36 protein-coding genes are annotated in these 51,350 nt (G+C 72.2%); 14 read left to right on the plus strand and 22 right to left on the minus strand.

Annotated features, from left to right (window positions below):
• Together AB0G15_RS36370 and AB0G15_RS36375 are read right to left on the minus strand one after the other, a co-directional pair.
• The coding region (locus AB0G15_RS36370; RefSeq protein WP_362849046.1) for an ABC transporter permease at positions 1-1,009 on the minus strand (1,009 nt) is incomplete at its 3' end.
• Complete coding sequence (locus AB0G15_RS36375) at positions 1,006-1,896, minus strand: ABC transporter ATP-binding protein (RefSeq protein ID WP_362849049.1); 891 nt, start codon at positions 1,894-1,896, stop codon at positions 1,006-1,008. The genes AB0G15_RS36375 and AB0G15_RS36370, both read right to left, overlap by 4 nt.
• A gap of 828 nt (positions 1,897-2,724) precedes the next feature.
• Here AB0G15_RS36375 and AB0G15_RS36380 point away from each other — a divergent pair.
• From AB0G15_RS36380 to AB0G15_RS36390, 3 genes are all read left to right on the plus strand, one after another.
• Positions 2,725-3,771: a histidine kinase gene (locus AB0G15_RS36380; RefSeq protein ID WP_362849052.1), complete on the plus strand. Its 1,047-nt coding sequence runs from the start codon at positions 2,725-2,727 to the stop codon at positions 3,769-3,771.
• Positions 3,768-4,439, plus strand: a complete 672-nt coding sequence (locus tag AB0G15_RS36385; RefSeq protein ID WP_362849054.1) for a response regulator transcription factor — start codon at positions 3,768-3,770, stop codon at positions 4,437-4,439. Before AB0G15_RS36380 ends, AB0G15_RS36385 begins: the two co-directional genes overlap by 4 nt.
• A 253-nt stretch (positions 4,440-4,692) precedes the next feature.
• Complete coding sequence (locus tag AB0G15_RS36390; protein ID WP_362849057.1) at positions 4,693-5,319, plus strand: methyltransferase domain-containing protein; 627 nt, start codon at positions 4,693-4,695, stop codon at positions 5,317-5,319.
• Positions 5,320-5,591: 272 nt separating this feature from the next.
• On the opposite strand, the gene AB0G15_RS36395 is transcribed toward AB0G15_RS36390, so the two are convergent.
• The gene (locus AB0G15_RS36395; RefSeq protein WP_362849060.1) at positions 5,592-6,377 is read right to left on the minus strand and encodes a DeoR/GlpR family DNA-binding transcription regulator; all 786 of its coding nucleotides are present in this window, start codon (positions 6,375-6,377) and stop codon (positions 5,592-5,594) included.
• Positions 6,378-6,650: 273 nt separating this feature from the next.
• Here AB0G15_RS36395 and AB0G15_RS36400 point away from each other — a divergent pair, with 273 nt between their 5' ends.
• The 3 genes from AB0G15_RS36400 to AB0G15_RS36410 are packed head-to-tail and all read left to right on the plus strand — an operon-like array spanning position 6,651 to position 8,598.
• Positions 6,651-7,520 (plus strand): sugar isomerase, encoded by an 870-nt coding sequence (locus AB0G15_RS36400; protein ID WP_362849063.1) that lies wholly within the window; start codon positions 6,651-6,653, stop codon positions 7,518-7,520.
• A 2-nt stretch (positions 7,521-7,522) separates the two neighbouring features.
• Positions 7,523-7,759 carry a hypothetical protein gene (locus AB0G15_RS36405; protein ID WP_362849065.1) on the plus strand — a complete coding sequence of 79 codons (237 nt, stop codon included), beginning with the start codon at positions 7,523-7,525 and terminating at the stop codon, positions 7,757-7,759.
• Positions 7,759-8,598: a class II fructose-bisphosphate aldolase gene (locus tag AB0G15_RS36410; protein ID WP_362849068.1), complete on the plus strand. Its 840-nt coding sequence runs from the start codon at positions 7,759-7,761 to the stop codon at positions 8,596-8,598. Before AB0G15_RS36405 ends, AB0G15_RS36410 begins: the two co-directional genes overlap by 1 nt.
• A 124-nt stretch (positions 8,599-8,722) precedes the next feature.
• On the opposite strand, the gene AB0G15_RS36415 is transcribed toward AB0G15_RS36410, so the two are convergent.
• The 6 genes from AB0G15_RS36415 to AB0G15_RS36440 all read right to left on the minus strand — a co-directional run bounded on the left by AB0G15_RS36415 (position 8,723) and on the right by AB0G15_RS36440 (position 15,174).
• Positions 8,723-9,862: an NAD(P)/FAD-dependent oxidoreductase gene (locus AB0G15_RS36415; protein WP_362849071.1), complete on the minus strand. Its 1,140-nt coding sequence runs from the start codon at positions 9,860-9,862 to the stop codon at positions 8,723-8,725.
• 109 nt (positions 9,863-9,971) lie between these two features.
• Positions 9,972-10,778, minus strand: a complete 807-nt coding sequence (locus AB0G15_RS36420) for a hypothetical protein (RefSeq protein WP_362849074.1) — start codon at positions 10,776-10,778, stop codon at positions 9,972-9,974.
• A 55-nt stretch (positions 10,779-10,833) separates the two neighbouring features.
• A complete protein-coding gene (locus AB0G15_RS36425; RefSeq protein ID WP_362849077.1) occupies positions 10,834-12,057 on the minus strand; it encodes a divalent metal cation transporter in 1,224 nt (407 codons plus the stop codon).
• A complete protein-coding gene (locus tag AB0G15_RS36430; RefSeq protein ID WP_362849081.1) occupies positions 12,054-12,461 on the minus strand; it encodes a hypothetical protein in 408 nt (135 codons plus the stop codon). Before AB0G15_RS36430 ends, AB0G15_RS36425 begins: the two co-directional genes overlap by 4 nt.
• 229 nt (positions 12,462-12,690) lie before the next feature.
• Positions 12,691-13,656, minus strand: a complete 966-nt coding sequence (locus tag AB0G15_RS36435) for an LLM class F420-dependent oxidoreductase (RefSeq protein WP_362849083.1) — start codon at positions 13,654-13,656, stop codon at positions 12,691-12,693.
• A gap of 129 nt (positions 13,657-13,785) precedes the next feature.
• Positions 13,786-15,174: an NAD(P)/FAD-dependent oxidoreductase gene (locus tag AB0G15_RS36440; RefSeq protein ID WP_362849086.1), complete on the minus strand. Its 1,389-nt coding sequence runs from the start codon at positions 15,172-15,174 to the stop codon at positions 13,786-13,788.
• A gap of 320 nt (positions 15,175-15,494) precedes the next feature.
• Between AB0G15_RS36440 and ctaD the strand changes: the two genes are divergently transcribed.
• Positions 15,495-17,162, plus strand: coding sequence for a cytochrome c oxidase subunit I (gene ctaD / locus AB0G15_RS36445; protein WP_362849129.1), 1,668 nt, complete (start codon positions 15,495-15,497; stop codon positions 17,160-17,162).
• Between the two features lie 244 nt (positions 17,163-17,406).
• Here the strand turns inward: ctaD and mshB are convergent, their stop codons facing one another.
• Both mshB and AB0G15_RS36455 read right to left on the minus strand, forming a co-directional pair.
• Entirely contained in the window at positions 17,407-18,258 is an 852-nt protein-coding gene (gene mshB / locus AB0G15_RS36450) for an N-acetyl-1-D-myo-inositol-2-amino-2-deoxy-alpha-D-glucopyranoside deacetylase (RefSeq protein WP_362849089.1), read from the minus strand.
• Positions 18,259-18,331: 73 nt separating this feature from the next.
• Complete coding sequence (locus AB0G15_RS36455; protein ID WP_362849091.1) at positions 18,332-19,342, minus strand: hypothetical protein; 1,011 nt, start codon at positions 19,340-19,342, stop codon at positions 18,332-18,334.
• A gap of 603 nt (positions 19,343-19,945) precedes the next feature.
• Between AB0G15_RS36455 and mshA the strand changes: the two genes are divergently transcribed.
• Positions 19,946-21,211, plus strand: coding sequence for a D-inositol-3-phosphate glycosyltransferase (gene mshA, locus AB0G15_RS36460; RefSeq protein WP_362849094.1), 1,266 nt, complete (start codon positions 19,946-19,948; stop codon positions 21,209-21,211).
• Between the two features lie 79 nt (positions 21,212-21,290).
• On the opposite strand, the gene AB0G15_RS36465 is transcribed toward mshA, so the two are convergent.
• Both AB0G15_RS36465 and AB0G15_RS36470 read right to left on the minus strand, forming a co-directional pair.
• A complete protein-coding gene (locus AB0G15_RS36465) occupies positions 21,291-22,073 on the minus strand; it encodes a tyrosine-protein phosphatase (RefSeq protein ID WP_362849096.1) in 783 nt (260 codons plus the stop codon).
• Between the two features lie 134 nt (positions 22,074-22,207).
• On the minus strand, positions 22,208-23,713 hold the full coding sequence (locus AB0G15_RS36470; protein ID WP_362849099.1) for a hypothetical protein: 1,506 nt from the start codon (positions 23,711-23,713) through the stop codon (positions 22,208-22,210).
• A gap of 483 nt (positions 23,714-24,196) precedes the next feature.
• Between AB0G15_RS36470 and AB0G15_RS36475 the strand changes: the two genes are divergently transcribed.
• Together AB0G15_RS36475 and AB0G15_RS36480 are read left to right on the plus strand one after the other, a co-directional pair.
• Positions 24,197-30,910, plus strand: coding sequence for an amino acid adenylation domain-containing protein (locus AB0G15_RS36475; RefSeq protein ID WP_362849102.1), 6,714 nt, complete (start codon positions 24,197-24,199; stop codon positions 30,908-30,910).
• A 98-nt stretch (positions 30,911-31,008) separates the two neighbouring features.
• The gene (locus AB0G15_RS36480; RefSeq protein WP_362849105.1) at positions 31,009-31,374 is read left to right on the plus strand and encodes an acyl carrier protein; all 366 of its coding nucleotides are present in this window, start codon (positions 31,009-31,011) and stop codon (positions 31,372-31,374) included.
• Between the two features lie 39 nt (positions 31,375-31,413).
• Here the strand turns inward: AB0G15_RS36480 and AB0G15_RS36485 are convergent, their stop codons facing one another.
• A complete protein-coding gene (locus AB0G15_RS36485; RefSeq protein WP_362849107.1) occupies positions 31,414-32,232 on the minus strand; it encodes an MBL fold metallo-hydrolase in 819 nt (272 codons plus the stop codon).
• A gap of 50 nt (positions 32,233-32,282) precedes the next feature.
• A complete protein-coding gene (locus AB0G15_RS36490) occupies positions 32,283-33,125 on the minus strand; it encodes a LysR family transcriptional regulator (RefSeq protein WP_362849133.1) in 843 nt (280 codons plus the stop codon).
• On the opposite strand from AB0G15_RS36490, the gene AB0G15_RS36495 reads away from it, so the two are divergent.
• Entirely contained in the window at positions 33,036-33,989 is a 954-nt protein-coding gene (locus tag AB0G15_RS36495) for a hypothetical protein (protein ID WP_362849138.1), read from the plus strand. The two genes, AB0G15_RS36490 and AB0G15_RS36495, sit on opposite strands and share 90 nt — an antisense overlap.
• Before the next feature lie 132 nt (positions 33,990-34,121).
• Here AB0G15_RS36495 and AB0G15_RS36500 read toward each other — a convergent pair whose 3' ends face one another.
• The gene (locus tag AB0G15_RS36500; protein ID WP_362849110.1) at positions 34,122-35,015 is read right to left on the minus strand and encodes a serine/threonine-protein kinase; all 894 of its coding nucleotides are present in this window, start codon (positions 35,013-35,015) and stop codon (positions 34,122-34,124) included.
• Between the two features lie 25 nt (positions 35,016-35,040).
• Positions 35,041-37,005 carry an N-6 DNA methylase gene (locus AB0G15_RS36505; protein WP_362849112.1) on the minus strand — a complete coding sequence of 655 codons (1,965 nt, stop codon included), beginning with the start codon at positions 37,003-37,005 and terminating at the stop codon, positions 35,041-35,043.
• An 84-nt stretch (positions 37,006-37,089) separates the two neighbouring features.
• Between AB0G15_RS36505 and AB0G15_RS36510 the strand changes: the two genes are divergently transcribed.
• Positions 37,090-37,893 carry a protein phosphatase 2C domain-containing protein gene (locus tag AB0G15_RS36510; RefSeq protein ID WP_362849115.1) on the plus strand — a complete coding sequence of 268 codons (804 nt, stop codon included), beginning with the start codon at positions 37,090-37,092 and terminating at the stop codon, positions 37,891-37,893.
• 152 nt (positions 37,894-38,045) lie between these two features.
• Here AB0G15_RS36510 and AB0G15_RS36515 read toward each other — a convergent pair whose 3' ends face one another.
• The 5 genes from AB0G15_RS36515 to AB0G15_RS36535 form a co-directional block, all read right to left on the minus strand.
• Positions 38,046-38,876 (minus strand): phosphoribosylaminoimidazolesuccinocarboxamide synthase, encoded by an 831-nt coding sequence (locus AB0G15_RS36515; protein WP_362849118.1) that lies wholly within the window; start codon positions 38,874-38,876, stop codon positions 38,046-38,048.
• A 182-nt stretch (positions 38,877-39,058) separates the two neighbouring features.
• Positions 39,059-44,068, minus strand: coding sequence for a DNA repair ATPase (locus AB0G15_RS36520; RefSeq protein ID WP_362849121.1), 5,010 nt, complete (start codon positions 44,066-44,068; stop codon positions 39,059-39,061).
• The gene (locus AB0G15_RS36525; protein WP_362849124.1) at positions 44,065-46,224 is read right to left on the minus strand and encodes a flotillin family protein; all 2,160 of its coding nucleotides are present in this window, start codon (positions 46,222-46,224) and stop codon (positions 44,065-44,067) included. Before AB0G15_RS36525 ends, AB0G15_RS36520 begins: the two co-directional genes overlap by 4 nt.
• A gap of 13 nt (positions 46,225-46,237) precedes the next feature.
• Positions 46,238-46,849 (minus strand): hypothetical protein, encoded by a 612-nt coding sequence (locus AB0G15_RS36530; RefSeq protein ID WP_362679744.1) that lies wholly within the window; start codon positions 46,847-46,849, stop codon positions 46,238-46,240.
• A gap of 639 nt (positions 46,850-47,488) precedes the next feature.
• The gene (locus AB0G15_RS36535) at positions 47,489-48,250 is read right to left on the minus strand and encodes a protein phosphatase 2C domain-containing protein (protein WP_362849135.1); all 762 of its coding nucleotides are present in this window, start codon (positions 48,248-48,250) and stop codon (positions 47,489-47,491) included.
• Between the two features lie 253 nt (positions 48,251-48,503).
• Here AB0G15_RS36535 and AB0G15_RS36540 point away from each other — a divergent pair, with 253 nt between their 5' ends.
• Together AB0G15_RS36540 and AB0G15_RS36545 are read left to right on the plus strand one after the other, a co-directional pair.
• A complete protein-coding gene (locus AB0G15_RS36540) occupies positions 48,504-50,087 on the plus strand; it encodes a peptide chain release factor 3 (RefSeq protein WP_362679747.1) in 1,584 nt (527 codons plus the stop codon).
• Positions 50,088-50,218: 131 nt separating this feature from the next.
• A complete protein-coding gene (locus AB0G15_RS36545) occupies positions 50,219-51,214 on the plus strand; it encodes a Gfo/Idh/MocA family oxidoreductase (RefSeq protein ID WP_362849126.1) in 996 nt (331 codons plus the stop codon).
• Positions 51,215-51,350 lie beyond the last annotated feature (136 nt).

Here is a 51,350-nt window from a genome sequence, read left to right on the forward strand (position 1 = left end):
GGGTGTAGATGCCGGTCTCGATCCACTGGAAGGGCCAGAAGCGTTCCAGGGGCTGGTAGGTCGCCTGCTGCCGGTAACCGAGCCGGTTGATCTCGGCTACGCACCCCCCTGCGGGGAGTCCCTGCGGTGAGCAGGGGCCCGATGTCGTGGAGACGGGGACGGCCCGCACGATCGTCGACGACGGTCCCGAGCCTCCGTCTCCGCTGGAGATCGTACGTCTGGAAGGATCGACCAGTTCGCTGGACAGGACCCATGCGCCCGCGTGGCCGGGAACGGCCGACGTCCTCAGGAAGATGTGCAGGGATCCGCCTTGCGGCGCGCCGAGGCCGTCGATGTTCTCCCGGCCGAGCTCGAAGGTCCCGGTGACCGGGGGCATCAGGTGGGGCCGGACGAGCAGCGGCATGGCGATCTGGACCGTGACGAAGACGGCCAGGGTGAGGGCCATGGCGGCCAGGGTGCGGCGCGCCAGCATGCCCACGGTCACCCCGAGGACGAAGGCGAAGGCCGCGTACCCCATCGGGGCGATGCCGCGCGCGCCGAACACCACGGGAGCCATCTGCGCCATTTCCGGAACGGCCGACCTGTCCAGGGGAGCGGACCACCAGGTCACCGCGAGGCCGCACACGCCGGCGGCGGCCACGGCCGCCAGGCCGGTGAGCCCGAGCTTGACCGCCAGCCAGCGGCCGCGGGTGACGCTCTGGTTCCACACCAGCAGGTGCGTGCCCGCCTCCAGCTCGCGGGTGATCAGCGGTGCCCCCCAGAAGAGCCCGACCAGCGCCGGCAGGAGCAACACGACGAGGGTGAGGGCCAGGAAGAGGAGGTCGTACTCGCCGAAGAACCGGTCGAAGAAGTCGAGGCAGGTGTTGTCCGGGGCGCAGCCGACGATCCCCGCGGAGTAGTCGGAGGCCAGCTTCGGGCCGGTCAGGGCCAGGGTGGCGGTGAGAACCACGAGGACGGCGGCCATCATCGCGGCCGAGCCGCGGAACTGGCGCCAGGTCAGCCAGATCATCGCCGCACCTCCGCGGCGGCCCGCCGGTTCTCCGTGGGGTGCTTGTCCATGTAGGCCAGCACGAGGTCCTCCAGGCTGAGCCGGCTGACCGTCCAGGCGGGGTCGTGGATCGGGGCATCGGTGCGGACCACGTACGTGCTCTGCCGGTCGGTGTGGCCGGCGGAGACGACGTGCCAGTCGGCGGGGAGGCGGTCGGGGTCGCGGCGCGGGCCGGTGAGCCGGTGATGGGCGGCCAGTAACCGGTCGACCTCACCGGCCATCTGGACGCGGGAGTCGACCAGCACGATCACGTAGTCGCAGGTCCGTTCCAGGTCGGAGACCAGGTGAGAGGAGAGCAGCACGCTCAACCTGTGCTCGACGGCGGCCTCCATCAGCCCCTGCATGAACTCGCGGCGGGCCAGCGGGTCCAGCGAGGCGACCGGCTCGTCCAGGATCAGCAGTTCGGGTCGCTTGGCCAGGCCGAGGGTGAGGGCGAGCTGGGCGCGCTGGCCGCCGGACAGCCTGCCCGCCCGCTGGGTGGGGACGAGGCCGAGCCGCGCGATGCGCTCACCTGCCGTGGCGGCGTCCCAGCGGGGGTTGAGCCGGGCACCCAGCCGCAGGTGTTCGGCGACGGTCAGTCCCGCGTAGACGGGGGTGTCCTGGGCGACGAAGCCGACCCTGGCCAGCTGCGCGGGCGTGCCCCCGGGCCGCCCGCCCAGCACGGTGATGCCGCCCGCCGTCGGTTCGAGCTGGCCGCTGGCCAGCTTCAGCAGTGTGGTCTTGCCGGCTCCGTTGGGGCCCACCAGCCCCACGACGTGGCCCGCCGGGATGTCGACGGTGCACTCGCGCAGCGCCCAGCGCCTGCCGTACCGCCTGCCCAGTCCCTGGGCCTCTAAGACAGCGGTCACGCTATTTCCTCCTGAAGGATGGTCCGAAAGGTGATCATGAACAGCGTCTCGATGCTTGGTCGAGGTCGCGATCGAGGTCGAGGTCGGGGGCGGGGTCGCGATCGTGATCGAGGTCGTGATTGAGGTCGCGGCTCCGGAGCGGTGTGATGGCGGGAACGAAACTAGGCACTGCCCTTGCCGGTGCGCGTCGGCCGTCCTGCCGAGATCGCGTACCTCCCGAGAACGAGGGGTCGCCAGGTCATCCCTGCGATGTACTCCCCGAGACCGTGAGCCCTCGTCACCACGGCCGATGCGAGACGGAGGGGCAGACGTGACAATGTGCCGGTGGACACCGGTGAACGACCGCCGTGGTGGCGGCATGTGCTCGATCTGGACAGCGGGCCGGACGAGGACTACCTGGACCGGCGCGGCGTCCGGGACGCGCCGGGGCCGGGGAGCGACGGACCCCCGAGGCCGTCTCGCGGAGCACTCGCCGTCGACGTGGCGATCGCGCTCGTCCTGACGGTCATCGCGGTGACCGTGTCGGTGAGGTATCCGGTGACCGGCCCTGTCACGGATCGGCCCGAAGTGATCGAGTACTTGCGGCTCCGGCCCACCGACTCGTCTCTACCGTCGATGCCTGACCTCCCGGACATGCCTGATCTCCCAGACACGCCCGATATGCCCGATATGCCGGATAAGCCAGAAATGCATGATCTACCGGAGATGCCTGGCTCCCCGGCGGTGCCTGATTCCTCGCTCGGCCATCCACCACCTTCTGGCGTCCTGCTGTCCAACGGCCCGTTCCCACCCTCTGGCAACCCGGTCGGCAACATGCCGGCCCGGCCCTTGCCCGACAGTCCGTCCCCGTTCCTCGTGGCACTGACGACGTTGCCGCTGGCGGTGCGGCGCCGGTACCCGCTCATCACCTTCTGGGTGGTGCTGCTGGCGGCGCGGGCCACACACGAGGATGCGACCTGGATCACCGTGCTGGCCTGCGCCGTCGCCGCGTACGGTGCCGTCGTCCACAGCCGTCACCGAATCCTGGCGATGGGGGGTCTCGTGTGCGCGGCCGGGCTCGCCGGCGCCGGGTTCGGGAACATCACGCCTGCGCTGCCGGGCTGGATGGGGCCGTTCGTCGTCCTGCTGAGCGTCGGTGTCTTCGGAAGCTTCGTCCGTTTCTGGCGGCGGCAGCTGGGAGCCAGCCGGCATCGGCTCGCCGAGCTGCAGGAGGCGCAGGAGAACGCCATGCGCAGGGCCGTCGCCGAGGAGCGCTCCCGAATCGCCGCCGAGCTTCACGATGTGGTGACCCACAATGTCAGCGTGATGGTGATCCAGGCCGGCGCGGCCCGCAAGGTCATGGACGTGGAGCCGGAGCAGTCGAAGCAGGCCCTGCTCGCGATCGAGTCCGGCGGCCGGGCCGCCATGGCCGAACTGCGCAACGTCATGGGCCTGCTCGCCGGTCCGGGCGGCGAGCGCCTCGACGGGCCCTCCGACGGGCTCGAACCCCAACCGGGGCTCGACCAGCTCGACGCCCTGGTGGAACGGGTCCGCGCCGCCGGTGTGCCGGTGAGCGTCGAGGTGTCGCCGCCCGGGCCGCTGCCTCCCGGGGTCGACCTCGCCGCCTACCGCGTCGTGCAGGAGGCCCTCACCAACACGATCAAGCACGCGGCCGGGGCCGCCGCGTTCGTGACGATCGGTCACGACGGCGACCGGCTGGAGATCGAGGTGACCGACACCGGCGGGACACGGAGCGCCGGGCCGCGGACCGGCGACGGCAGGGGGCTGATCGGGTTGCGCGAGCGGCTCGCCGTCTACGGCGGGACCCTGGACGCCGGGCAGACGGCCGGAGGCGGATTTCGGATCAAGGCCCGCGTCCCGTGGAGGACCGCATGACCGAGCGGTTGCGTGCCGTCATCGCCGACGACCAGGCACTGGTACGCACGGGATTCCGCATGATCCTCGCCGCCGACGGCATCGAGGTGGCGGCGGAGGCCGCCAACGGGGAGGAAGCCGTCGCCGCGGTCCGCCGTACCAGGCCCGACGTCGTGCTCATGGACATCCGGATGCCGCGGATGGACGGCCTCGAAGCCACCCGGCGGATCCTCGCCGGTGGCGCCGAGGACACCCGCGTGCTGATTCTGACCACCTACGACCTCGACCACTACGTGTACGCGGCGCTCGCCGCGGGGGCGAGCGGGTTCCTGCTCAAGGACGTCACCCCCGAACACCTGGTGGCCGCGGTACGCCTGGTGCGCTCCGGTGACGCCCTGCTCGCGCCCACCATCACCCGCCGCCTGGTCGAACGTTTCGCCCGCCGCGACAACGTGAGGCCCACCCTCCACCGTGACCTGTCCCGGCTGACGCCTCGGGAACTGGACGTGTTGCGCCTGCTCGCCACCGGCCTGAGCAACACCGAGCTCGCCGACCGGCTGAACCTCAGCGTGGCCACGGTGAAGACCCACGTCGCGCGCATCCTGTCCAAGCTCGGTCTGCGTGACCGTGTCCAGGCCGTGGTGGTCGCCTACGAGACCGGCCTGATCTCCCCAGGCGGCACCGGCTGACGGACGACGCCTCCCGAGGCGTGAGCGATCGTCAGATTTCGGAACGGTGCCGGGGGGCGGTTCGTTACAGGGAGACCGGGCGTCCGGCCGGCGTGGCAGAGCGTGCCGACAGGCGCGCGGAGTCTCGGCAGGGTGACGGGGGAGGGCGCGGTCATCGCTTCGGAGGCGGTCATCGCCCCGGTTGGGATGACCTTTCGCCAATCTCACGGCGGGAGACGAATGTGCGGAGTTCTCGTTCCGGAAAGGTTGCTCGATGCGTGCTACCACGGACGCCGACGTGCGGCGGGTGTTCGATCGGATGGCGGACCGGTACGACGACCAGATGCGGGTCTGGGAGCGGCGCCTGTTCCCGGGGAGCCGGGAGTGGGCCGTCGGGCAGGCGCGCGGCCGCACCGTGGAGATCGCGGTCGGCACCGGGCTCAACCTGCCGCTGTACGGCGCCGACGTCGAGGTGGTCGGGATCGAGCTGTCCGAGCGCATGCTGGAACTGGCGCGGCGGCGGGTGGCGCGGGACGGTCTCGACGAGCGGGTGGAGCTGAGACAGGGCGACGTGCAGCGCCTGGAGCTGCCCGACGGCCTCGCGGACACCGTGCTCTCCACGTTCACGATGTGCACCATCCCCGACCCGGCGGCCGCGGCGCGCGAGGCCTACCGCGTGCTCAAGCCGGGTGGACGGTTCGTGCTGGCCGAGCACGGGCCGTCGAGCAACCCGATCGTCCGGGCCGGGATGCGGCTGGTGGAACCGATGTTCGTGCGGTTCGCGGCCGACTACCTCACCCGCGATCCCCGGCCGTTCCTGGAACAGGCCGGTTTCCGGATCGAGTCGGTGTCCCGCATGACGCGCGGTGTCAGCTTCCGGGTGCTGGCCGTCCGGCCGTGACCTGCCGCCCGTCCGCGGGCCGGGCCGTACATCCGGAACGGCACGCCGGCTGCTCGCGGTCCGTTCCGGGCGCGGGTTCCTTGATCTTGTGGACGTTGCCGGCCGACGCGCGTGGCAGGGCCGTTCTGGAGAGCCCGTGGCCGACACATCTGCGTCCCGTCGTCGCGGCCGGGCTCCGGCGCGCGGAGGTGCCGCCTCCCTGACCGTCGAGCAGATCTGGGAGCTCTGCGACGACCCGGTCCGCGCCCACGGTGATCTGCTCCCCGAACTCCTCAGGCCTGGACGACCTCGATCCCGGCGTCCTCGAAGCGCCGGACCGTCACGGCGGGGGCGTCGCCGTCGGTGACGAGGACGTCGATGTCGTCGCAGGGGCAGATCCTGGCGAACGCCCGCATGCCGAGTTTGGAGGAGTCGGCCACGACGACCACCCGCTGGGCGCGGGAGGCCATCAGCCGGTTGATCCCGGCCTCGCCCTCGTGGTGGGCGAAGGCGCCCAGCTCGGGGTCGAGCGCGTCCACGCCGAGGATCGCGATGTCGAGCGAGACCTCCCGCAGCACGCCGTCCGCGAGCGGCCCGATCAGCTCGTACGACGCGGGCATGGCCACGCCCCCGACGACCACCAGCTTGACGTGCCTGCGCACGACGAGCTCGTTGGCGATGTTGAGCGCGTTGGTGACCAGGGTGAGGCTCGGCTCGCCGCCCTGCGGGTGCAGGTCGGCGCTCGTCGCCAGGGAACGGGCGACCTCGGTGGTCGTGGTGCCGCCGTTCAGCCCGACGACGGTGCCCGCCGACACCAGCGCCGCCGCGGCCGTGGCGATCCGGTGCTTCTCCGGCGCGTGCCGCGCCGCCTTGTACTGCAGCGGCAGGTCGTAGGAGATCGCGTTGACGACCGCGCCGCCGCGGGTCCTGGTCAGCATCTGCTGGCGGTCGAGGTGGTCGAGGTCGCGGCGGACGGTGGCCGCCGACACCCCCAGCTCACCGGCCACGGCGTCCACCTCGACCTTGCCGTCCCTCGCCAGGATCGCGAGCAGCGCGTTCCACCGGTCGTGGCTCGTCATGAGAGCTTCCTCCTCGCGGTCCCCGTGCGTCCCCCGCACGCCTCTGGCCGTTCTCGGTCGTCGTGGGCCGTCCAGCGAGCCCCTGGCCGTTCCGGCGAGGTCGCGGCCGTCGCCGGCCGTTCCCGCCGTCCCGCCTGTTCCCGTCTGTCCCTGCCTGTTTCCGCCTGTGGCGCTCCGCGAAGCGTATCGAGCGTTGAAACAATTACTCTTGCTCATAGATGCTCAAATATGGCATGTTTCAAGCATAAATAAGCATCGACGAGGGAGGCGCACGTGACGTACGTCCTGCGGGAGATCGCCAGCCAGCCCGCGTGCTGGAGGCAGGCGCTGGATCTCGGCGCGGCGAACCCGGCGGGCCTGCCGGAGGCGGGTGAGCGCGTCGCCGTGATCGGCTGCGGCACCTCGTACTACATGGCACAGGCCTACGCGGTCCTGCGCGAGCGGTCGGGGCAGGGGGAGACCGACGCGTTCCCCGCCTCCGAGCTGCCCGCGCGCCGCTACGACCGGCTGGTGGCGATCACCAGATCCGGGACCACGACGGAGGTGCTGCACGCCCTCGGCGCGGCCGGCGACGTCCCGACGGTAGCCGTCACCGCAGACCCCGCGACCCCGGTGACCGGCCTGGCCGGGACGGTGATCGCGCTGGAGTTCGCCGACGAGCGGTCCGTGGTGCAGACCCGGTTCGCCACCAGCGGGCTCGCCCTGCTCCGCGCGCATCTCGGGGAGGCCCCCGCCGACCTGGCGGCCCAGGCCGAGACCGCGCTCACCGCACCGCTCCCCGAGGGGGCGCTCTCGCGGCGGCAGTTCACCTTCCTGGGCGGCGGCTGGACCAACGGCCTGGCCCAGGAGGCGGCGCTGAAGCTCAGGGAGGCCGCGCTGGCCTGGTCGGAGGCGTACCCCGCGATGGAGTACCGGCACGGGCCGATCAGCATCGCCGACGAGAACAGCCTGGTGTGGTTCTTCGGCGGGCAGGAGGAGCTGCTCGACGACGTCGCCCGTACCGGCGCCCTGACCACGGCCACCGCCCTCGACCCGCTGGCCGACCTGATCCGGGCCCAGCGGCTCGCGGTGGAGCTGGCCCGGGCGCGCGGCCTCGACCCGGACAGCCCTCGCAACCTGACCCGTTCGGTGATCCTCCAGTAGTCATGGGCGAGATCGTCACCGTCACCCTCAACGCCGCGCTGTACGTCACCTACGAGGTGGAGGCGCTGGTGCCGAACGCCACGCATCGCGTCACCGCCGTTCACCACCGCGCCGGCGGCAAGGGCGTCAACGTCGCCCGCGTCCTCGCCGACGCGGTCGCGCTGTCCGCCGCCGTGCTGTCCCCCGTCGCCGGAACCGTCGACCCCGCCGCCTACCTCGCCCTGTCCCAGGAGACGTGATGCCACTCGCCACGACAGCCTCGATCGTCGCCTCCGCCCCCGGCGGGGCGTGCGCCTTCAACGTCATCACCCTGGAGCACGCCGAGGCCGTCGTGGTCGCCGCCGGGCGGGAAGGGCTTGCGGTGATCCTCCAGATCAGCGAGAACGCCGTGCGGTTCCGCCTCGGCCGCCCGCACCCCCTCGCCGCCGCGGCGCGCGCCCTCGCGGAGGCCGCCCCGGTGCCGGTCGCCCTCCACCTCGACCACGTCACCGACGACGCGTTCCTGTACGAGGCCGCCGAGGCGGGGTTCGGCTCGGTCATGTACGACGCGTCGCGGGACCCGTACGAGACCAACCTCGCCCGGACGGAGGCCGCCGCGCGCTGGGCGCACGAGAACGGGCTGTGGCTGGAGGCCGAGCTGGGCGAGGTGGGCGGGAAGGACGGTGCGCACGCTCCCGGCGCGCGCACCGATCCCGCCGAGGCCGCCGCGTTCGTCGCCGCGACCGGCGTCGACGCCCTCGCGGTGGCGGTGGGCAGCTCCCACGCCATGACCTCGCGCAGCGCCAGGCTCGACCACGACCTGATCGCGGCGCTGCGCTCGGCGCTCCCGGCCGCCGTCCCGCTGGTCCTGCACGGCTCCTCCGGCGTGCTCGACGACGAGCTTCGCCGGGCCGTCGCCGCCGGGCTCAAGAAGATCAACATCGGGACCGCGCTGAACGTCGCGTTCACCGGGGCGCTCCGCGACTCCTTCGCCGGCGGCTCCTCAGGCGCCGACCCCCGGCCCCGCCTGGAGGCCGCGAGGGAGGCCATGGCCGCCGAGACCGCCCGCCTGCTCCGCGTCGTCTCCGGCCGGGACTAGCCTCCCGGCGCCTGCCCGGCGTGGTGGGATGCCTCGCTCGCCGCCGGCCGGGCATCGTGCCCGGTGCCGGCGGGCGTCGCGGTCGCGCCCGCCGGAGCCCGCCGGGCCCGTGTTCGATGTCTGTTCAACGTCGCCGGACGGTGTTCAGGAGCCAGCGGCGGGCCACGGCCAGCGCCAGCGGCATCGGCACCGTGCCCGCGCCGAGCCCCACGTCGACCAGCAGGTCGAACACCTCCTTGCGGCGGGCGGCGGTGTCGATCGCGGCGTCGATGAAGCCGGGGGACTGGGAGGCGAGGGCGAGCACGTCGGTGGTGCGCAGATGCCGCCCGAGGGCCTTCCCCAGCCCGCGCCGGTACGCGGGCAGCGGGTCGCCCGCCGCCTGGACGGCGGCCTCCCCGGCGAGCCGGCCGGAGACCAGCGCGTAGAAGATGCCCTCGCCCGTGAGCGGGTTGATGAGGCCGGCGGCGTCGCCGGCGAGCATCACCCGCCCGGAACCCGGCCTCGGGCGGCCGGGGGACAGGGGCAGGTGGTGGGCGCGCAGGTCACGGGCGCTCACGTGGGGAAGCAGCTCGGCGAGCCGTCCGTGCAGCACCTGGCGGCCCGGCAGCCCGGTGGCGTGCAGCCGGGGCAGCAGCATGCCGTAGCCGACGTTGGCGGTGCCGTCACCGATCGGGAACGACCACGCGTACGCGGGCCACCCGTCCCGCTGCATGAAGATGGACTGGACGTCGTCGTCGGCGGGCACGTCGGCGTAGCCGCGCACGGCGATCGCGGTGTGCCTCTCGGGGGAGGGGGAGACGCCGATGAGACGCCGCACGGTCGAGTTGGCCCCGTCCGCGGCGACGACGGCGCGGGCGGTGAAGACGCCGTCGAGAACCACGTGATCGCCGAGGGTGGCGAGCGCGCGGACCTGGTGGCGGCGGACCTCGACGCCCCGGGCGCGGGCGGCGTCGACGAGGCGGGCGTCGAAGACCCTGCGGGGGACGACGTGGTTGGGCCGGGCGGAGGTGGCCGAGACACGCGCGCCACCGGGGGAGACCACCGCCAGGCGCTGCGTCGGCCGGTAGTCGGCGATGAGGTCGGGGACGCCCAGCAGGGCGAGCTCGTCGCGCCCGTGGGCGGCGATGCCGTCGCCGCAGGCCTTGTCGCGCGGGAAGTCGGCCCTGTCGAGCAGCAGGACCCGCGCCTCGGGCCTGAGCTGTCTCGCACGCAGGGCCGCGGCCGCCCCCGCGGGCCCGCCGCCGACGACCACCAGATCCCACACGCCATCCACCCCGGTGAGCCTTCCCCCGTAGGTCCGGGGGAACCGCCGCCGCGGCCGATCTCACGAATGGCGCGCGTGCCGGGCCGGACGGGGAGACCGCCGGGGGCCGTCAGCTCGGGTCGGGTTCGTACAGTTCCGCGAGCGGCGACAGCTCGTCGGCGGGCACGGACAGGCACACGGTCTCACCGCCGAGCGTGGCGATCTGGGACCAGGTGGCGAACCGGCTGTGCCGGTGCAACCTGCGGATCACCTTGCTGACCAGCCAGGGGGCCCGGCCACCGGGTCCGCGCTCGTAGCCGAACAGCCGGCCCGTGTGGCGGGGCGCCACGATCAGCCCGTCGAGCCGGAAGGCGTTCCGCACCTCCCCGAGCAGCGGGCCGTCCTGGCTGAACCGCACGTCGGCGACCTGGCCCACCCGGCGTCCGGCGGAGTCGGCGACGGGGAGGCCGATGAGCCCGCTGATCCTGGGCGGACGGCCGTCGTCGTCACCGTGCCTGTCGTTGTAGCCGCCGCCTTCCTCCTCGTCCTCGTCACCGTTCCCGCCGCCGCTGCCGGGGAGTTTGGCGATGAGGTTCTCCCTGGTCCACCGTTCCAGGGCGGGCTCGGCCTGCCGGCCCGCGACCGTGACGGCGCTGCCGATCTCGGTCACCAGGACCATCGGGACGCGCCGGGGCGCGGGGTGCTCCTCCGGCCTCAGCAGCCTGGTCGCCGCGACCATCAGGCGCCCGATGACTCCCCCGATCCGCGGACCCAGGGCGAGGGGCCCGTACAGGATCGCGGCCAGGTGGGGGCGGCCCTCGGGGTCGTGTCCGAGCTCCAGGTCGTCGACCTTGCACAGCAGCCGGCCGTCGCCCTCCCCGACCACCTGACGGTCCAGCAGGTGCAGCTGGGCGTGGATCCGCCTGGCCCCGGTCATCGGCCCGCTCCTGTCATCCCCGCCGGCCCGCTCATCGCCCCACCCCTCGTCCCGGTCACTGGCCCGCCTTCGTCGCGATCATCAGCGGGATCGCGGCCACCGCGACCACGACGAGCAGCACCATGTACGCCGTCCCCAGCGTGTTGGAGAAGCGGCCGTTGACCCGGTCGCCCATGTAGTCGGGATCGTTGGAGATCATCAGGACAGGCAGGTAGGTGAGCGGGAGCGCGGCGGCGGCGAAGACGAGCGAGTACTCCGTCACCTTGATCGGGTCGATGGTCGTCAGGATCAGCGCGGTGGCGACGATCACCACGGCCAGGACGATCGCGTGGAACCGGGCCGCGTCCCTGGGACGGACGAACTTGCCCCACTGCCAGCCGAAGTACTGGCTGATGGTGTAGCCCGACGACAGCGCGGTCTCCAGGGTCGCCCCGAACGTGGCCGCGAACACCCCGAAGATCACCGCTGCCAGTCCCACCTGCCCCAGGCCGATGCCCGCCGGGAGGAGCATCTGCCCGAGCGTGTCCACCTGGGCGTGCACCGGGAGGAAAACGGTCGCCGCGCAGGCGGCGATGGCCAGCGACAGGAACCCGCCGAGCGGGAAGCCGACGAAGACGTTGGCTCGTTCGGTCACCAGGTCCCGGCGCGTCCAGCGCTCCTCGACCCCGCCCGAGGAGAAGAAGAACACCTCGTAGGGCGTCATCGCGCCGCCGAGCAGAGCGATCGCGTAGTACCAGTAGGTGGGCAGGCCCTCGTCGGGCGGCGGCCGGGTGAGCTGGGCGCCCAGCTCACCCCAGTCGGGCCCCAGCTGCCACAGCGCCACCGCGAAAGCCACCAGCGCCAGCCCGGCCAGCCCGAAGACCCGCTCCATCGTCTCGAATTTCACCCGCCACATCACCAGCCACGCGACGAGCGCGACACCCGGTACCCACAGCAGGTAGTTGATCCCCGTCGCCAGCTCCAGCGCCAGCGCGGCGCCGCCGATCTCGGCGGCCAGGGTGAGGACGTTGATGAAGAACGACGCCCCCAGGTTGGCCAGACCGGCCCGCGGCCCCAACCGTTCCCTGACCAGGTCGAAGACGGGCCGTCCCGAGACCGCGGCGATCCGCCCGGACATCTCGGCGAACAGGCAGATGCCCACCACCCCGACGATCACCACCCAGGCCAGCGACATCCCGAACCTGGCTCCGACCAGGGCGTTGGCCACCAGATCCCCGATATCGACGAACCCGCCGAAGGCGGTGAGGATGCCCAGGGTCACGGCGAACAGCTTCTTCACCGATGTGCCTCCCCGAACCTCCGCAGCTCCGCCGCCAGCTTCTCCAGCTCACGTACGGCCCGCGCGGGGTCCTCGAGACCGTCCCGCCTGACCTGTACGAGCAGGTCGCTCACCTGCTCCTCGGCCCGTGCGGTCAGGTCCAGCACCTCGGCCTGGACCCGGTCGGCGGCGTCGGTCGGCGGCTGCACCCCGCCGAACTGCGCGTCGAGACCGCCCGTCTCCTCCGCGGCCTCGGTCAGCACCGTCTTCAGGTACGGGGTGGTCAGCCTGGCCTCGTTCGCGACGGCCAGGCGGACGATCTCCAGGCTGGAGGCGGCGGCCTCGGCGGTCGCCGCGGCCTTCAGGAAATAGTCGTGGTCGTCCCAGGCCGGGCTGACACATCCCGCCAGCAGCACCGCCAGCATTCCGAGACTCCCGAGAGCGGTGATCCGCCTCATCGGCCCGGTCGCAGCAGGAAGTAGGCCAGCACGCCCAGCAGGCCGAGCAGTTGTGCCCATGCCATGAGCAGCACGAGCCCCTCATCGATCATGTAAGGCCTGCTACCCGGCGGTGCCCGTCGTATTCCCGGCTCCGCTGTGACCCACCCCTGGACGAGGGCGGGCACAGGGGAGCCGGGGCGGGCGGGGGCGGCGGCTAGAGGTCTCTCAGAGCGGGGAGCAGCTCCTTCTCCGACCAGTCGAAGAACGCGTCCTGGTGCTCGTGGCCGATCTGGACCAGGGCGACGTGGGTGAAACCGGCGTCGGTGTAGGCACGTACCGCCTCCACCACGGCGTCCACGTCGGAGCCGCACGGCACCTTCGCCGCGACGTCCTCGGGCCGCACGGTCTCGGCGGCGGCGGCGAAGTTGACGGGCCCGGGAAGCTCGGCCATGACCTTCCACCCCGACACCGACCAGCGCCACAGCCGGTGCGCCCGCTCCCTGGCGGCCTCCGCGTCGGGGTCGTAGCAGATGGCGAGCTGGCCGTAGACGGGCTTGCCCGCGCCGCCCTCCCCGGAGAACATGCGTACCAGGTCCGCGTCGGGGTCGACGGCGACCAGCGCGTCGCCGTGCTCGGCGGCGATCCTCCCCGACTGGCCGCCGGAGGCGGCGATCGCCAGCGGGACGGGCCGGTCGGGCAGGTCGAACAGCTTGGCCGAGTCGACGTCGAAGAACTCGCCGCGGTAGGTGACGTACCCGCCCTCGAACAGCTCCCTGATGATCTGCAGGGCCTCGCGGAACATCCCGTGCCGGGTGTCGGCCGAAGGCCAGCCCTGGCCTGTCACGTGTTCGTTGAGGTTCTCCCCCGCGCCCAGGCCCAGCGTGAAGCGGCCCTCGCTCAGCACGCCCATGGTCGCCGCCTTCTGCGCCACCACCGCGGGGTGGTAGCGCATGATCGGGCAGGTCACGTACGTCATCAGGGGCAGGTTCCGGGTGGCCTGCGCCGCCGCGCCGAGCACCGACCAGGCGTACGGGGAGTGGCCCATCTCCTCCAGCCACGGGAAGTAGTGGTCGGAGATGACCGCGTAGTCGAAGCCGACCTGCTCGGCGGTGGTGACGTCCTTGACCAGCTGCCTGGCGGGCGTCTGCTCGCACATCATCGTGTAACCGATCTTTGCCATACCCCGCCCCTTACCCGGCTCCCCGGAAGCATCGCCAAAGGAGCCGAAAATCTCGCCGTCCTTTACGAGTCGCGGTCCTTTACGAGTCGCGGTCCTTTACGAGTCGCCGGTCTTGCGCGTCGCCGTGTTCTACGAATCGCCCGCCTTGGAGGAGACCCCCGCCTTCGACGCCACATCCGCCTTCCGCGAGGCGTCCGTCTCCGGCGGATCCCCGCCCTGGCCGTGGGGGTGCTCGGGGGTGGCGTGGTTGAGCGGGATCTCCGGGCCGCGGATCAGGTCCAGCTGGACGGTCTGGCGGGGTGTCACGAGGTCCAGCAGCCAGCTTCCCGCGATGCGCGCCCGGTTGCGCGGGATGGAGAGCAGGTGGTAGCCCCGGGCGACCGTCTTGGCCACTATGCCCGACAGCGGCACGCCCAGCGGGTTCGCGGCGGCGCCGGTTCCGCCGAGGTCGACGACGAACCCCAGGTCGTGGTGCTTGTACGGCTGGAGCTCTCCGTGACCGTAGGAGGCGGCGATGTTGCGGGCGGCGCGCTTGCCCTGGCGGCTGGCGTGCTGGGCTGTCATCGCCGTGTACTCACCCGGCCGGGTGAGGTCGGGGACCGCGGCCGCGTCGCCGCAGGCGAAGATCTCCGGGTGGCCGGGCACCCTCAGGTACTCGTCGACGAGCAGGCGCCCCTTCTCGGTCGGCAGCCCCAGGGACTCCACCATCGGGTCGGGGCGCACCCCGACGCACCAGATCAGGGACCTGGTCGCCACGAACTCCCCGTCGGAGAGCTTGACCCCCTCCGCCGTCGCCTCGGCCACGCTCGTACCGGTGCGGATCTCCATGCCTCGCTCGGACAGCGTCCGGTGCGCGATCCGGGACAGGCGCTCGTCCAGCTCGGGGAGGATGCGCGGGGCGATGTCGGCGAGGATCCAGCGCACCGGCTGGTCGCGCAGCCTCGGCCGCCGGCCGCGGATGTCGCGGGTGAACAGCTGGCCCTGCGCCGCCACCTCGGTCCCGGTGTACCCGGCCCCCACGACCACGAACGTGCACCTGGCCCTGCGCTCCTCAAGGTCGTCGGACGCGTCGGCGAGCTCCACCTGGCGGATCAGGTGATCGCGCAGGTAGAGGGCCTCGGCGATGCTGCGGAAGCCGTGGGCGTACTCGGCGACGCCGGGTACGGGCAGCAGCTTGTTGACGCTGCCGACCGCGATCACCAGGCGGTCGTAGCCCAGCTCGCGGTGGTTGCCCTCGGCGTCGGTGCACTTCACGCGGCGCGTCTCGACGTCGACGGTGTCCACCGTGGCGAGCAGGTGCCGCACCCCGGGATGGTCGCCCGCCAGCGGGACCGCCACCTTGCGCGGATCGAGGATGCCCGCAGCGACCTCCGGCAGCAGCGGCAGGTAGAGAAAGTAGTCGGTCGGGTTGATCAGGACGATCTCGATCGCGCCCTTCGCGATCCGGGAAAGGGTGCGGACCGCGGTGAAACCCGCGAACCCTCCTCCGATCACGACGACTCGTTGTCGCTGGACCATGACGTCGCTCCTTTCCGTACTCCGTTTCCAGCGGCGTGCCCTGTCTGCCCCCGGGTCAAGCGCGACGGGCCGTCCCATGTTGCCCGGACGGCGCGTACGGCACGGGCCGGTCCCGTGGATGCCGGCCGGTGGGGCGAGGGTCACCAGAAGGCAGACAAGAAGGATTAATTGCCAGGTCATCGCGCGGGCAAGATGGCGGCGCGGGCGAGTGGGAGCCGCTTTCCCTGGGGATGGCGGGGGGAAGGCGGTGGGAATCGGATGCCGCGCCGGTTCGAGGGGGGTGGGTCGTGACGACCTTCGAACAGTCGCGCGAGGAGCCGCTGACCTCACCGCTGGCACCGCGCGGGAAGGCGCCGGGCTCGATCGTCGTACGCTGGCTCACGAGCACGGACCACAAGGTCATCGGCTACATGTACCTGATAACGGCGTTCGTCTTCTTCATGTTCGCCGGGCTGATGGCCATGGTCATCCGCGCCGAGCTGGCCCATCCCGGGATGCAGGTGGTGAGCCAGGAGCAGTACAACCAGATGTTCACCATGCACGGCACCCTCATGCTGCTGCTGTTCGCCACCCCGCTGTTCGCCGGGTTCGCCAACGTGGTCATGCCGCTGCAGATCGGGGCGCCCGACGTGGCCTTCCCCCGGCTCAACATGGTCAGCTTCTGGCTCTTCCTGTTCGGCGGCATCATCGCGAGCTTCGGTTTCCTCACCGACGGGGGCGCCGCCGACTTCGGCTGGACGGGATACCCGCCGCTCTCCCGCGGTTCCCACTCCCCGCAACTCGGCGGTGACCTGTGGATCATGGGTCTGGTGATGTCCGGGCTCGGCACGATTCTCGGCTCGGTCAACTTCATCACCACGATCATCTGCATGCGGGCCCCGGGGATGACGATGTTCCGCATGCCGATCTTCACCTGGAACACGCTGCTGACCGGCGTCCTGGTGCTCATGGCCTTCCCCGTGCTGGCCGCAGCGTTGCTCGCCCTGGAGGCCGACCGCCGGTTCGGCGCCCACGTCTTCGACCCGAGGACCGGCGGGCCGATCCTGTGGCAGCACCTGTTCTGGTTCTTCGGCCATCCGGAGGTCTACGTCATCGCGCTGCCGTTCTTCGGCATCATCACCGAGGTCATCCCTGTCTTCAGCCGTAAGCCGATCTTCGGTTACATCGGCCTGGTCGGCGCGACCATCGCCATCGCGGGCCTGTCGATGACGGTGTGGGCACACCACATGTTCGCCACCGGCCGGGTGCTGCTGCCGTTCTTCTCCTTCATGTCTTTTTTGATCGCGATCCCGACCGGGGTGAAGTTCTTCAACTGGACCGGCACCATGTGGCGCGGGCACATAGTGCTCGCCACACCGATGCTGTTCGCGATCGGGTTCCTGGTCACGTTCCTGCTCGGCGGGCTGACCGGCGTCATCCTGGCCTCCCCGCCGCTGGACTTCCACGTGACCGACTCGTACTTCGTGGTCGCGCACTTCCACTACGTGGTCTTCGGCACCGTGGTGTTCGCGATGTTCGCGGGTTTCTACTTCTGGTGGCCCAAGATGACCGGCAAGATGCTGAACGAGAGGCTGGGCAAGTGGCACTTCTGGACGCTGTTCATCGGCTTCCACGGCACCTTCCTGGTCCAGCACTGGCTCGGCGCGCAGGGAATGCCGCGCCGCTACGCCGACTACAGCCCGCTCGACGGCTTCACCGGCCTCAACCTGATCTCCTCGGCCGGCGCGTTCCTGCTGGGCGCCTCCACGCTGCCGTTCATCTACAACCTCTGGCACACCGCCCGCCACGCTCCGCGCGTGACGGTGGACGACCCGTGGGGCTTCGGCAACTCGCTGGAGTGGGCCACCTCCTGCCCGCCGCCCCGGCACAACTTCACCTCGCTCCCGACCATCCGCTCGGAGCGACCGGCCTTCGACCTGCACCACCCGAGGACGGCGATGCAACCGCGCCAGCTCGACCCGGCGGCCAGGCTCAAGGAGGAGATCTGACCGCCCGCGCCACGCCGGCGCGGCCGGTCGTCACACCCCGGGGGCGGCCGGATGATCGTCCCGGGCCGGGCGTGGACGGCGGCGCGGATCGGGGACCGGACGACCGTCCTGGACCGGGTGCGGGCGGCGGCGCGGATCGGGGACCGGACGATCGTCCCGGGCCGGGTGCGGGCGGCGGCGCGGATCGGGGACCGGACGATCGTCCCGGGCCGGGTGCGGGCGGCGGCGGCACGGGCCGGGCGGGTCAGCCGAAGAGGCCGGTCTCGCGGCCGTCCTCGCCGGGCGGGCCCGGCTCTCCCGCCAGCAGCGTGTAGTACTCCATGCCCAGGGCGGGCTGTCCCACGTGGTCGGAGAGCGCGAAGAAGGAGCCGTCCACGCTCAGCTGCGTGCGGTGCGCGCGCAACGCGGTGATCTTGGCACCCAGATGCGCCCTCGCGTCGACCCGCGTCGTCACCTGCTCGCCGGGGACGCCGAAGCCGAACTCCTCGACGGAGCCGACCCGCTTGAACGGCCCTGTGCCCACCGCGCGCTCCAGCTCTTCCAGCGGCATGGCGGTGACGTAGAACCGGGAGGGCCGCCACGGCTCGCCCTCGCCGAAGGACGGGTCGGAGGCCTTCTCGAACGCCCGCCAGGCCACCCGGTGGGCCTGGATGTGGTCGGGATGGCCGTAGTAGCCGTTGTCGTCGTAGGTGACGACGACCTGGGCCCTGACCTCCCTGATGATCCGGACCAGCTCCGCGGCGGCCTCGTCGAGGTCGGCGCGGAAGAAGCAGTCCGGGTGGTCGTTGGACGGCGAGCCCATCATGCCGGAGTCGCGCCAGCGCCCCGGCCCGCCGAGGAAGCGGTGGTCGTCCACGCCGAGGGCCGCGCACGCCATCGCCAGCTCGCCCTCGCGGTACGGGCCCAGCCGGTCCTCCCGCCCGGCGGCGAGGTGGCCCAGCTCGGGAGGGACCACGTCACCCTCCTCGCCCAGGGTGCACGTCACCAGGCAGACGCGCGCGCCCTCGGCGACGTACCTCGCGATCGTGGCACCCGTCCCGATGGACTCGTCGTCGGGATGGGCGTGGACGAGGAGAATGCGACGGTCGTACGGCATGGCTCCGCTCCGCCCTCTCTGTTTCAGCGGTGACCGCCCCGCCGGGTTCCCGCCACCGGGCCTCCGGCGGGGGTCACCGCGCGTCGACGTAGCCGCTCGCGGCGGCCCGGATCCCGGCCTGGAACCGGCTCACCGCGCTCAGGTTCTGCAGCAGCGCGCCGATGTGGCGGCGGCAGGTGCGCACGGACATCCCCAGCCTGCGGGCGACGGCCTCGTCGGTGAAACCCTGGGCCAGCAAGGTGACGATGGCGTGCTGTATCTCGTCCGTCGCGCCCTGGTAGCCCAGGTCGGAGGCGGAGTAGGGGGTCGCGGAGTTCCACAGGTGCTCGAAGACCTCCGACAGGAACCCGACGACGGACAGGTCGCGTGCGGCGACCGCCCCCGGCGCCGCACCCGCCTCGCCCGGCCGGGACATGAAGGCGATCTCCCCATCGAAGATCACGAGATGGCTCGGCAGCTGGGGCGTGGTGCGCACGCTGGCACCGGCCGCGACGAGCTTCTTGATGTGTCCCCTGGTGGGCAGGTCGGCGCGGGCGCTGTGCTGGTAGAGCATCCGCATCCGCACCCCCCGCTCCAGCATGGCGAGGTTGCGCGTCAGCGTGTCGTCGAGGTCGGCCCAGGAGGGCGCGTTCGGCTCGACGCCCAGCATCTCGCGCTCGCACGCCTCCGCCGCCATGTGCAGCGATCCGCGCACGGCCGCGCCGTCGGGCAGCGCCTCCACCGGGTTCGCCGGTTTCCTGGTGCGCTGCACCTCGTCGTATCCGTGCATCAGGGAGTGCATCCGCGTGCGGATACCGATGATGAGGTCGCGCCGATGGTGGATCTCCGTTTCCATCGGCGATATCAGCGACGCGGCGGCGATCTCCGGGTTCACCGGCACGAGGTTGGTCAGATGTCCCGGCTCCGGCCGGAGCAGGTGCAGGCGGGTCAGCCGTTCTATCGCGTCCTCGACGGTGCGGGGGTCGAGGCCGAGCTCTTCGGCGACGTCGCGGGCCGTACCGATATGGCCCCTGTGAAGCGCCCTGAAGTAGACGGAGGCGGTGTCCTCGTCCAGGGCACGTAGTTGGTCGGATAGTCCACCCACAAGCCTTATCCCCCTTGCGGCTATTCTTGCCAGAGTGTGCCAGAAAATTGCACAACATTGCTAGATAGTTGTGAAGAACTGTATGAATCGCTTTCTTGATTGCCGCCGGGGGCCGACGGGCCGCGGCGGCCGCCGCCGGACCTCTCCCGGGGTCGCGTACGTAATCGCACGCCAGAGCGCCGGCACCATCGGGATGGCCAATTGTTGCCAACGTCCTGCGCCGTGACGCCCCCGCCAACAGGTTGACGGCGCCGCGGGCGAGAGTGTCTGATCATTCACAGCTCGCGATCGGCGTGTCCCGCCGGATCGCGACGACCACTCCCGGCCCCCCGTGGTCCCGCGGCGGCCGGGCACGACTTTCAGGATTCCGTCCCGGGAGAACGGCGGGGGCGCCGCGTGCGGCAGCCGTACCTCGCCGGACTTCTCCACGCCTCCGCCGAGATCCTTGACGGCGCGGCCGCCCGGGAGGCGGGACGGCTCACGCCGCGCCGCACGGGAACCCGGCACCGGCACCGGTGCAGGGTTCCGGTCACCGGAGATTCCCGGCCGCGGGAGCGGAGAACGACGCGTCCCGGGCGAATGCTCAAGCGGAGGTGAATGCCCGTGCCGCGACGCCTTCCCCGGAGGATCGCGACCGTCAGCGTCCTTACTTCCCCGTTCGCCCAGCCGGGCGGGGGCGACGCGGGGGGACTCAACGTCTACATCGTCGAGGTCGCCCGGCGGATGGCGGCGCTGGGCGTCGAGGTGGACATCTTCACGCGCGCCGCCGAACCCGGCGCGCCGCCGCTGGCCGAGCTCTTCCCCGGCGTGCTGGTCAGGCATCTGGCCGCGGGACCGCCCAGGGAGCTCGACAAGAACGACCTGCCGGACACCCTCGGCCCGTTCACCGCCGAGATGCTGCGCGCGGGGGCAGCCCGGGGGCCGGGCGGCGGGTACGACCTCGTGCACGCCCACCACTGGCTGGCCGGACGGGTGGGGGCGGTCGCCAAGGCGCGCTGGGGCGTTCCCCTCGTGCAGTCCATGCACTCGCTCGGCGCGGTCAAGAACGCGTCGCTCGCGGCGGGCGACGAGCCCGAGCCCGCCGGGCGCATCGCGGGGGAGACGGAGGTGGTGGCCGCCGCCGACCGGCTCGTCGCCAACACCGTGCAGGAGGCCGACCAGCTGGTCACGCTGTACGGGGCCGACCCGGCCAGGGTGCGGACCGTCAATCCCGGCGTCGACCTGTCCCTGTTCCGCCCCGGCTCGCGGGCCGAGGCCCGGCGCGCGCTCGGCCTTCCCCCGGACGCCGTCGTGCTGCTGTTCGCCGGGAGGGTGCAGCCGCTCAAGGCGCCGGACGTCCTGCTGCACGCCGCGGCCGGGATGATCCGGCGTGATCCCGGCCTCGCCGGGCGCCTCGTCGTGGCGGTCGTGGGCGGGCCCAGCGGAACCGGCTGGGGCCGCCCCGACCACCTGGGCAAGCTCGCCGCCACCCTCGGCATCACCGGCCAGGTACGGCTGGAGCCGCCCTGCCCGCAGCGCCGTCTCGCCGACTGGTACCGGGCGGCGACCGCCGTCGTGGTGCCCTCCCACGCCGAGACGTTCGGGCTGGTGGCCGTCGAGGCCCAGGCGTGCGGCACCCCCGTGGTCGCCGCGGCCGTCGGCGGCCTGCGCACCGCGGTGCGGGACGGGATCTCCGGTGTGCTGGTGGACGGGCACGACCCGGCCGCGTACGCCCGGGTGCTCGGTGACCTCGTGGCCGCGCCCCGGCTGCTGCGGGAACTCGGCGCCGGCGCGCTCGCCCACGCGTCCCGGTTCGGCTGGGACCAGGCGGTCGGCAGGCTGACGGAGGTGTACGCCGACGCCGCCCGGGTGGCGGCGCCGTCCAGGTAGCCGTATGGGCGGCGGGCGTGGCGGGCCGTGCCTTCCGGGTGGTGAACGGCATGACGGACGGCGCGGTGGACGGCGCCGCTCAGGTGGCGGGGCCGACGAGCCTGGCGCGGGCGGCGGCCAGGTCGGCCTCGCCGAGCCCGGCGCCGCGCAGGTAGGACTCGACGTCGAGCGACTCCACCGTGGCCATGACGACCTCGCGGGCCGTGGTGTTCGCGCGGGCGAGCGCCGCCTGGATCCTGGGACTCTCGTCGGCCTCGCCGAGCTTGACGAAGAGGGGCCGCAGCCGTTCCGTGCTCAGCTCGTAGTCGGCGGCGATGTCGGCGGCCGGCACGCCCGCGAGGGCGAGCATCAGCAGGGTGACGAGCCCGGTGCGGTCGCGGCCCGCCATGCAGTGCACGACGACCCCGCCGGGCTCGGCACGGGCGATCGCCGATATGGCGGCGACGCACCGCTCCGCCTTCCGCTCCAGGAAGGGCCGGTAGTACAGGGGAGTGCCGTACAGGCCGGCGAGCCCGGACCAGAACTCGGTGTCCCCCTGGTCGTCCAGCGGCACGCGCACGGTGGTCAGGCCGGCGGGACGGCGCACCGCCCCGCCCCGCCAGTCGCCGTCGTTGCGCAGGTCGACGACCGTGCGGACGCCGTGGTCCGCGAGTGCCCGCCATCCGGCGGGGCTGAGGCGCTCGGGGGCGTCGCAACGGATGAGGGCGCCCCAGCGCGTCTCGCGTCCGTCGGCGGTGCGCATGCCGCCCAGGTCGCGGACGTTGTGGCAGCCGTCCCAGTCGAGGTGCCGGTCCCGCGGGACGACGGCGCCGCCGGAGACCGCCGGTCCTCCGTGACCCCGATCATCATGTTGGGCGTCCAAGTGAGGGCCTCCCGGTGTCTCGTCGTGTCACCGCCGCGTTCACGGCGGTCGTGTCAGCGGTGATCGTGCCACCGCCGTGTCCGCGGCGGTCGTGGCACCGCCGTGTCCGCCGTGTCCGCGGCGGCCGTCTCGCGTCAGGTCGCCGGTCCCGCGCCGCCGAGCGCCGGAGGGCTCCCCGCGCACTCCGACGCGGCCCAGACCATCAGGTCCTCGACGTACAGGAGCATGTCCTCCGCGGTCTCCCCCCAGCCGGTCGCGTCGCTCCACTGGAGGCTGAACACGGCGCCCGCGGGGCGGTGCAGGACGGTCATCATGTAGCGGGCGCCCAGCGGGCGGGGCGGTGAGAAGGTGACGGCCCGGTCGTCCTCGTCGCCGGGGAACCCGTCGTCGCCCGGCGGCCACAGCGTGTTGAGGTCGTCCGCGACCCCCTCGTCCATGTAGCTGAACCGGGGATAGGCCACCCCGGTCTTGTACAGGCCGCCGAGGATCTCCTCGCACATCCGTTCCGTGGCGTACGGGTCGGCGTTGGCGAACCGGTGGCCGGACAGCTGCTGGGCGGCGCAGTCCGCCAGCGCCCTGCGGTACGCGGCCCCCGGCGAGCCGGTGGACACGGCGGGCAGGAGCACGGGCATCGTCATGGTGGCCTTGCGCACCGACCGTTCCGCCCCGGCGGAGAAGCGGTTCGCCGAGATCGCGAAGATCCCGGCCCGCGACGACCGTTCCACCGCGCAGACGGCGGTGCCGAAGGCGAGGAGGAAGGCGGCGGAGGGGGAGACGCCCGTCGCCCGCGCTATGGCGCTGGCCGCCGACCCCGCGCGGCGGGACGTCAGCCAGCAGGAGCGGAACTCTCCCTGACCGGGCCCACCGGGCCGTGACGCCTGATCGGACGCGCCGGGCCGTGACCCACCGGGCTGTGAGGCGCCGGGCAGCGCATCGCCGGGTCGCCCGAGGAGGGCTCGCGAGGGTGCGAAGGGCACGTGGTTGTCGAGCGCCTTGCCGATCTCGCCCAGCCGCCGCTCCCAGTAGCCCAGGGCCCGCCGCTGGTAGGCCCGCCCGGCGGGGGAGATCTCGCAGAGGGCGACGTCGATCGGCTGCTCGGGGGCAGGGCCGGAACCGAACGGCTCGCGGCCCGCGGCACGCGCGCGCAGGGCGTACTTCAGGTCGTCGCAGAGGACCCGCATCCCCCACGGGTCGATCGCGACGTGGTCGACGACGAGGTCGATCCGGCGCACGCGCCCACCCGCCGCGTCCAGGACGACCTTGACGGGCCACTGCTCGCCGATCCTGAAGCAGGTGCGCCGCCACGGGGTGTCGAACCGCCGCCTGAAGGACGCCTCGTCCTCCATCACCCGGATCACGTCGTCCAGCCGGTCGTCGACCGGGCAGACGTACTGGAGGCTGTCCTCGCGGCCCGCGCGGCGGACCAGCGACCGCAGTCCCTCGTGCCGGGCGAGGACGTCGCGTACCGCCGCGGCGACCTGGCCGACGGGCAGGTTCCGCCCCGGCAGGGCGGCGCAGATGTTGTCCTCGTAGGAGGTGTCCGTGTCCGTGGGGATCCACTGGACCCACTCGTGCTGGGCCCAGGTGAGCGGCCCGTCGCGCACCGTCCTCGCGTCCGGAGACCAGCCGGGTCCGGTCAACAGAGCCCCCGCCTTCGAATGTCGGAAATCCCTCCCGAGGCCGGACGCCGGCAATGGCGCGGGCGGAACGGCGAGCGGGGGAGAGAACGTCGTGGGCGAACGCCCGGACCGGGTCCGGCGCGATTCCGTGAGCCGCGCGACCCGCCCGTGAAGCCGCTCGCCCACAATGATCAGACACTCCCGGCGGCGGCGCGGTCAACCTCCCGCCTCCGCCTTCACGGCGTGGGCACCGGCAACTAGTGTCAGGCAACATGATGTCAGCGGCACGCCCGGTGGCGGCGCGGGCGGTCCGGAACGAAGTCAGCGCCTTCTCCGAAGGCGGCACCGATATACGGCGTTAAATGTCTAGTCCTTGCGGATTTATGTTTTTACCTGACAGTCTTTTGTCGTGATTATGAGGGATCTCCTTTCGGGCTCGCGATCTGCCAGTGGGGAGGCCGTCATGAGAACGGTTCCCGCGCCTCTCCGGCGGGAGGTCTAGGGATGGACATGCTCGCGCGGGGGGACGCGCGGGACGGGATCACACCCCGGCCCGATGGCATCCGCGAGCTGCCGCTCTCGTTCGGCCAGGAGCGCATGTGGTTCCTCGACCGGCTGGAAGGGGCCGGAGGCGGCGGCGCCCACAACGTCTTCATCGCCGAACGGCTCAGGGGATCGCTCGACCCGGACGCCCTGGAGCGGGCGCTCGCCGAGATCGTGGCGAGGCACGAGATCCTGCGGACCCGCTTTCCGAGCAGGGACGGCGCTCCCGTCCAGGTCGTCGACGAGCCACACCCGACCGGCGACCGGCCGTACCTGAAACTGCTGGACCTGTCGGATCTTCCCGAGACGGAACGTGAGGCGCGGACCGCGCGGCTCGTCCGGGAGCAGATCGAGCGGCGGTTCGACCTGGCGGGCGAGCCGCCGCTCCGGGCAGGCCTGTTGCGCCTGTCCGAGCGGGAGCACGCGATCTACGTCGTGTTCCACCACATCGCCGTGGACGGCTGGTCGATCGGCGTGTTCGCACGCGAGCTGGCCACGCTGTACGCGGCGTTCCTGGCCGGTGAGCGGCCGTCGTGGGAGCCGCTGCCGATCCAGTACGCGGACTTCGCGCTGTGGCAGCGCGAGCGTCCGGACGACCTGGCGGACGGGCGACTCGGTTACTGGCGGCGAAGGCTGGCCGACCCGCCGGCGCTGGAGCTCCCGACGGACCGGCCGCGTCCCCCGGTCAGGACCTCCGAGGGCGGCTGCGCCCTGCTCCTGCTCCCCGCCGAGCTGGCCGACGCCGTCGACGGGCTCGCCCGGCGCACCCGCACCACGCCGTTCATGGTGCTGCTCGCCGCGTACATGGTCCTGCTGTCGCGTCGCTCCGGCCAGGAGGACATCTGCGTCGGCACGCCGATCGCCGGACGGGACAGGGACGAGCTGGAGCCGCTCATCGGGCTCTTCCTCAACACGCTGGTGATCCGCGGGGACCTGTCGGGCGACCCGACCTTCGGGGAACTGCTCGTCAGGGTCCGCCGGGCGGCCCTGCAGGCGTACACCAACGCGGCCCTGCCCTTCGACCGGCTGGTGAGCGAGCTGAACGTCCCCAGGGACCTCAGCCGCACGCCCCTCTTCCAGGCCCAGCTCGTCCTGCACGACTATCAGGGCACCGCCCTCACCCTGCCCGGCGTCACCGCGGAGGCGGTCGACCTGGGCGACGCGCGGTCGGCGAAGTTCGACCTGTCGCTGGAGTTCGGGCGGCGGGACGGCGACCTCGAACTCTCCCTCGTCTACAGCACCGCCCTGTTCGACCACGCCACGGCCGAGCGGATGGCGGCGCACGTCGCGGTCATGCTGCGCAGGGCCGTCGAGGACCCCGGCACGCGGCTGTCGGAGCTCGGCCTTCCCCCGGAGGCCGAACGCGAGCTGGCCCTCACCGTGTGGAACGACACCGCCGCCCCGCGCCCGGAGGCCACCCTCCACGACCTGGTCGCGGGCGAGCCCGGGACGGTCGCGGCCACGTGCGGCGGGCGGAGCCTGACGTACGCGGAACTGGAGACGCGCGTCAACCGGCTGGCCAACCGGCTGCGGCGCGAGGGCGTGCGGCCCGGCGCCGTCGTGGCCGTGTGCGCCACCCGCTCGCTGGAGACGCTGGTCGCGCTGCTGGCCGTGATGAGGGCGGGCGGTGCCTACCTGCCCCTCGACCCGGACTACCCCGCCGAGCGCCTCGCCTTCGTGCTGCGCGACTCGGGCGCCGAACTGCTCCTCACCGAGGAGCGCGTGCGCGGACGGCTTCCCGAGGACGCCGGGAACGCCGGGGGCGGCGGGGGCGGCGGGAGCACAGCCCGGGTGCTGTTCATCGAGGACCCCCTGGCGTTCGCCGGTGAGCCCGGCACGCCCCCCGCACCGCTCGCGACGCCGGACGACCTCGCGTACGTGATCTACACGTCGGGCTCGACGGGCCGCCCCAAGGGGGTCGCGATCGAGCACCGCGCCGTGGTCAACCTGCTGCTGGCCATGCGGGACCTGCTCGACGCCGGCCCCGGCCACGTCTGGCTGGCGCTCACCTCCCTGTCGTTCGACATCTCCGTACTTGAGTTCTTCCTCCCGCTGGTCAGCGGCGGCCGGGTGGTCGTCGCGGGCGGCACGGAGGCGCCGGACGCGCTCGCGCTGGTGAGGCTCGCCGCCGCGCACGGCGTGACGCACGTCCAGGCCACGCCGTCGGGCTGGCGGGCGCTCCTCGACGCGGGATTCGACGGGCCGGGGGTGACCGCCCTGGCCGGAGGCGAGGCGTTGCCGCCCGCCCTCGCCCGCGCGCTGCGAGGGCGCGTGCGGGCGATGTGGAACGTGTACGGGCCCACCGAGACGACGATCTGGTCCACCTACGAGCCGGTGCCGGCCGAGCCCGGGACGGTGGCGATCGGCAGGCCGCTGGCCAACACCCGTGTCCACGTGCTCGACGACAGGCTCGACCCGGTGCCCCTGGGGGTGGTCGGCGAGCTGTTCATCGCGGGGACGGGGCTGGCGCGGGGCTACCTGAAGCGGCCGGGCCTGACCGCGGAGCGCTTCCTGCCCGACCCGTTCGGCCCGCCGGGGTCGCGCCTGTACCGGACCGGCGACCGGGTGAGATGGCTGGCGGACGGGCGGCTGGAGTTCCTCGGCCGGGCCGACGGCCAGGTGAAGCTGCGGGGCCACCGTATCGAGCTGGGCGAGGTCGAGGCCGTCCTGGAGACCCACCCCGAGGTCTCCCGCGCGGTCGCCGCGATCGTCGACGACACCCTGGTGGCGTACGTGGTCGGCGTCCCACCCGTCGCCGGAGAGGACCGTGCCGCCGGAGCCGGAGCCCATGCCGGAACCGCGGAGGGAGCCGGAGCCCATGCCGGAACCGCGGAGGGAGCCGGAGCCGGAGCAGGAGGGGTCGCGGGCGCCGGCACCACCGCGGTCACCGGTGCGGTGGACCTCACGAGACTCCGGGAGCACGTCACGCGGTCGCTGCCCGCGATCATGGTGCCCGCGGTCGTGGTGCCGCTGCCCGCGCTGCCCCTGACCCCGAACGGCAAGGTCGACCGCAAGGCGCTCCCCGCGCCCGGCAGGCCGTCCGCCGGGCACGGCCGCCCGCCGGAGACCCCCCTGGAACGGCGGGTGGCCGGGATCTTCGCCGAGGTGCTCGGCGTGGCCGCCGACCGGCTCGGCGCCGACGACGACTTCTTCGGCCTGGGCGGGCACTCGCTGCTGGCGGTCAAGGTCACCGCGCGGATCGCGGCGCTGCTCGACGTGGAGGTTCCCGTCAGGGAACTGTTCGGCCGGCCGACGATCGCCGGGTTCGCCGAGGCGGTCGGCGCCGCCGTGTCCGGCCCCGCGGACGACCGCGACGGTCGTGCCGTCCCGTTGCGTCCGCGCCCCGACGGCGCGCCGCTCACGCTCTCGCCCGCGCAGGAGCGGCTCTGGCTCCTGCACCGGCTCGATCCGGACGACGCGGCGTACAACATGTTCAACGTCTGGCGCCTGCGCGGCGATCTCGACGCCGCCGCGCTGGAACACGCTCTCCGGGACCTGGCGGCGCGGCACGAGACCCTGCGCACCCGCTACCCGGAGGTGGACGGCGGACCGGTCGCGATCACCGACCCCGCGACCGGTCCGCTGATCGAGCACATCGACCTCTCCGGCGGGGAACCGGCCGGCGGCGGGCGGGGAGAGCGGCCCGCGGGAGGGGTCGTCCCCGGAGCCGCCGGAGGAGAGAGCGGCGAGGAACTCGCGGGCAGGGAGCGGGAGGCGCGGCGGCTGGTCGCGGAGCGGACCAACGCCCCCTTCGACCTCACGGGCCCGCCCCCCTTCCGGGTCAGCCTGCTGCGCCTGGCAGAGCACGACCACGTGCTCTGCCTCGTCCTGCACCACATCGCGGGCGACGGCTGGTCGCTCAACGTCCTGGCCGACGACCTGGCCGCCCTGTACGCCGCGCACCGGAACGGGACGGAACCCGGTCTCGCCGAGCCGCCGGTGACGTACGGGGACATCGCGTTCTGGCAGCGGAGCCGCGACGACGGGGCGGCGTTCGGCTACTGGCGCGAGCGGCTCGCCGACCCTCCCGTGCTGGAGCTGCCGCTCGACCACCCCCGCCCGCTGGTGTCCGCTCACACCGGGGGATTCCACTCCTTCCGCCTGCCCGCCGATCTCGCCGCGCGGCTGGAGGAGGTGGCCCAGGAGTGCGGGGCGACCCTCTTCATGGTGCTGCTCGCCGCGTACCAGGTGCTGCTGGCCCGCCACACCGGCCAGGACGACATCATGGTCGGCTCCTCCTACGCGGGGCGGGACCGCGTCGAGCTGGAGCCGGTCGTCGGCTATCTCGCCAGCACGCTGGTCCTGCGGGGCGACCTGTCGGGAGACCCCTCCTTCACCGACCTCGTGGGCCGTACGCGGAAGATCCTGCTGGAGGCGATGGCCTACCAGGAGGTGCCGTTCGAGAGGCTCGCGACGGAGCTGGAGGTGGAGCGCGGCCTGAGCCGTACGCCGCTCTTCCGGACCATGGCCATCCTGCACAGCCAGGACGACGGCACCAGGGACTCCCTCGCCGACCTGGACCTGGAGTTCTTCGACGCCGGATACCGGCAGGCCAAGTTCGACCTCATGCTGGAGATGTGGCGGGACGACGACGGGCTCTTCCTGGTGCTCGGCTACGACGCCGAGCTGTTCGAGGCCGATACCGCCGCCCGCCTCGCGGGCCGGTTCGCCGTCCTGTGCCGCTCGATCGCCGCAGACCCTGGCCGGGCCCTCTCCGCGCTGCCGCTGCGCACCGACGAGGACGACGCCCGGCTGCGCGTCCACGAGGAGGCGACGGCCCTCCTGCCCGGTCCCCTCGTGCCGGACCTCGTCCGGGAGGCGACCGCCCTGCACGCGGACGCGATCGCGGTGGGCTGCGGTGACGAGACGCTGACCTACGCGGGCCTGGAGCGCCGCGTCGCCGCGCTGGCCGCACTGCTCCGGCGCCGCGGTGTCGTACGGGAGACGGTCGTCGCGGTCCTGGCGGACCGGTCGATCGACGTCGTCGCGGCGATGCTCGCCGTGTGGCGCGCCGGTGGCGCCTACCTGCCCGTCGACCCCGAACTCCCGGAGGAACGGGTCGGGACGCTCCTGTCCGGCAGCGGGGCCGCCCTCCTGGTGACGGCCCGCCGCCCCGGCGGCCCGTTGCCGGGGGACGTCCCGCTGCTGGTCCTGGACGACCTGGAGCCCGGGGAGCTCGGGGAGCCCGGGGAGCCCGGGCATCTCGTCGACGGGGACGACGCCGCGTACGTCATCTACACCTCGGGGTCCACCGGGCGGCCCAAGGGCGTGGTGGTGGAGCACCGGGCCCTGGCCGACCGGGTGGCCTGGATGAGGGAGGCGTACGGGCCGGGGCCGGGAGACCGGGTGGTGCAGTTCGCCGCGCTCGGCTTCGACGCGCACGCCGAGGAGGTCTACCCCGCGCTGGCCTCGGGAGCGGCCCTCGAACTCCTGCCGGGCGGCGCGGTCACCCTTCCCGAGGTGCTCGCCGGACCCCGGGGGCGCGAGGTGACCGTGCTGGACCTGCCGACCGCCTACTGGCACCGGCTGGTCGACCAGATCGACGAGGTGGCCTGGCCGGAACGGCTGCGGCTGGTCGTCCTCGGCGGCGAGCAGGTGCACGCGGAGGCCGTGGCCCGCTGGCGGGAGCGGTTCGGCGACCGGGTCCGGCTGGTCAACACCTACGGGCCCACCGAGGCCACGATCATCGCCACCGCGGCCGATCTCGGCTCCGCCGACACCGAGGGACGCCCGCCGATCGGGCGGCCGATCGGCGGCACCCGGGCGGTCGTCGTCGACCCCCGCGTACCGGCCGGCGTCCCCGGAGCGCCCCCGCACCATACGCCGTCCGAGCCCCCGCACCGCGCGGCGCCCGGCGCCTGGGGAGGGACACTCCGCCGCGTGCCGCCCGGCGCCCCGGGGGAACTGCTCCTCGGCGGCGCGGGGCTCGCCAGGGGCTACCTCGGCCGTCCGGACCTGACCGCCGAGCGTTTCCTCGACGACCCGGAGGCGGGGCGGCTCTACCGCACCGGGGACCTGGTCCGGTGGCGCGCGGACGGCCTGCTGGAGTTCCTGGGCCGCGTCGACGACCAGATGAAGGTCCGCGGGTTCAGGATCGAGCCCGCCGAGATCGAGGGACGCCTCCTCGCCCACCCCGGCGTACGGCAGGCGGCGGTGACCGCCCGCGAGGACAGGCTGGTCGCCTACGTCGCGGGCCCCGCCGACCCGGCGGAGCTCCGGCGCGACCTCGCCGCGGCGCTCCCGCCGTACATGGTTCCCGACGTCTGGGTGACCCTGGACGAGCTGCCGGTGACCACCGGAGGGAAGATCGACCGTCGCGCGCTGCCCGCGCCCGGCCTCGACCCCGGCGAGGACCGGCCGTTCGTGGAGCCCAGGAACGACGCCGAGGTCCTCGTGGCGGGCGTCTGGGAGGAGGTGCTGGGTGTCGGCAAGGTCGGCGCGCTCGACGACTTCTTCGCGCTGGGCGGCCACTCGCTGCTCGCCGTGCGCGTCGGCTCCCGCCTGCGCAAGGCCGCCGGGATCGACGTTCCCGTCCGCGAACTCTTCAGGAACCGCACGGTGGCCGATCTCGCGGTCGTGGTGGAGCGGATCCTGATGGAGGAGCTGTCCGCGCTGACGGACGAGGAGGTCGCCCGGATGCTCGGCACGGACGGTTCCCGACCACCTCACCCCTGATCACCCTGGTCCGCCCCCCATGACGACCGGCGGGCCGGGGAGGAGCCCGACGCCCTCCCGGGACCGGAACCCGGGGGTCTCCCCCCTGGAGGTATCGAATGAGTCACCCAGACGTCGCCGGTCCGGCGGGCCCGGCGGAGCCCACCGGTCCTGCCGGGCGGGCCGCCGCGGCCGATCGGGCCGGGGAAACGGCGGGAGAGGGCGGTCCCCTTTCCGGGGACTCCCTGCGGGTGTGGCTGGCCGGGGCCCTGTCCACGGCGTGTGACGGGGAGATCTCCGCCCGGGAGATCCTCGACTCCGACACCTCGTTCGTCGCCATGGGGGTCACCTCGATCGCGACGATCCGGCTGGTCGACGCCATCGAGGCGGAGCTGGACGTCATGATCGACTTTGGCGGTGACACCTGGTTCCTCCAGGACCTGGACGCCCTGACCGCCTACCTGGCCGACCTCACCCGCCCTTGACGGGATCCGTCCCTCCGCCCTCGGGGGACCCGGCCCCCGTCAGGGGCGGCCCGCGCGGCCGAGGGCGACCCTGGTGGTCTCCTCGGGGTACGGCGACAGGCGTACGGCGTCGGCGGGGGACAGGGAACCCGCCGTCACCTGATCGCAGAGACGGGCCAGCGCGGAGATCTCCGCGTGCTGGGCGACGACGAACGCGCGGCCGACCGGGTCGCCGTGACCGGGGACGACGACCGCGCCCCCGGGGCCCCCGCCGAGCAGGTCGAGCAGCCCGGCGACCGTGGCGGGCCATTCGAGGGGGTAGGCGTCCTCGTAGGCGGGCGGCGCGCCGTTCTCCACGAGGTCCCCGGCGAAGATCACCTCGGCGTCGGGCACGTGGACGACCATGTCGTTGCCGGAGTGGCCGCGGCCGAGGTGGGCCAGGACGACCGGACGGCCCCCGACGACCAGCTCGGCCCGGTCGGTGACGAGGTGGTCCGGTGGCACGATCTCGGTCTGCGCGATGTCGTCGGCGACGTCCGGGCGTCCCAGATCCCGGTAGTACCGCGCCCACTCGTCCCTGGCCCGGCCGCCGTTCTCGATCAGATCGGCGCGGCAGTCCTCGTGCGCCCAGACGGGACGGCCGAGGAACGGCCGGGTGCCGAAGCTGTGGTCGAAGTGCGAGTGGGTGATCGCCACCGTCCACGGGTCGCGGGTGATCCGTCTCACCTCCGCGAGCAGCTCAGCCCCCTGCCGCCCGTCCCCTCGCGTGTCGACCACCAGGCAGCCGCCGTCGCCCATGACCAGCCCCACCGACAGGTCCAGCTCGGCGTATCGCCGCACGAGCACCCGGTCCGCCACCTCTACCCATCGACCTTCCACGGTCCGTATTCTCCCCGATCGCCGGAACCGGCCGGCGGACGTTCTCCGGCTCACCGCCCGGGGGGACCGGCCTCCAGGATGGCCTCGGCCAGGGCGGCGATCAGGGGGGAGTGCCGGGTGCTGTCCCAGGCCAGCACGACCCCGCCCAGCGGGGCGTCGGCGACCGGAACGTAGGTGACGCGGGGACGCGGGAACAAGGAGGTGATCGCGGGAGGGAGGAACGCCACACCGCGCCCCGCCCGGACGTACTCCACGATCTCCTCTATGTCGTGCACGACGGGCCCGGAGCGGGGCCGGGTGCCGTCGGGGCGCGGGTCGATTCTCCAGAAGGCGTTCCACGCCGGGTCGGCGTCGGCGTAGTGCAGGACGGGCTCGTCGGCGATGTCGTCGATGCTCAGCGAGGTCTTGCCCGCCAGAGGGTGATCGGCGGGCAGCACGGCGGTGAACGGCTCGGTGTACAGGAACATCGTGCTCAGTCCCTCGGAGACCAGGGGGAGCCAGACGAAGCCGACATCGACGCGGCCGTCGAGCAGAGCCTCGCTGCGGTTCTTCGTGTGCAGGCGTTTGAGGTGGATGATCACGTCGGGGTGGCGATCGGTGAAGCACCGCAGGGCCGGGGCGGTGTCTATGCCGAGCATGAATCCGACGGTCAGGCAGCGCCCCTCCTCCCCGGCGCGGCGCGCCCTGTCCCGGGCCGCGCGGCTGGCGGCGAGCAGCCGCCCCGCGTCATGCAGGAGCTGCTCGCCCGCCGGAGTGAGGGTGACCTCCCGGCTGGTACGGACGAAGAGATCGACGCCCACGTCATGTTCCAGCTGTCTGATCTGCCGGGAGAGCGCGGGTTGTGTGATGTGCAGGGCTTCGGCCGCCTGGCCGAAATGCAGCCGCTCCGCCACCGCGATGAAGTAGCGAAGCTTGCGCAGATCAAGATCCATTCGAGCGCCACCCCCGCCCTGATCGCGTTCGTTGATGTCCGGAGGGCATCGATGACGTCAGAACAAGCCTTGGACTTATGGCGAAATCTGATGAAAGATTGGTCTAGACGGTATGTGCGACCCGATGACCAGCCAAAAGCCGTCACGCCTAACCTGTGCCACCTCATTCTCCTCGAGTCTGTCGTGCGCGCCGGCGCCGCCGCGGTGAACGCCCCGCCGCCGATCGAGCTCGATGCTCGCGAGGCCGTCCTGGTCGAGGTCATCGGGGTCGTCGCAGGTGGGACCTGGTCGTCCGGCCTCGGTTCACTGCTCGGCCCTTACCCCTTCGCCCGCTGCCCAACCGTCCCCGGCCGCGAGACCACGGAGGCGGTCACCGCCCCCGATCAGGGTGCCGACCGGCCGGAACATGGTTTCCGCGCGGCTCCGCGGACACCGCGACCATGCGGTCGGAATCATCCAGATCACGTCAAGAAAGGGATGTTCGTGAAGAAGGGAAATTCCGCTCGGGCGATCGCGCTCGCCTGTACGAGTGTCACGCTGTGGCTCGGCCTGGGCGTGCTGGGCGCATCCGGGTGCGCGGCCGCGATCGGTGACGACACCATGCGGGAATCAACAGCGATCACGGTGAACGGCTGCAACTTCCCGACTTCCGTACGCCCCGGCAGCATGTACGTCACGAGCCGCGGCAACTGTTACATCTGCCTGTACGAAGCGGTCAGCGCGCACGCCAGATACCCCTGGCGCGACTACTACTGCACCTACAACCCCGGTACCGGCCTGAACGACCTGCATTACATACCGGAAATCCCGGGAAGGGGTGCCTGAGACGTCGGAACAGAGCACCGGGGGAGCGCCGCCCGGCGCCCTCGGCGGGCGGCATGTGGGTGAGGGCCCGCCCGGCGGCGCCACCGGGGCCGCGGACCTGCCGGCCCAGGACCCGCCAGCCCAGGAGACCCGTCAGCCCAGAACCCGGCCGACCATCCGCGCGTACATCCGTCCCGGGCTCGGCACCGACGAAGGGTGCAGGAAGCCGGGAAGCATCGGCAGGTCCACGGCGAAGGGCTGCAGCCGCTCGTACAGGACGTCGGCGCCCGAGGGACGGTTGTCGGGATCCTTCTCCAGCAGGTCGGCGACGAGGCGGTTCAGCTCGTCCGGGACGCCGGGCACCTCCGGCGGGCGTTCCTTCACCTGGCGTTCGAACACGGCGTACTCGGTGGGACCGGTGAACAGCTGGCGGCCCGTCAGCATCTCGTGGATCACGCACCCGAGGGCGTAGAGGTCGCTGCGGGGACCGGACAGGCCGCGCTGGATCTGCTCGGGCGCCATGTACGACGGGGTGCCGAGGATCTGGCCCACCCTGGTGAACTGGGTCGAACCGGACTCGCGGAGCACGGCCAGGCCGAAGTCGAGGACCTTCACGCTCCCGTCGGGGCAGAGCATCAGGTTGGTCGGCTTCAGGTCGCGATGGTAGATGGACAGCGCGTGGGCGGCCGTCAGCACCGCGCAGGCCTGCGCGGCGATCGCCGCCGCCCACGGCACCGGCAGCGGGCCGTGCTCGCTGACCACGTCGGCCACGGTGACGCCCTCGATGAACTGCATCACCTGGAACAGCCGCTGGTCGAAGGTGCCGAAGTCGTACAGCACCGGAGCGCCGGGGTGCTCCAGCCTGGCCAGGATGCGGGCCTCGCGCAGGAAACGCCGCTTCAGCTCCTCGTCGGGGCCGGTGAGGAACTTCAGGAACTTGACGGCGACCCTGCGGTCGAGATGCTTGTCGTGGCCGCCGTACACGGCCCCCATGCCTCCCTGGCCGAGAGGAAGGTCGTCGAGCACGTATCGGTCGCCGATGACCATCGACCCTCCCCTGGACCTGCGGGCGTCACGCCCCTTGGTCGCACGGCCGGAGATGGCCGTCGACCAGTCCGTCAAAGCCTAGCCGGAGCAGCGTTTCCCCCAGCGTCCGCGTTTCGCGCAGTCTGTCCTCCAGGTCGAACAGCTCGCGGAAGACCGTACCGTACATCCGCTGGTCGGACAGGGGCAGCATGGGCACCCGTGCCCGTCGCACGTCGAGGCGGCTGGAGCTGGGATGGATCCTCGCCGCGTCGGCCGAGCGCAGGAACCCGGCCAGGAATCCGGAGTCGAGCCGCTGCGGGTCGACCCGGTAGAGGGTGAGCTGCGGGCCGAGCGCCGCGCCGCTGTGGGTGATCACCCTGACCGCGCCCAGCGCGGTGGTCACCACGTCGCCCGGCCTGATCATGACCAGGGCCGGGTCGAGGGTGGTGCGGCCCGAGGGCGGCGCGCCCGCCGCGGTGTCGTCGGCGGTCAGCACCGGAAGGGGGCCCTCGTCCGCGGACATCCTCGCCGGCGCCTGCAGGATCGTGATCAGCCCGGCCTTGGCCAGCTCGCCGACCGTGGTGGTCGGCAGGTCCTGCCGCTCGGCGAGCGGCTGGAGGGCGGGAGTGGCGTCCGGCAGCAGGGCCGAGGTCTCCTTGAACCTGGTCAGGGCGTCGGCGAAGTCGCGCAGGAAGTCGAGGCCGCCGTGCTGGGGACGGTGCCTGGACGGGGCGAGGTCGACCTCGTCGTCGAGCAGGTCGATGATCCGCACCGTCCGGCTCTCCCCGGACAGCTCGGCCTCCGGGTCCTCCACGTACGCGCGCCAGGCGGGCTCCACGATCGACAGGTCCTCGGCGGCGTCCACCACCAGCAGCTGCGACGGCGGACGCCCGCCGTCGGGCCTGCGGAGCATCCACAGGTCGGGGCCGCCGGGCGCCAGCGTCACCACGGCCCGCAGCGCCCCCGTCCGGAGCAGGTTGCCGCGGATCCGTTTGCCGGGACGGCGGCTGGCGGCGGCGGTGGGCATCAGGATCGCCACCAGGCCGCCCGGCCGCACCCGGGCCAGGCAGTGCTGCACCCAGGCCAGCTCCGACTCCCCGCGCGGCGGCAACCCGTACTCCCAGCGCGGGTCGCCGGCGAGCTCCTCGTGTCCCCAGACCCGCTCGTTGAACGGCGGGTCGCAGACCACGGCGTCGGCGGGCTCACCGGCCAGGCCGTCCTCGCGCAGGGAGTCGCCGGCGACGATCCGCGCCTCGGCTCCGCGCAGCAGCAGGCGTACGGCGGTGAGCAGCGCGCTCGTCTCGTTGATCTCCTGCCCCATCAGGACGGCCCCGCGTCCCGCCCGGGCGCTCGCCCCCCGGCCCGTCGAGGCGCCGCCCCGCCCGGCCCGGGAGTCCGCGGCCAGCAGCAGTGTCCCGACGCCGCACGCGGGGTCGAGGACGACGCCCCCGTTCCCGGCCGCCAGCCGGACCATGAGCGCGGCCACGTCGTCCCTGGTGACCGGGAGCTGGCGGGAGTGGGCCTCGGCGTAGCGCCCGAACAGGAACTCGAAGACCTCCAGGGGGCCGCGCTCGGCGGCCAGCTCGGCGACCAGCCGGACGAGGGCCAGGTCGTCCAGGCGCAGATCGGCGGAGCCGGGGAGATCCGTCGCCACCTCGGCCACGCGGGTGAGAGACTTCGTGCCATGATCACGCCAGGCGGTGGGCTCGCGGCGCAGGAACAGCAGGAACGCGCCGACCTTGGCCACCAGTTCGCCCAGCCTGAGGTCGTCGACCGAGGTGCGCATCCGCTGCCAGACCAGGTCGCCGAGCGAGACCTCGAAAGACTTGCCGTTCGCGCGCAGCCACACGGCGATCTCGGGCAGGGAGAACAGCGGGCTGGAGGCGGTGCCGCCCACCGGCTGGGGAAAGTCCTCGTGGCGGCGGCGCCAGTTGCTCACCGCTGCCCTGCCGACCCCGGCGAGCCGGGCGATGTCGCCCGCGTTCACGGTGATCTCCTGGCTCTCCTCCATGGTGGGCCACAGTAGTTGACTGTGCCGCAACGGTCTACAACGACTTTGCTTGTGAAGTGCTTCAACCAATGATTTACTGCCCTCATGGCACTGAACCAACCACTTGCACTGCGCTACGCGGCCCGCTCCGACGTGGGTGTCCGCCGTGAGGCCAACGAGGACTCGGGCTACGCGAGCGCGCGCCTGCTTGCCATAGCCGACGGCATGGGTGGTCATGCGGGTGGAGAGGTCGCCAGCTCACTTGCCGTCACCGCCATGGCGAAGCTGGACGACACCCTGCCCGCCGGCGGTGTCGACCTGCTCGCCGCGCTGAAGGGCGCCGCCAGGGACGTGAACCACACGCTGCGCGACATGAGCGAACAGGACCCCACGCTCCGCGGCATGGGCACCACCTTGACCGCCATGCTCTGGGACGGCGCCACCTTCGCCCTGGCCCACGTCGGGGACTCCCGGGCCTACATGCTGCGCGACGGCGCCCTTTACCAGATCACCCACGACCACACCCTGGTCCAGTCACTGGTGGACGAGGGGCGGATCACCCCGGAGCAGGCCGCCGAGCACCCGCGCCGGTCGATGGTGCTGCGGGTCCTCGAAGGCACCGGCGACGGCGAGCTGGACCTGTCGCTGCGCGAGGCCTATCCCGAGGACCGCTACCTGCTCTGCTCCGACGGCCTGACCGCCGTGGTCGGCCCCGAGACCCTGTTCAACACGCTGACCGAGATCTCCGACCCCGACGAGGCCGCCCGCTGGCTCATCGACCTGGCCAACCGGGGCGGCGGCCCCGACAACATCACCTGCGTCGTGGCCGACTTCGGGACGCCCACCGACACGGCTCCGGCGGGCCCGACGATCGTGGGCGCCGCGGTCGAGCGGAGACTCTCCCTCTGACCCGCGGCCCCGCGGGCCCGATCCCCGGGTCCCGCGGGCTCCGGCTCTCCCGGCCTCGCGGGACCCGGGAGCCGGCCCTCGCCGGCCGACGTCCTCGCCGGACGGGCCCGCAGGCGGACATCCTCGCCGGACGGGTCACGAGCCCCCGGAGATCACCAGGTCTTGCCGGTGATGCGCTCGTACGCCTCGATGTAGCGCGCCCGGGTGGCCTCCACGACCTCGGCGGGCACCTCCGGGGCGGGTTCCTTCTTGTCCCAGCCCGTGCCGGTGGCCCAGTCGCGCACGTACTGCTTGTCGAAGGAGAACTGCGCGTGGCCGGGCTCCCACCGGTCGGCGGGCCAGAAGCGGGAGGAGTCGGAGGTCAGCACCTCGTCGCCGAGCACGAGCGTGCCGTCGGCGGCCCGGCCCAGCTCGATCTTGGTGTCGGCGATGATGACGCCCCGCTCCGCGGCGAGCTCTGAGCCGCGCCGGTAGACCTCCAGCGTGATCCGCCTGAACTCCTCGGCGGCCTCCGCGCCCTCCCGGGAGACGACCTCCTCGAAGGAGATGGGCTCGTCGTGCTGCCCGAGCGGCGCCTTGGTGCTCGGGGTGAAGATCGGCTCGGGGAGTTTGGAGCCGTCGACCAGTCCGGGCGGCAGCGGCACGCCCGAGACCGACCCCTGCGCCCGGTACTCCTTCAGCCCGCTGCCGGTCAGGTAACCGCGCGCGATGCACTCGACCTGCACCATCTCCAGCCTCCGGCACCGCACCGCACGCCCCTCGAACTCGGCGGGCACGTCGGTCGCCGAGATCACGTGGTTGGGCACGATGTCGGCGAGCTGCTCGAACCACCACAGCGACAGCCGCGTGAGGATCTTCCCCTTGTCGGGGATCGGGGTGGGCAGGATCACGTCGTACACCGACACCCGGTCGGACGCCACGAGGACGATGTCCCCGCGATCCTCGTAGACGTCGCGGACCTTCCCGGAATGAAGAAGCTTCACTGCGTTCCTTGCTCTCGCTCGACCCGGCGGCCGTCTGCGGGCCGCCGGTCGCTGACCGACACCTGCTCACCGTATTCGACACCCGGCGACGACCCGCGCCCGCCCTGCCGGACGACCGCTTTCGCCCTCGGGGCCGGGGCCGGCCCACCTCGCGGATCTCGGCGGTGGCCCGGCCCCGGGTCTCACGGTTCGGGGGACAGGCGGTCGGCGGCGTGTTCGATGGCGGTGCTCACCCGGTCGGCCAGCAGGCCGACCGCGCCGACCGCGCGGGTCATCGGGTCGTCCTCCGCGCCGCCGAGGGCCTGGGAGCGAAGATAGGCGGCCTTCACCTCGGCCCACCGCTCGGCCTGTCCGGGGGTCATGGTGCCGCGCAGCTCGGCCAGCTTGAGCAGGTTGGCCTCCGCGCCCGAGGTGAGGGTCTGGGCCTCGCCGAGGTAGTGGTCGTCGATCACGGCCTCCAGCTCGGCGTCGTTCATCACCGGGACGACCCGGGCCGCGAGCTTGTTCATGTTCCGGTACGAACCCTGGAGCTGGAACGGCGGCTCGGTCCGCGACGCGTCCGCCTGGGCGGCCGAGGCGATGTACGCCTGGTTGTTGGCCAGCACCACCCGCTGGATCCGCAGCAGCTTGCGCAGCACCGCGAGGACCTGTTCCAGCTCCACCGAGGAGTACGGGTGGGAGAGCTGGTCGGCCCGGACCCCCGAGTCGCCGCGCGCCAGCCGTACCAGGATGCGGATGTCGCCCCGGTCGCGGGTGGAGAGCGGCGACAGGACCGGGTTGGAGGTGAGCGCGTTGTCGATGTAGCTCAGCGCGAACAGCTCGTCGCGCCCCGACAGCACGTCGCCCAGGTTCCACACGTCGGCGCGGTTGGCGAGCATGTCGGGGATGCGGAAGCGCCTTCCCGCCTCGGTGTACGGGTTGCCCGCCATGCAGACCGCGAAGCGCTTGCCCCGCAGGTCGTAGGTGCGGGTCCTCCCCTCCCAGACGCCCTCCATCCGGCGCTGGCCGTCGCACAGGGAGATGAACTTCTGCAGCAGCTCGGGGGAGGTGTGCTGGATGTCGTCCAGGTAGAGCAGGACGTTGTTGCCCATCTCCAGCGCGAAGGAGATCTTCTCGATCTCCTGCCGCGCCGTGGCGTCGGGCGCCTGCGCCGGGTCCACCGAGGTCACCAGGTGGCCCAGGGCCGGGCCGTTGACCTTGACGAAGATCAGCCCGAGCCGGTTGGCCACGTACTCCATGAGGGTGGTCTTGCCGTAGCCCGGCGGGGAGATGAGCAGCAGCATGCCCATCTGGTCGGTCCGCTTGGCGTCTCCCGCCGCGCCGAGCTGTTTGGCCAGGTTGTCGCCGATCAGCGGCAGGTAGACCTCGTCGAGCAGCTGGTTGCGGACGAAGGCGGTCATCACCTTCGGCCGGAACTCCTCCAGCCTCAGCCGCTCGCGCTCGGCCGCGACCAGCTCGTTGCGCCGCCGCTGGTAGGCGCGGTAGGCGGGGACGCGGTGGTCGCGGAAGTGCCGGGTCCTGGCGAAGAACTCGTCCAGGCGCAGCTCCATCGCGCGCCCGGCGACGCGGGGATGCGCGCCGAGCAGCCCCTCGACCGTGGTGGTCAGCGCCGCCGAGGAGTCGTGCCGCGGCACCTCGCACAGCAGTACGGCCACCGCCTCCACCAGCTCCGCCGACCCGGCCCCCGTACCCGTGCCCGGTTTTTGGCCGGAGCGCGGAGCCGAGACGTCGAAGGCGGAGAGCCACGCCTCGGCCAGGCGGTGGCGCGCGGCGAGGTCGTCGCCGAGCGCCCGCAGGTCGTCCTCGAACTCCCCGCGCGCGGGCCCCAGCGCCCGGTCGAACCGGTCGAGCAGCGACCGCGCCCCCGCGCTCGTCACGAACCCGAACGGCTTGCCCGGCAGCTCCTCGAAGAGATACTCCCCGGCCAGCTCGAAGACGCCCGCGTCCCCCGCGTCCCCCGTGTCGCCGTGCAGACCCCGGTTGAAGGACGCGATCGCGGAGCCGAGGGCGGCGCGGGTCTCCTCCACCGCCTCCACCCTGCCGAACAGGGTCCGCGCCCGCACGAGCGACGTCGCCCGGGTGGTCCACGCCGCCCGGGCGGCCTCGTCGGTGCCGAAGGCCCAGAAGAGCTGGGCGGCGGCCCTCGCGGCGGGCGGGTAGCGCAGCAGCCCCGCGCCCGCGTGCAGGCGGAGCGCGGCCTGGAGGATCGCGGTGGCGTCGTGGTCGTGGACGCCCCGCTCGTAGCCCTCGTCGTACCGGGTCTCCGCCACCCGGCGGACGATCTCCAGCAGCTCCCCGCCGGACACCGCGGCCTCGTGCAGCGCGTCCAGGGAGACCGGGGCCCCGCCGGTGTCGGGGGACAGCGGCGTTCCGGCCTCGGCGGCGGCCAGGATCGAGGCGGCCAGGTGCTCGCCCCGGTAGACCTCCGGCGACTCCGAGACCGTCAGCTGGTTCCAGAACGGCCGGGTGTCCTCGAAGGCCGCGTCGCGCACCGGGGAGCGGTAGTCGGTCCCGGTGACGGCGAACGCCATCCGGTCCTCGTACGGGACCAGGGTGAGGTCGGCCGGCTGGGTGTTGACCGCGAACAGGTGACGGCCGAGCCGGATCGTCTCCCCGCCGTCGGTGTAGAGGTCGAGCCGGTCGCGCAGGGCGCGGCCCGCCTCCTGGCGGGCGGACTTGATGCGGCCCTCGAGCTCCTCCGCGCGGACCTGGTCGCCCAGCGCGCGAAGCTCCCCGGCCACGCCCCTCAGCTTGAGCACCATCGGGTCGGACCCGAAGTAGGTGTTGACCTCGTCCAGCGACGCCAGCCCGGCCACCCGCCGCCGCACGCTCGACAGGATCCGCGTGGCGGAGTCGGCCAGCCGGTCGGCGCGGCGGGCCCGCTCGTCGAGCAGCGCCTGGCGGCGCGAGGAGAACGCCTCGTAGACGTCCTCCCGCTTGGCGGCCAGCTGCCCCAGGAAGTCGTCGAACTCGGCGAAGCGCGACTCCAGGTTCTCCAGCTGGAGCATCAGGCGGCCCAGCTGCTCGTCGCAGCGCTCGGGGGTGTCGGACATCGCCAGCGCCCCGGTGATCGCCTGCCCCAGCAGGGCGTACTCGGCCGCGAAGGCCGCCCGCCCCTCACCGGCCAGCAGCTCCCCGCGCCGGGCCTCCAGCGTGGCGCGGGCGCGGTTGACCCCGCCGAGCACCTCGCCGACCCGTTCCAGGATGGCGGTCCGCACGGTCGCGTCGGCGATGTCGAGCGTGCCGACCACCTCGACCACGATCTCCAGGCCCCGGGCCTGCCGCTCCAGCCGCTCGCCGATCGGCCCGGCCTCGGCCACGGTCGCGATGGCGCCCGCGTCGGAGACCAGCTGCCCGACCTCCGCGTGGTACCCGGCGAAGGCGTCGTCGCCCCGCAGGAATCCCGCCGCGCGCTGCGCGGTGCTGTCCAGCTCGGCCGCCAGTTCCGCGTCGAGGGCGTCGATCCTGGCGGTGTCGACGTGGCGCAGCTCGCGCAGGGTCACCAGGTGTCCCTGCGACCGCCGCAGCTCCGACAGCCTGTCGACCCAGCCCTGCGCGGACCCGGGCGCCTCGCCGCGCGCGTGCCGTACGAGCGCGGCGACCTCGGCGGCGGCGCTCTCCAGCGCCTCGGCGGCCTGCCGGGTGAGCGACTGGACCTTCTCGAACTCGTCCAGCACCTGCTCGGCGGTGGCCCGCAGGTCGGCGAGCGGGCCGCGCAGCCGGTGCTCGCCCAGCCAGTGGTAGTGGTCGAAGACCCGGGCGCAGGAGGCGATCAGCGCCTCGAAGACCGGGACGGACGGCGCCATCTCCTCGACCATCCGCGCCACCGACAGGCAGTCGGAGATGCCCCGCACCAGCTCCGCGTTGCCGATCCGCTCCAGCGGACCGGTGCCGACCGGACGCCCGGCGGCGTAGAGGTCCGACTGGTAGGCCGTCTGCCAGACCTGCATGGGGTGGACGCGGGTGGGCTCGTCGGAGGTGGCCCTGAAGACGACCAGCGTGCCGTCGTCGAACAGCGAGTACCCGTGGCAGGACAGCGGTGTCTCCACCTGCTTGCGGATCACGTTGTACGGCAGCAGCAGCGACCGCCCCTCGGCGCGGGCGTGGAAGACGTACAGCACGTCCTCGCCGTTGGGGGAGCGGATGACCCGCTCGAACTCCAGCTCGGACACGTCGGTGTCGAACGTCTTGCTGACCCCGGTGGACAGGTAGTAGCCGCCGGGGAAGATGATCCCCTGGTCCTCGGGCAGGCGCTGGCAGGCCTGCCCGATGCCGTCGAGGCGGACCACCCCCTTGGTCCGGGTGTTGAACACCAGGTGCCGCCACTCGGGCTCCTTGTACGGCCGCACCCGCAGCAGGATCAGCGGGCCGATCCTGGCGTGGTGGACCTCCGCGTCGGCGAGGCTCTGCAGCGGCTCCGCGACGGGCTCGCGGTAGACGCCCTCCCCGGTCTCGGTGTTGTTCTCGATCTTGATGGTGAGGTCGCCGCCGACGGTCTCGACGAACACCTCGCCCTCGATCGAGATGTGCGGGTGGCGGCCCGTCACGTGGTCGTCGCGGGTGGCCGGGATCCACTCGAAGTCGTGCGAGGGCGGGAACGTGTGGTCGCGCTCCCCCCGGTCGTCGATGTAGGAGAGCGTGCCGTCCGCCCCGACCTGCCAGCGCAGCACGCGGGTGTCCTGCGGGCCGGTCTGGAAGACGGCCAGCATCTTGCCCTCGACGCGGCGCAGCTGGAGCAGCCGGGTCTCCCGGTAGTACCGGTAGAGCTCGGCGAAGTCCCGCTCGAAGCGCGGGTCGCGGAACATCGGCGCGGGGTCGAACCGGAACGCGTTCCCGCCGTCCCCGCCGTCCCCGCCGTTCCTGACGAACGTGTGCACGGAGAAGACGTCCTCGACGGTCGTCTCCGGCTTCATCCCGATGAACACGTTGTAGCCGAAGAGCATGAGCCCGCCGACCGACACGATGTCGCGCGGCACGCAGTTGTTCTCGGTGCGTATCCGCTCGGTGCCGACCAGGCGCAGCTCGGCCCCGCCGAACACCGCCAGGCGTTCGGCGTTGAGGGCGTCGGACTGCCGGGCCAGCTCGGCGGCCTGCTCGGCCAGCCGGGCGCGGAGCACCTCGTAGGTGCCCGCGTCCAGCCCCGCCCCCTCGCCGGGGGCGCCGGTGACGGCCTCCGCCGTGGAGGACGTCACTGCTTGGCGGAACCGGCGGCGTTACCGGCGGAGTTGCCCGTGGAGTTGCCGGAGCCGGCGGCGCCGAGCGCGGCGACGGGGACCTCGGTCGTGGTGGCCGCCTGGGCCTCGCCCAGCAGGCCGCGCAACCGGTCCGCGTCGGGACCGCCTTCCTTGATCATTTTCATCAGCAGCGCGGACAGCGAGAGGTTCCGCACGTCGGCGGTGTCGATCGAGCCGAGGACCCTGCCCAGGTCGGCGGGGAGGCTCGCCGAACCGTCCAGGTAAGGCCCGGCCAGGGTGCGGGCGACGTCGGAGTTCTCCACGAAGCCGTCCACGGCCTTGCCCATGCTGATCGAGCCCATCAGCCGGTCGAAGAACACGGTGTCGCCGCCGACGATGTCGATGTTGGCCTTGGACAGCCCGGCCGACACCACGGAGGCCTGCGCCTCGGCGATCTTGAGCTGGACGTTCACCCCGGCTAGGCGGATCTCCTTCTCGGCCTCCAGCCGCAGGCGGTACTCCTCGTGGGCACGGGTCGCGTCGGTGAGCGCGGCCATCGCCGCGGCCTTCTCGGTGAGACCCTCGGCCTCGGCCTTGAGCTTCTCGCCGACCGTCGCGGCGGCGGCCAGCGCCATGGCCTGCTCGCCCTCGGCCTCGGCCTTGAGCTTCTCGCGCACCGCGGTGGCCGCGGCGTGGGCCCTGGCCTGCTCGCCCTCGGCGACCGCCAGCGCCTTCTCCCGCTCGACGGCGGCCTCGGCGCGGCCGACCTTCTCGATCGCCGCGGCGTCCCGCTCGCGTACCTGCACCTCGGCCAGGCCGACGGCAGCCATCTCGGCCTGCACGCCCTCGGCCATGCGGATCTTGGCGCGGGCGTCGAGCTCGGCCGCCTGCTGCCGGGACTCGGCCAGCACCAGCGCCTCGCGCGCCCGGTGCTTGGACGCGGCCTCGGAGGCCTCGGCCGCCTTGATGTCCTTGACCAGGCTCTCCTGCGCCTCGGCCTCGGCCTGGATGATCACGGCCTGGCGGGTCCGCTCGGCCTCCTCGACCACGCGCAGGCGCTTGATGCTCTCCTCCTGCTCGGCGACCGTCTTCTCCACCACGATCCGCTCGCGGATCACCTCGGCGATGGAGCGCTTCTCGCCCTCCAGCTCCTTGTCCTTGGAGATGCGCGACAGCTCGGTCTCGCGCTCGCGGGCGATGACCTCCAGCAGGCGGTCCTTCTCGATCCGCTCGGTCTCGATGGCGAGGACCCGCTCGCGGTTCTTCGCCGCCACCGCGATCTCGCGGGCCTGGTTCTCCTGCTGGACGCCGAGCTGCTCGTCGGTACGCAGGTGCGCGGCGTGCGCCTTGAGCCGCTCCTCGGCCTGGACCTTGGCGGTCTCGGCCTCCTCGCGGGCGCGCATGGTCTCGACCTCGCGCTTCTGCTTGGTCTCCGCGTCGGCCTGGCGGCGCTCCAGCTCCAGGATGGCCTCCCGCGCGTCCACGTTCTGGCGGGTGATCTCCTTCTCCTCGCGCCGCTGGAACTCGTTGGTCCGCACGTGCTCGATGGCGGTCAGCTCGGTGATCTTCCTGATGCCCTGCGCGTCGAGGATGTTGTTCTTGTCCAGGGACAGCAGCGAGGTCTGCTCGAGGTAGTCGATGGCCGCGTCCTCGAGGCTGTAGCCGTTGAGGTCGGTGCCGATGACCTGGATGATCTGGTCGCGGAACTGGTCGCGCTGGGTGTAGAGGTCCACGAAGTCGAGCTGCTTGCCGACCGTCTTGAGCGCCTCGGAGAACTTGGCGTTGAACAGCTCCTGCAGCGTCTCCTGGTCGCTCGCCCGCGCGGTGCCGATGGCCTGGGCGACCTTCACCACGTCCTCGACGGTCTTGTTGACCCGGACGAAGAAGGTGATGCGGATGTCGGCGCGGATGTTGTCGCGGCAGATCAGGCCCTCACGGCCGGTACGCGCGATCTCGATGGTCTTCACCGAGATGTCCATCAGCTCGGCCTTGTTGAAGACGGGCAGCACGACGGCCCCGGTGAAGGTGACGTCGACCTTGTTGATCTTCGAGATGATCAGGGCCTTGCCCTGCTCCACCTTGTGGAACAGCCGGCTGATCATGAAGAGCACGGCGATGACGACGAGGAGGACGACGGCGAGGAGAATGCCGAGCCCGGTGGAGATGACGTCCAATGTTGTCCCTCTGTTAAATAGGACGATCAGGGTCGAGTTCCGCGTCGTACGGCATCACCCAGAAGAATTCGCCGGGGGAGTCATAGGCGAATATCAGGGCGACGCTGCCGGCTGCGAAAACCTCGTCGCCGGTCTGCCGTACTTGAACGAGAGCGGAGGAGCCGTCGGCGGACGTGACCTCGGCCTGGCCGAAGGTGCGGCCGACGCGGCTCGTGCGGACGACGCACACGCGGCCCACGAAGTCGGCGCGGGAGGGGACGCGCTCCTTCGGGACGAGGCGCCGGAGTGACAGGACGACGAGGCGCGTACACGCCCAGGCGCAGACCAGCGCCGCGACCAGTACCGCGACCAGGGCGGGGGTGCTGGTGAACAGCGTGCCGCCCACGAGGCTCGCGAACCACGCGACGACGACCAGCAGCGAGACGGCCACCGCGGCGGGGACCCCGCCGAGTCCCAGACCGCTCAGGAGGCCACCGGCCCCCGTCGCCTCGGACCCGTCGCCGTCGCCGCCGTCGAACCCGAAGACCCCGGACACGACGAGCACCCAGTACGCGACGATCACCAGGAGCAGGAACGTGAACAGGACGGTCGGAAAAGACAGCGCGGCATCGACGAACTGGCCCATTGGCGTGTGAGATCCCCCTGCCGGCATACCGGAACGTGCTCCCCCGAGCACGTGTAGGTGACTATATACAGATAAAGATCTGTTAAAGGGAATAGTTCCCAAAACGGAAAGATATTCGCATGGATTTCTCGCCCGCGGGGGCCGTCGACGCGCGAGGCTCACCCGGCCACCACCCGAGGCGGGGAGGCGGGGCGGCGGGGAGCGGCGGGGCACGGAAAAGCCGGGTCACGGAGAACCGGGGCGTGAAGAACCGGGGCATGGAGAACGGGCGCATGGGGAAGCCGAGGAGCGGGAGCGGGGCTCCGCGTCCTCGGCCCTGTCCCGGAGAGCCGTCCCGGGAGGTCAGGCGGGGCGGGTGATCATGTAGGCGAGACCGACGAGAATCACGACGGGAATGAGCCACACGATCGCCTCGATGGCGAACTCCTTGTACATGAGGAACATCCTCCGGAGCGGTGATCGGCGAGGAGCGCTGATTCCCGACGATAGCCGCTGTCTCCGGCGGCGACCAGAACCCGGCGCGCACCGGGTCGCCCGCGACGGGAGACCGGTCCTTCACAGGGGCCGGTCCCTCACAGAGGGCGGTTCCCGCGAGGAGCCCCGGTCCCGCGAGGGGGTGGCCGTTACGAGGGGCGGCCGTTACGAGGGGGCGGCCGAGCCGACCACCACCGGGGAGTCCGAGAGTTCCCCCTCGACCACGTCGGCGACCACGCAGGTGATGTTGTCGGGACCTCCCGCGTCACAGGCGAGCGCGATCAGCTGACGCGTCACCTCGTCGAGGTCGTCGACCTCGGCGAGCACCTGACGGAGCCGTTCGGCGTCGACCACCCCGGACAGCCCGTCGGAGCAGAGCAGGTAGCGGTCGCCGAGCTCGGCGTCCCGGAGGGAGAGGTCGAGCTCGAGGTTGTCGCCGCCGTCGAGGACCTGCAGCAGGATCGACCGGTGCGGGTGGCGGGCGGCCTCCTCGGCGGTGATCCGGCCGTCGTCCATCAGCGTCTGGACCAGGGTGTGGTCGTAGGTGATCTGGTACAGGTCGCCGTTGCGCAGGAGGTAGGCGCGGGAGTCGCCGATGTGGGCGAGGGCGACACGGGAGCCGTTCCAGAGCATCAGGGTCAGGGTGGTGCCCATGCCGGTGAGCGACGGGTCCTCCTCGACCAGCTCGCGCAGGCGCTGGTTGGCCTTGCGGACCCCCGCCTCGGCGGCGGCGGCGAGGTCGCCGGGGCACTCCTGGTCCAGGGACGCGACGGTGGCGATCGCCGCCGAGCTGGCGACCTCCCCGCCCACGTGGCCACCCATCCCGTCGGCGACGGCGAGAAGCCGGGCGCCCGCGTAGGCGGCGTCCTCGTTGCCTTGCCGGATCCGGCCGACGTCGGAACCTGCCGTATAGCGCAGCGTGATCATCTGCACATCACTAGATCGTCGAGTTGCACGAGCTGAGCCGCTTTCGGACAGTTGGGATGGGCATAGGGCGAACCGAGATGTTCCACGATCCACTTAACACCATGGTGGCGCAAGCGGCCTGGGGAAGTGTTGCCACATCTGTTGACACCTGTGGTGGCGCGTAAGCTGGTTTCGGTGCCACCCGACCGCCCCTTCAGTGCCCCCCGCACTGTGCCCGAAGTACCCCACCTTACGCATCGCTAGGAGATCAGTAATGGCCGCGATCCTTCAGGAGGCGGCTCGTCGCCGCACGTTCGCGGTGATCAGCCACCCCGACGCGGGTAAGTCGACCATGACCGAGGCGCTGGCGCTGCACGCCTCCGCGATCAGCCAGGCGGGCGCGGTGCACGGCAAGTCCGGGCGGCGCGGGGTCACCTCCGACTGGATGGAGATGGAGAAGGCCAGGGGCATCTCCATCACCTCCGCCGCGCTCCGGTTCGAGTACCGCGGCCACATGTTCAACCTGGTCGACACCCCCGGCCACGCCGACTTCTCCGAGGACACCTACCGGGTGCTGGCCGCCGTCGACTGCGCGGTCATGCTGCTCGACGCGGCCAAGGGCATGGAGCCGCAGACCCTGAAGCTGTTCGAGGTCTGCCGGCACCGCCGCATCCCGGTGATCACGTTCGTCAACAAGTGGGACCGTCCGGGGCGCGAGGCACTGGAGCTGCTGGACGAGATCGAGGAGCGCACCGGCCTGAAGCCCACGCCGATCACCTGGCCGATCGGCACCGGCGGCTTCTTCCACGGGGTGGCCGACCGCGCCGCCGACCGGATCGTCCGCTACACCCGCACCCCCGGCGGCGCCACCAAGGCCATCGAGACCGACCTGAGCGCCGAGCAGGCCCTGGCGGAGCTGGGCGGCGACTGGGAGCGGGCCAAGGACGAGATCGACCTGCTCTCCGCGATCGGCGCCGACCACGACCAGAAGACCTTCGAGGCGCACGAGTCGACCCCGGTGCTGTTCGGAGCCGCGCTGTCCAACTTCGGCGTCGGCCGCCTGCTGGACGCCATGGTCGACATCGCCCCCGCCCCCACGCCCCGCCCGGACGTCGCCGACGACCCGCGCCCGCTGGAGGAGCCGTTCTCCGGCCTGGTCTTCAAGGTGCAGGCCAACATGGACCCCTCGCACCGCGACCGCATCGCCTTCGTCCGGGTCTGCTCGGGCAGGTTCGAGCGCGGCATGGTGCTCGTCCACGCGGCCACCGCCCGCCCGTTCGCGACCAAGTACGCCCAGTCGGTCTTCGGCCAGGAACGCGCCACGATCGACGAGGCGTACCCCGGCGACGTCGTCGGCCTGGTCAACGCCAGCGCCCTGCGTCCCGGAGACACGCTCTACGACGGCCCTCCCGTCGAGTTCCCGAGGATCCCGAGCTTCGCCCCCGAGCACTTCTCCACCGCCAGGGTCCGCGACTCCAGCCGGTCCAAGCAGTTCCGCAAGGGGATCGAGCAACTCGACGCCGAAGGCGTGGTCCAGGTGCTCCGCTCCGACGTCCGCGGCGACCAGTCGCCGGTGCTCGCGGCGGTGGGCCCGATGCAGTTCGACGTGGTCAAGCACCGGATGGCCGCCGAGTTCAACACCGAGATCCTGATGGACCGGCTCGACTTCGGCATCGCCAGGCTCACCGACGCCGAGTCGGCGCCGCTCCTGGCCCGCCAGCGCGGGGTGGAGGTCTTCACCCGCTCGCTCGACGGTGCCCTGCTGGCGCTGTTCACCGACGAGTGGCGCATGCGCGGCGTGATGCGCGACAATCCCGACCTGGTGCTGAACGCCCTGCTCGCCGACACGCGCGGCTGACAGGGCGCGTGAGGCTCGTGTGAGGTGAACCGGGTCGTGTGAGGTGAGCCGGGTCGGATGAGGTGAGCCGGGTCACGTGACGTGAGACGGGGAGGTCCGGGTACCGGGGGCCTCCCCGTCAGGCTTTCGTGGTGAGATATGTCGTTATGAGCGCGATTAAGTGGGGAATTCTGGCGACCGGCGGCATCGCCGCGTCCTTCACCGAGGACCTGAAGCTCCTGCCGGACGCCGAGGTGGCCGCGGTGGGATCGCGGTCGAAGGAGTCCGCGCGGGCCTTCGCCGACCGGCACGCCATCCCGCGGGCCCACGGAAGCTGGGCGGAGCTGGCCGCCGACCCCGACGTGGACATCGTCTACGTCGCCAACACCCAGAACGCCCACTACGACGCCGTACGGACCTGCCTCGAAGGAGGCAAGGCCGTACTGTGCGAGAAGGCGTTCACCCTCAACCGGGCCGAGGCCGCCAAGCTGGTCGACCTCGCGCGGGAGCGGGGCCTGTTCCTGATGGAGGCCATGTGGACGCGCTGCATCCCGGCCGTCCGCAAGATCATGGAGCTGGTCGAGGGCGGCGCCGTCGGCTCGGTCCAGACCATCCACGCCGACTTCGGGTTCTCCGTCTCCGTCCCGCCCGAGCACCGGCTCCGCAACCCGGCGCTGGGCGGCGGCGCCCTGCTCGACGTGGGCGTCTACCCGATCTCCTTCGCCCACATGGTGCTCGGCGCTCCCGCCGGGGTGCGATCCTGGGCGCGGCTGACCCCCGAAGGAGTGGACGAGAACACCGGAGTGCTGCTCGGCTACGACAGCGGGGCGGTCGCCCTGCTGTCCTGCGGCATCACCACGCACAGCCCGGTCGCCGCGTCCGTCTCCGGCACGCTGGGCCGGATCGAGCTGCCCGGCCCGTTCTTCCGCCCCGACACCTTCACCCTGCACCCGACGGAGGGCGAGCCGGAGACCTTCCACGTTCCGTACGAGGGGAAGGGCATGCTGCACGAGGCGAACGAGGCCATGCGCTGCCTGCGCGAGGGCCTGCTGGAGAGCCCGCTGATGCCCTGGCAGGCGACTCTCGACGTGATGGGCATCATGGACGAGGTCCGCTCGCAGGTGGGTGTCCGTTTTCCCGGTGAATGATCTGGGTGTGTGAGATGTTTCCCTTCCCGCGCACCTGGGGCGTTTCCCTTCCCGCGTGCTTTGGGGGTTTCCGGGTGTGCGGGTGGGGCGTTTTCCGGGTGTGCTCGGTGTGGTTGTTCTTGGTGCTCGCTGCGGT

Source organism: Streptosporangium sp. NPDC023825 (assembly GCF_040639575.1).
Lineage (GTDB): Bacteria > Actinomycetota > Actinomycetes > Streptosporangiales > Streptosporangiaceae > Streptosporangium.

What these genes read in the sequence shown, in the direction of transcription:
- AB0G15_RS36540 (WP_362679747.1), top strand. Translation starts at nt 48,504, where the DNA reads ATGGCCGCGATCCTTCAGGAGGCGGCTCGTCGCCGCACGTTCGCGGTG.
- AB0G15_RS36410 (WP_362849068.1), top strand. Translation starts at nt 7,759, where the DNA reads ATGCCACTCGCCACGACAGCCTCGATCGTCGCCTCCGCCCCCGGCGGG.
- AB0G15_RS36535 (WP_362849135.1), bottom strand. Translation starts at nt 48,250, where the DNA reads ATGATCACGCTGCGCTATACGGCAGGTTCCGACGTCGGCCGGATCCGG.
- AB0G15_RS36475 (WP_362849102.1), top strand. Translation starts at nt 24,197, where the DNA reads ATGGACATGCTCGCGCGGGGGGACGCGCGGGACGGGATCACACCCCGG.
- AB0G15_RS36390 (WP_362849057.1), top strand. Translation starts at nt 4,693, where the DNA reads ATGCGTGCTACCACGGACGCCGACGTGCGGCGGGTGTTCGATCGGATG.
- AB0G15_RS36480 (WP_362849105.1), top strand. Translation starts at nt 31,009, where the DNA reads ATGAGTCACCCAGACGTCGCCGGTCCGGCGGGCCCGGCGGAGCCCACC.
- AB0G15_RS36530 (WP_362679744.1), bottom strand. Translation starts at nt 46,849, where the DNA reads ATGGGCCAGTTCGTCGATGCCGCGCTGTCTTTTCCGACCGTCCTGTTC.
- AB0G15_RS36420 (WP_362849074.1), bottom strand. Translation starts at nt 10,778, where the DNA reads ATGACCGGGGCCAGGCGGATCCACGCCCAGCTGCACCTGCTGGACCGT.
- AB0G15_RS36430 (WP_362849081.1), bottom strand. Translation starts at nt 12,461, where the DNA reads ATGCTGGCGGTGCTGCTGGCGGGATGTGTCAGCCCGGCCTGGGACGAC.
- AB0G15_RS36405 (WP_362849065.1), top strand. Translation starts at nt 7,523, where the DNA reads ATGGGCGAGATCGTCACCGTCACCCTCAACGCCGCGCTGTACGTCACC.
- AB0G15_RS36495 (WP_362849138.1), top strand. Translation starts at nt 33,036, where the DNA reads ATGTTCCAGCTGTCTGATCTGCCGGGAGAGCGCGGGTTGTGTGATGTG.
- AB0G15_RS36500 (WP_362849110.1), bottom strand. Translation starts at nt 35,015, where the DNA reads ATGGTCATCGGCGACCGATACGTGCTCGACGACCTTCCTCTCGGCCAG.
- mshB (WP_362849089.1), bottom strand. Translation starts at nt 18,258, where the DNA reads ATGCCGTACGACCGTCGCATTCTCCTCGTCCACGCCCATCCCGACGAC.
- AB0G15_RS36440 (WP_362849086.1), bottom strand. Translation starts at nt 15,174, where the DNA reads ATGGTCCAGCGACAACGAGTCGTCGTGATCGGAGGAGGGTTCGCGGGT.
- AB0G15_RS36395 (WP_362849060.1), bottom strand. Translation starts at nt 6,377, where the DNA reads ATGACGAGCCACGACCGGTGGAACGCGCTGCTCGCGATCCTGGCGAGG.
- AB0G15_RS36510 (WP_362849115.1), top strand. Translation starts at nt 37,090, where the DNA reads ATGGCACTGAACCAACCACTTGCACTGCGCTACGCGGCCCGCTCCGAC.
- AB0G15_RS36385 (WP_362849054.1), top strand. Translation starts at nt 3,768, where the DNA reads ATGACCGAGCGGTTGCGTGCCGTCATCGCCGACGACCAGGCACTGGTA.
- AB0G15_RS36505 (WP_362849112.1), bottom strand. Translation starts at nt 37,005, where the DNA reads ATGGAGGAGAGCCAGGAGATCACCGTGAACGCGGGCGACATCGCCCGG.
- AB0G15_RS36435 (WP_362849083.1), bottom strand. Translation starts at nt 13,656, where the DNA reads ATGGCAAAGATCGGTTACACGATGATGTGCGAGCAGACGCCCGCCAGG.